Below are 57671 nucleotides of genomic sequence, written 5' to 3' on the forward strand. Positions count from 1 at the left end.
CGAATTCGTAGCTGTTTTGCACATTCGGATTAGAGCGAAGCATGCAACCACCGCCTTGTTAGGATAACAATATTATATCATATTAACGCGGTGAATGGATAAATAACGGAAACAAAGAAATAGCCTGCTGAGGGTTTCTCAACAGGCTGCAAGGGCCCTTTAGGGCCCTTTGGCTTTTTCACTTTTCTGCCGAGATGATTAAAAACATAGGTCTTCGAAGTTCGTCTTTCATGTCAGGCTCACTCTTTAACATTTCTTCGGAAGGAATCGGTTCACTGACTGCTCTAATACTAAAACCTGCATCTATTAAGTCGTTGATATAGGTTGAAAGCGTACGATGATATTTGTTACATTCTCCGTTAAAAATGTCGTTTCACGCACACCTTCCGATTGATAATCGTCAACTGCCCAATGCAGACGATTCCCTTGGTCGTCGTAATACCAGTCTTGTTCGCTGCCACTCTCCCGCCCCTTCAAGTCCTTTGACGGACCTTTGCATTTTTTCATAGGCGGAAAAGAAATTCACATCATCATACTTGTTTTGTTTCATTGGCTACATCTCCCCTCCCAATAACCGAGCGCTTCACCGACGCGTACCTTGCTGCCGACATCGAGACCGTCGCGGAACGAGAAAGCTTCCTTCTCAATCAGTAGTATAACCGTTGAACCGAATTCGAAGAAGGCCAGCTCCTCTCCCCGGTCCAACCGGACGCGCCGCGGCTCCGTATACCGAATGCTGCTGACGTTCATCGCTCCCACCTTGACGACCGTCGTCATGCCGAACCGGTGCCTGATGCAGGTAATCAGCCGTTCATTGCGGCTCAGTACCTTGCGCATAAGCCGCAGGCTGCGCTCGTGAACCGGATAGACCGTTCCCGGGATGCGGCGCGTGGCGGTTACCTCTCCGGCAACCGGGGAATGGACGCGATGGTAGTCGGCCGGGCTCAAATACAGGACGATAAAATAGCCGCTGCGGTACCGGTCCTTCATGGGCAAATCATGGAGCAGCTCGTCCAAGCCGTATTCTTGACCCTTGACCATAAAGCGCAGCTTGTCGTTCATCGAACCGATGCCGGTGACGGTGCCGTCCACGGGGCTGATCAGCGAATTGGCGTCGGGAGCGACGGGGCGCAGCCCGGGTTTTAACCGACGAATAAAAAAGTCGTTCAGCGATTCGTAGGCGTCAATCGGTTGTTCGGCTTCCTCGACCCGGATGCCGTACGTTTTCACAAAGCGCCGGATGAGCCGGCGGCTAGCTTTCGACTTGGTAAACGAGCCGATTCGCTCGGAAAGCCATTTGCGTGACGACAGCTCGGTTAGCAAACAAAATAAGTGCCGATTCAATGGGTTCATCGCCAGCCTTCGTTATAATAAATACTCTAACGAGACGAATTATAAAGGCGGCGGGCAGTTGCATCAATGACGAATTTCCTATCGTTACCATAGGCGTGCCATAATGAACGAACGAATGATTCAGAACAGCCCCGAGACGGTAGCCCAATAGTAACGGACCGGCAGCGCAATGCAGAGCAGCGTCAGTATGTAGCGGAATCCGGTTTCCGTGAACGAACCCGTTTCGATCGCCATAAATTTCGGCAGCAGCCGGAATTTGAGCTTGATCGGCCACAGCAGCTCGACTCCCTGCTCGTTGAACAAATCGATGAAAGCATGGGACGCGTAAGCGAGCAGAAGGCTCCAGAACAGCGGTTCCGGAAGCGGCAGCAGCAGCGCGGCAATGCCGCACAGGAACAAGACGGAGTGCGTCAGCGTCCGGTGCCGGACGTTCATAAGCCGCAGTACGAAGGATAGCGGAAAAAATACTTTGGCCATCGTCGATCCCGGTTTGTCGATGTCGGCCAAAGGCCCTGCCAAGCAGCCAAGCAGAAGCGCAGCGGCGGTTTCCCAGGACAGAAGCGGCACCTGGAAGTGCAGCAGCACCCCTTCCGCGGCCAGCAAACCGGCGACGCTGTGCGTTTTTTGCAGCATTCTTAGATCCTCCTCGGTATTCTGTGTTGTTGCGGCCCGGTCAAGAGCTTTCCCATTATACCAAACATATGATCGCATTTCTATATCTCTCTTAACCGGATACAAATTCGTTCGCTGGCGGACCCTCTTTTCCGTTCCTCCCGCGCCTCCCTTTCGCAATTGTTAAGAAACCGTTAGCGCATGCGGTCCAAAACGCCGGGACAAGCTAATTTTTATCTAACCGAAAAATGCTAAAATTTTTTTGCCCGGACCTGAGGAGTTTGTCGAATCCGGATCGTCTATAGTAGAGGACGCTGGCGATGCCCGATTCGGAGCTTCGCGCCGTCCGTGCATTTTATTTTCATCAGGAGGCTGCTTTATGCAAAAATTCATGCTGGTGCTTGCCGTTGTATTCGCCGTCAACTTTACCGCCACAGGCTCGACGCCTGCTACGCGCGCAGACAACAGCGGCCTCGTTACCGCGCACCGCGGCAGCTCGCACGCCGCGCCCGAGAACACGGCGAGCTCGATTCGCCAAGCGATCAAGGACGGAGCAGGCTATGCCGAGCTTGACGTTCAGGAGACGGCGGACGGGGTGATCGTGCTGATGCACGACGATAGCGCCAAACGGACGACGGGAATCAACAAGCCCATGTGGGAAATCCCGTACGGCGAGCTGCGCCAGGCGAGCGCCGGTGACTGGTTTCACCCGCAATTTCGCCAAGAACGCGTTCCGACGTTGGAAGAAATCATCGAGATCGCCCAAGGCAAAATCAAGCTCAACATCGAGCTTAAAAATAACGGTCATCAAAAACGGCTGGCCGAGGAAACCGTCAACATTATCGAGCGACGCAAATTTACGGCGGACTGTACGGTAACTTCGTTCGATCCGGCGCTTTTGCGCAAAGTAAAGCAGCTCAATGCCAGCATTCGAACCGGCTTGATCGTAGGGCAGAAATTTGCAAACCGTGAAGCGCTGTTTACGGACCGTAACTACGAAGTGCTCAGCGCCGCTTATCCTTTGGTCGACGAAGAGTTTATGCGTCTCGCCGCGCAGCATCGCAAGCAAGTGTTCGTCTGGACGGTCAATGACAAGAAAACGATGAACCGCATGCTGAAGCTCGGCGTCGACAGCATCATTACGAACGAGCCCGCACAGTTGGTCGAGCTTCTTCGCCAACGCCGCGCCAGGTCCTGACAGAACGGCAAAACCCGCCTGGCCGCAGTCCATCCGGACCGACCCGAAGGCGGGTTTGATTTGTTCTTAGACTTCCGATGTGTCTATGTCGCGCTCTTGCGAATGACGAATTCGTTCTCCATCATCGTCCAGATGCCGGGATCCTCCATGCCGAGTCTCCACAAGGCGATACCCCGGATGCCCAGACGATGGGCAAGCTGCATTTTCGACCGGATACTGGCCGCATTTTCAAACCAAACCTCGTGCCTATTGCCGGACTCATCCGTATAAGCGAACATCGGTGTCTGCGTTTTCTCGTCGAAGATGACTTCTTTATTGTATCTTCTCGCCAAATTCATCGCCATGGCATAGGTCGCATACGTGTTGCGTCCCGTCGTCAAGTTGAAATCGAAGCCGAATACCGACACGGCGGCCGTAATTTTGGAGGCGGGCATTTTCGTCAACGCATATTTGACCACGCTTTCCATCCAGCCGATCGAGACGACGGGCCCCGGACCGCTTCCCGGCCAACCATGCTCGTTATACAGCATGACCACGAACTCGTCGACCGCCTGGCCCAGCACGGAATAATTGAACGGCGCCGAGAACGGGTTCGTCGGTTCGTCCGAGGTGCGCGAAGGCGTATCGACGGAATAAAAATACCCGTGATCGCGCAAAGCTTTGCCGAGTTCCCGGTAAAAGGCCGAAAGGCGCTCCCTGTCTTCGTAACGGACATCCTCGAAGTCGATGTTGACCCCGTCGAAGTTGTAACGCTGGATCAGCGCGATCACGCTAGAAATGAATGCTCTGCGCGTATCCGGTGTGGCCAGCATCCCGTGGATGACTTCCTTGTTGACCTCCGCATGCCCTCTTTCGTATAACAAATTATGTACCGTCGGCATCATTTTCACATTATGGCGATGTCCGTAATCCACGACCTGCCGCATGTAGACGTCGGTGAACGTTGCCGGAAATTTCTCGATTTCCGTCGGACTGGCCCGGTTGATGCGGAAATGAAACATGCCCACGGCGGACAGCTGCGCGGTATGCTCCACAAACACTTGATGCGAGCTGGGAAGCGTCGGACCTTCCCTTTCCGTGTAAAAGCCCAGCACCTGCTGCACCGGACGTTCCCCGCCGTGAGGAACGACCCGGACAAGGTCCCGGAGCACCCAGCCGATCCGTCCGTCGTACAGCTGCACCTGCACCCAATCGCCTTCGATGCCCGTCACCGGCAGTCTGGCTCCCCGGTCCATCTGGTCGATGAGCGGCGAGGTCGTTCCCGGATACTTGCGGATGTTCACCGTGTTCGCGTTGACAATCGCCTCCGTATAGACGGGAATACGCAGCCTTTGTCCGACCTGCAAAGCCGTTGACGTCAATCCGTTTAAAATCATGATCGCCTGGTACGTCGTCCCGAATCTTTGAGCGATCAAATAGAGGGAATCCCCCCGCTGAACGACATATGTAATCATGGTCTTCTCCTTTGCGAAGCATGTTACTACTATTCGTATTCAGCCGAGGGACGCAATACGATCGGTGCGCATAAATTTTTTGAACGGTTAAATAAATCCGCCGTTGACGCGCAGCGTCTGGCCGGTGATCCATTGGGACTTGTCGCTGACCAGCAGCTCGACCGCATCGGCGATGTCTTCGGGTTCCCCTATACGGCCGAACGCATTGAGCTTTTTCATGCCCTCGATCTGCTCCTCGGTTTTACCTGCCGTAAAAAGCTCCGTATTCACAGGGCCGGGAGCTACCGCATTAATCGTAATTTGTTTGGCGCCGAACTCCTTCGCAAGCTGACGGGTGAATTGTTCGACCGCCCCTTTCGTGCCCGCATAGACGCTGTACGTCGGAAACATCTGCCCGATGATCGAGGTCGAGAAGTTCACGATTCTGCCGTTGTTTTCCATATGCTTCATCGCTTGCTGGCATGCGAAAAAGGTGCCTTTGACATTCACGGCGAACTGCTGCTCAAAATCGCTCTCCGTCACGTCCGAAAGCGGTTTGTTGAGCATCAGTCCGGCGTTGTTGATCAGAATATCCACCTTCCCGAATTCGGCGATCGTTCGGGCAAACAATTGTTCGATATCGCTCACCTCGCCGAGATCGGCGCGAATGGCGGTCGCGTGACCGCCCTTTTGAACGATGCCCGCCACTACTTCCGCTGCCTTCTCCGGGCTCCCGGCATAATTGATCGCTACCTTGGCACCCAATCCGGCCAACCGCTCGGCAATGACGCGGCCGATTCCCCGCGACGATCCGGTAACGATGGCTACTTTACCTTCCAATGGTTTCATACGTGCTTCCCTTCTTTCTTAGTCGTTGGTTTTGAGGCCTTGCTCGATCAGAGCCCACACATCCGAAAACTCGGCGTCGATCGCCGCGCTTTTCCATTCGTAAGCGTGGGCCGGATGATGAAACCGCGCCGTAGCGTAAAAGACGGCACGGGCCGACCGTTCGGGATGGTCGGACTTCAGACCGCCGCGGAGCATGATATCCATCAGATGCCCGACAATACGGCCAATGTGCTTGGAGATGAGTTCGGCGGATTCATCCGATACTTTGGCATACATGGCAAACAACGCTTCGTCTTCGCGGGCATAGTGCCGCTTTAGCCGGACTAGCGTCTGAATATACGCTTGTACATGTCCGACTCCGTGCAATGAAGAGTCGCGACACACGTCCGCAAGCGGCGCGACGATCTTCTCCTCCAGCCATTGTTCCGTCGCCGCTTCGAACAGCTCCGTCTTGCTTTTGAAATGGCGGTAAATGCTGCCGTGACTGACGTCTAACGCTTTCGCCACGTCCGTTACCGAGGTTTTCGCCATCCCGTATCGTCTGATCGTTTCTTCCGTTGCCGCAATGATTTGTTCCTTCGTTAACACGTCCGAGGATTTTTCCATAAAAACACACCCCCCTTGCCATTAGAATAGCACACATCAGTTACAAATGACAAATTTTATTTTTTGTCAGTTGTTACACTTTCGTCATCTCTTAGCCGTCCGGCTTAATATTGGTTACAATGATAGGTATGGAATTTATCACGAAAGCCGGGTGGAGCTTGAACTATGGTCGATTTTGAATGGTATCGAAGCTTTGTTGCGATTTATAAGCATAACTCGGTGTCGGAAGCCGCGAAAGCCCGCATGATGACGCAGCCGGCCATGAGCCAGCATTTGGCTTCCCTGGAAGCGGAGGTGGGGGAAGCTTTATTTATAAGAACTTCAAGAAAAATCATCCCGACGGAAAGAGGAAAGCAGCTATACTCGCAGCTGGCGCCTTTGATCGAATCGCTGGAGGAAACGACGATGGCGTTCAAATCCGCTTCCCTGCCCAGTCTTCGAACGATCCGAATCGGGTCGGCGCATGAGTTTTATATGGAAAAAGTCATCCCTCTGCTGCCTCGATTCAAAACGTGCACTATCTCCACTTTCGGAACGGCCGATCAATTGTTGGAGATGCTGAAGGAAGATAAAGCGGATATCGTCATTACGTCCAAAAAGTTTGTGACTCCGGGAATCGAGTATGCGAAGCTGTACGACGAACAATTTGTCGTTGTCGCCCCTGCCCGGCTGGAAGTGCCTGAAACGGACAGTCTGAGGCTGAGAGAACAGTGGCTTGCCGCCCAAAATTGGATCAGCTACGGCTTGGAGCTGCCGATTATCCGAAGGTTTTGGAGAGAGCATTTTAAAAAACGTCCGCTGATTAAACCGACCCACGTCATTCCTAATTTGCATATCATTTTGAAGGCGATCGAAATCGGCGAAGGCTTAAGCATGATGCCTACCTATCTGCTGGAAAAATCGATAAACGAGCGAACCAAAGTGATCTACGGGGATTTAACCGTAAAAAACGAGCTGTTTTTCGCCTATAACATGAAGCATAAGCATCTGCCCCAAATTCAGGAGCTGATGCAGCTTATCCGTGAAAGCAATCCATAAATAAATTTATAAATGGAGTACAATTTCATAATTTGTTTTATGCCTGCTTCGGATTTACAATGTAGACTATCGATTTCAACCGGGAGGAAGGCGGACACGTGCAAAATCGCCTTCCTTACTTATAGGGAGGGACTTTTCTTGAGATCGCATAGTTTAACTAATCCATCGAGAGCGGCATCGAGCAAAAGCTCGACCATGGCTTTATACGCATTAACGGTGGGTGCATTTGCCATCGGAATGACGGAATTCGTCATCATGGGGCTGCTGCCGGAGGTGGCGGCGGACCTTCAAGTCTCGATTCCGTCGGCCGGCCTGCTCATTACCGGCTACGCCCTCGGAGTCGCCCTGGGCGCGCCGTTCATTACGATGGCTACGCACAAGATGCAGCGCAAAGCGCTTCTGCTCCTGCTTATGGCCATCTTTATCGCCGGGAACGCGCTCGCCGCGCTTGCGGCGAATTACGCGGTTTTGATGCTAGCCCGCATGGTGGCAGCGCTGACGCACGGCTCCTTTTTCGGTGTCGGCTCCGTTGTCGCAGCCGAGCTGGTTCCCAAGGAAAAGCGCGCCGGCGCTATTGCCATCATGTTCACCGGGCTGACCTTGGCGAACATTCTGGGTGTCCCGATCGGGACGTTCCTCGGTCAAGCGTACGGCTGGCGCGCGCCGTTCTGGGCCATTACCTCGATCGGCTTCGTGGCGCTGCTTGGCGTCATTGTGCTGGTGCCCAAGGTGAAGGCGGCCCCGTCGAGCCTGGGGCAAGAGCTTGGCGTGCTGCGCCGGCCTGCGGTTCATGTGGCGCTGCTGATGACGGTGTTTGGCTTCGGAGGCGTGTTTACGGCCTTCACTTACATTACGCCCATTTTGGTGGACATCACCGGGTTCTCGCCGGGCTCGGTATCTTACATTCTTGTTTTGTTCGGCCTCGGGATTACCATAGGCAATATTTATGGGGGAAAATTGGCGGACCGGAATCTGCTGCCCTCGCTCACCGGGATTCTCGTCCTGCTCGCAGCCGTTCTCGTCCTGTTGGGGCTGACGGATCATGTTAAGATCTTGACGTTGATCACGGTATTTGTTTTTGGCGTAGCCGCATTCGGGACCGTTCCGGGACTACAGCTTCATATGCTGAATACGGCGAAAGAGGCGCCTACTCTGGCTTCTACGCTGAACATCGCAGCCTTTAACCTCGGCAATGCCTTGGGCGCTTATTTGGGGGGCCTGGTCATCGACATGCAGCTTGGCGGAGGGCTTCCCGCCGTTCCATACGCCGCCGCTCTGGTGACGGTGGTCGGCATTTTGTTTACACTCTGGGGCATTCGGCAAAGCAAAACCGCGGCAAGAGCCGGTTTCAAGTAAAAGTTAGCGATATCAGGCTGCCGGCACAACGGCGGCCTGATTGCCTTTTCGCGCCAGTTTCGAGCGGTGGCCGACTTTGTCTTCGGGAAATGTCCGCTGCTAAGCGGCTTCCAAACAAATTTCACGAAGACAAGAGTGGTCGGAAGTGGATACCCCACCCCTTCGTTACCTCTATAGTCCCGTTTGACCACTTTCTCAACAAGCTCAGCCCGGCACCTTAAATCGGTACCAGGCTGAGTTTTTCTCACGACCTGCGCGCTTACATTTGACGGCAGGCGATTAGTTTTTCCGGGAAGTTAACTTGGCTTGCGTAAACAGCAGCAAATAATCGTAGCCGCCCGCTTTGGAGTCCGTGCCGGACATGTTGAACCCGCCGAACGGATGCACACCGACCAAGGCGCCGGTACACTTGCGGTTAATGTACAGATTGCCGCAGTGCATCGTTTCCAGCGCTTCCTCGATCCGCTCTTCGTCCGAGGAGAAGAATGCGCCCGTCAAACCGAATTCGGTGTCGTTGTACATCGCAACCGCTTCTTTCCAGTCCTTCGCTTTGCCGATGGCGAGCACCGGCCCGAAAATCTCCTCTTGCATGATCCGCGCTTTGCCGTCCACGTCGGCAAATACCGTCGGCTCGATATAATAGCCGTTGCCATCCGCCTTGCCGCCGCCGGCAAGCAGCTTGCCTTCCGTCTTGCCGATCTCGATGTAATTCAAAATTTTATCGTAGGAGCCTTGATCGATGACCGGTCCGACCGGCGCATTGGTTTCCGGCAGCCCGACTTGCAGGGCTTTCGTCAATTCGACGACCTTCTCGACCACTTCGTCGTACACAGACTCGACGATAAACGCGCGCGAGCCGGCCGAGCATTTCTGGCCTTGGAAGCCGAAAGCCGAAGCGACAATCGCTTGGGCCGCCGCTTGAAGATCGGCTGTTTCGTCGACGACAATTCCGTCTTTTCCGCCCATCTCCGCAACGACGCGCTTGATCCAGATTTGTCCCGGAGCCGTCTCCGCCGCCAAGCGGTTAATGCGCAGCCCGATTTCCTTGGAGCCGGTGAAGCTGACGAAGCGCGTTTTCGGATGCGTCGTCAAGTAATCGCCGACTTCCGCGCCGCTGCCCGGAATATAGTTGATGACGCCGGCAGGCAGTCCCACTTCTTCCATTAATGCCACGAATTTATGAGCGATGACCGGCGTCGTGGACGCAGGCTTGAGCAGAACGGTGTTGCCGGATACGACGGCGGCCGTCGTCATGCCTACGCAAATCGCCAGCGGGAAGTTCCACGGAGGAATCACAACGCCGACGCCAAGCGGAATGTACGTCAGGTTGTTCGTCTCGCCCGCAATTTTCGTCAATGGCTGGGTTTCGTTGATGCGGCTCAGGCGCAGCATTTCCCGGGCATAAAACTCGATGAAGTCGATCGCTTCCGCGGTATCGGCATCGGCCTCCGCATAGTTTTTGCCGGATTCCAGAATCATCATCGCGGAAAACTCGTGTTTGCGCTGACGCATCAGCTCCGCCGCTTTAAACAAATAGTCCGCGCGCTCCGCAGCAGGTACCCGCTTCCACGATTCGAACGCCTGCAGAGCAACCTGCATCGCCTCTTCGGCCAAAGCCTGATCGGCTTTGCTGACGCTGCCGATCACTTGATCCTTGTCTCCCGGGTTAATCGATACGATGCGCGCTTCAGTCATCACTTTTTTGCTGCCAATATGCAGCGGGTAATCCCGGCCAAGCTCGGCCTTGACCTTGGCGAGTGCGGCTTCCATCGCTTTCTTGTTCTCTTCCTTGCTGAAATCCGTAAACGGTTCGTTTACAAACGGGCTTACTTTTGTCAACATATTCATGGATAAGTCCCCTTTCAAGGATAGGAATGGTTTATTTAAACATATTTTTCAGGACAAACCACACATTCGCCGGACGTTCCGCCAGCCGCCGCATGAAGTAACCGAACCAATCGATGCCGTACGGAACGTAAACGCGCACCTTGTAGCCTTCGGCTACCAGCCGGTTTTGCAGTTCCTCGCAAATCCCGTAGAGCATCTGGAACTCGAAGCGGTCGTTCGGGATGCCGTGCTCTTTAACAATTTGCTTCGTAAACTCGATCATGTTCTCGTCATGGCTGGCTACCGCCGTATAGTTCCCGTTCAGCAGGTGCATCTTGATGATCTTCTTGTAATTCTCGTCGACATCTTTCTTTTCCGGGAAGGCCACCTTCGGAGACTCCTTGTAGGCTCCCTTCACCAGACGCAGATTGGCCCGGAGCTCGTTCAAATCCTTGATATCCTGCTCCGTGCGGAACAAGTACGCCTGAATCACGATGCCGACGTTGTCGTAGGTCTGACGAAGCTCGCGGTAAATATCGAGCGACACTTGGCAGTGGGCGTAATCCTCCATATCGATGCGCACGAAATTGCCGTATTCCCGGGCTCTGTCCAAAATTTTGCGCATATTGCCGATGCACAGCTCTTTGTCGATATCCAGCCCGAGCGACGTCATCTTCAGGGAAAGGTTGGACTGAACGCCCGATTCCGCAATCGCATCCAACGTGCGCAGACACATTTCGGTCGATTCCATCGCTTCGGCCTCGGTGGAAATAAATTCGCCCAAATGGTCCAACGTGACGACCCGGCCGGACTGATTCAGCTTGCGAACCACTTCAATCGACTGCCCGATTGTTTCGCCTGCGACGAAGCGGGCCGCGCCGAAGCGCAATCCGTACCTTTTCGCCAATTGATTCGCGGAGCGGTTCTTTCCGATCGCTTGAAACATATTCCGCATGAGCACTTCCATGGACACCGAATCCTCCTTCTAACACCATCCATTGTTGTCGTATGAAAGCGTTATCTGTATTTACACTATACAATCAAAAGACGAAATTGTACACACATTTAACAATAATTTTGTTTATTTTTAATTAACTTGTCTATTTTTGAACACTTTTAGGCTTAATTCGAAAATAAATCCCTACGCCGAGCATGGTTAAAAGCCCGCCGGCCGCCTGAAGCCAGGTAGGCTGTTCATTCAATAACAGATACGCCAAAATGATTGCCAATACCGGTTCGCCGATGACCGCCATGGACACCGTCGTCGCGTTCACGTAGGCTAGAAGCCAATTGAACAGCATTTGCCCCATCACGGTAGGGATCAGCGCCAACAGCACAAAGATACCCCAGTCCGTCGGCGTATAATCCGTAAGTGTATAACGATTGAACATATTGAACATAAACAGCAGCAAGGCGGCAATGACAAAAACAAACAGACTGTACAGCATGGACGGGATTTCTTTCATCAGCTTTTGCCCTGCCATCAAATAGAGCGAATAGCTGAGCGCTCCCGCAATCGACAGCAGATCGCCGTAAAGAGCTTGCCCGGAGAAGCCGATATCTCCCCAGCCGATCAGCAGCGACCCGACCAAGGCGACGATCAAGCTGGCGACGCCTTGAACGGAGGTCCGCTCTTTAAACAGGAAAAACGAACCGATCATAATAAAAACAGGCTGCAGCGTTAACAAGATCATGGAGCTGGCAACGGAAGTGTGCTTTAGCGACTCCATCCAGAAAAGAAAGTGCAGACCCAGAAACAAACCGGACAGCACCAGCAGCAAGCCGCCCTTGACGCTCCAGGAAAACCGGCCGGCTCCCGTTTGCCTCCACGGCCTGAACGGAAGCAGCAGCACAATCGTGAACAAAAGCCGATACATGCCCATGATCGAGGCCGGAGCCGACGACCACTTAATAAAGATGGAAGATAACGCAACGGAAAATACTCCCACAAACAGCAAGGCATACGGCGATACAGGCAAACTGCCGCGTTTCGTCGTCACGGCCGGTTGGGACAACCGTTCCTCTAGAGGGCGAGCCATCAATGAACTCCGAGGTAAGCCTTGACCACGTTGTCGTCCGCAAGCAGGTTGGCCGCGCTGTCTTCCATCGTTATGGAGCCGGTTTCCAGCACGTAGCCGCGATGCGCCAATTTGAGCGCCGCCTTCGCATTCTGCTCGACCAGCAAAATCGTCGTGCCCCGCTGCCGGTTGATCTGTTTGATGATCTTCATAATGTCGATGACGATGATCGGGGCAAGCCCCATCGAAGGCTCGTCGAGCATCAATAGCTTGGGCTCCGACATGAGCGCCCGGCCGATGGCCAGCATCTGCTGCTCCCCGCCGCTTAACGTTCCCGCCATTTGCTTGCGGCGCTCGGCCAGCCGGGGGAACATTTGAAAGACCATATCCAGATTTTGCGCCAGCCCTGCCTTGTCGCTTTTTTTGATGAAAAAGCCGAGCTCCAGGTTTTCCGTCACCGTAAGACCGCCGAACACCCTGCGCCCCTCCGGCACGTGCACGACGCCCATTTCCACGATCGTATGCGGCTCTTTTTTCGTCAGATCCTCGCCCATAAACGCGATGCTGCCTTGAGCCGGACGGATCAGCCCGGATATCGTTTTCAGAATCGTGCTTTTGCCGGCGCCGTTGGCCCCGAGCAGCGCGACGATTTCACCTTGCTTCACCGTAAAATCGACGCCGCGGACCGCCTGAATTTTGCCGTAAAAGGTTTCCATGCGCTTCACGTCGAGAATGGCGCTCATACCGCCTCATCCTCCTCTTCTTTGCCCAAATACGCTTCGATCACCCGGGGATCGTTCAGCACGTCCTGCGGTTTGCCTTCCGCCAGCTTTTGCCCGTAATTCAGCACCATAATGTGATCGGAAACTTTATTGATCAATCCCATATCGTGCTCGATCAGGACAACGGGAATGCGGTAAGTCTCGCGGATTCGACCGATCAGACCGATCAGATCCTGCTTTTCGCTGAAATTGAAGCCCGCCGCCGGCTCGTCCAAAAAAAGGATTTTCGGCTGAATCGCCAAGGCGCGCGCAATTTCCAGATAACGCTGGGCGCCGTATGGCAGGTTCTTGGCAAGCCGGTCGGTGTACGCCTCGATCCCGACAAAACGGATGCACTCCTCCGCCACCTGCCGAATCCAGGCTTCCTCCTTGCGGTGGCCGGGCGTGCGCAGCAGCGCTCCCAACAGCCCTTGCTTCGTTCTGGAATGCATGCCCGCCATCACGTTCTCAAGCACAGTCAGGTTCGGAAAGACGCGCAGGTTCTGGAAGGTGCGGGCCATGCCCATCGACGTAATCCGGCTCGGCTTCTTCCCGACGATATTCACACCGTCGAATAAAATTTCGCCGCGCGTCGGCCGGTAAAAGCCCGTAATCATATTGAACAAGGATGTTTTCCCGGCCCCGTTCGGCCCGATGACGCTCATCACCGCATTGTCCGGAATGTCAAAGCTCAGATTGTTGACGGCCGTCAATCCGCCGAATTGGAGATGCAGATTGGAAATTCGCATGTTCGCCATTTCGCTCACCTCGGTTTGCTTATTCTTTACCCCGGCTTTCGGGAACAAGTCCTTGCGGGCGGAAAATCATCAGGATCACCAGCGCGACCCCGAAGACAAGGAAGCGGTAGCGATCGATATCCACATCCAAATGAATGAGCTTATTCAAATCCCGAAGCGACTCGGGAAGAACGATGACGATAATCGCGCCGATCACGACGCCGGAAATCCGGCCCAGCCCGCCCAGGATCACGGCCAGCAAAATCATGACCGACTGCATGAAGTTGAAGCTTTCGGGCGCAATTGCCGTCATTTTGACCGCAAACACCGCGCCAGCCAGTCCGCCGAAAAAGGCTCCTACCGAATAAGCGGCCAGCTTGCTGCGCACCCGGTTGATGCCCATCGCCTCCGCAGCGTCCTCATCCTCCCGGATGTAAGCCCAGGAACGCCCGATTCTCGATTGTCCGAGCCGCTTGGAAGCGACGATTGCAATGACTGCCAAAATCAGTATCGCCCAATAGCAGTACGTCAGGTTGTTGATCGTAATGCCCATGAAGGTCGTCGGAGCGGGAAACGGGCTCAGGATGCCGTAAATTCCGGACGCTCCGCCGGTAAATTCGAGATTTTTGGCCGATATTTTGACAATCTCGCCGAAGCCCAGCGTGACGATCGCCAGGTAGTCGCTGCGCAGCCGCAGGGTCGGTGCCCCGATAATAAGTCCGGCCACGGCGGCGAATAATCCGCTAAGCGCAAGGGCCAGAAAAAAATTCATATGAAACTGCGTCATGAAAATGCCCGTCGTATAGGCGCCGACCGCGAAAAACGCGGAATACCCCAGGTCGAGCAGCCCGGCGTAGCCGACCACGACATTCAGTCCGAGCCCGAGAACGATATAGAACACGGCAAGAAAGCCGACGTCCAGCCAATAAGGCCCGGCGAAGAAAGGGAAAAACGCGGCCAGCACCATCAGCGCCGCGAGCGCCGACGATTTAGCATTGATTTTCGGACGGTTTAAAACAACGGTTTGCTTCGTCGCATTTTCCATACCTTTACATCCTTTCCGTCACTTTTTGGCCTAAAATACCCGTCGGTTTGACCACCAGCAGAGCGATGAGAATGAAAAACGCAAAGACATCCTTCCACTCGCCGCCGAATTGGTACGTGCCGACCGTCTCCAGCACGCCCAGCATCAAGCCGCCGAGCATTGCCCCGCGAATGTTGCCGATTCCGCCGATGACGGCCGCCGTAAAGGCCTTCATGCCAAAAATAAAGCCCATCGTAAACGTCAGACTGCCGTAATAGCTCGCATTCATCATACCGGCGGCCGCAGCCAGGAAGGAGCCGACGAAGAACGTCAACGAAATCACTTTCGTCACGTTGATGCCGACCAGACTGCTGGCCGTCTGATCGATCGCAATCGCCCGCATCGCCTTGCCGTAAATCGTCCGGTGGACGAACAGCTGCAAAGCGATCATCAGGAATGCCGAGACGGCGATGATGCCGATCTGGGCATACGTGATTTTGGCGCCGAGGAGCGTGAACCCGGTCGTCGGCAGCGTCACGGGCATAATGTAAGGCTTCGCGCCATAAGCGGCCATAATCGTATTTTCAAGCACCAGCGACATGCCGACCGCGGTAATCAATATCGATAAACGGGGAGCCTTCAGCAGCGGCCTGTAGGCGATCCGTTCGATTCCCATCCCCAAAAATCCGGTGACAACCATCGCGATGAGAAAAGCCAAGCCTATTCCCAGCAAGCTTTCCCCCGTACCGGTCAGCTTGGCCAATACCGTGTAGCCAATGAAAGCGCCGACCATGAACAAATCGCCATGCGCAAAATTGAGCAGCTTGATGATGCCGTATACCATCGAATAACCGAGCGCAATCAGGGCATAAAAGGAACCTACGATCAAAGCGTTAATCAACTGCTGCACAAAAATGTCGGTGGTAAGATGAAATTCCATCGGACCGCTCCTTTTTGAAAAGATACGCGGCACGATCTTCACATGCCGCGCGTTCGAGTTTCAAGCTTCATGCTTACTTTGAAGGAGCAAATGTGCCTTCTTTGACTTGCAGTACGACAAAGTTGGACTTCGTCAACGTACCTTGAGGGGTAAAGGAAACTTGTCCGGTGAGCGTTTTTACATCGGATTTGGCCAAAGCTTCGGTGATCGCCTTTTTGTCCGTAGAACCCGCGCGCTTGATGGCATCGGCCATCACCTTGATTCCGTCGTATTGCAGAGCGGAATACGGTCCCGGCTCTTGAGAGAACCTTCCTTTATAATCATCGACGAACTTCTTGGCATCCGGCAGGAATTCCGCCGTCGGACTGTTGGTGATGAACGTGCCTTCCGCCGCAGCTTTGCCGGCAATGTCGATCAGCATCTTGTCGTTCGCTCCGTCGCCGACTCCGATGATGCCGGAAACGCCCTGCTGCTTGAACTGCTTAATGAACAGGCCCCCGCCTTTGTAGTACGCCGTCCAGTACGTCGCGTCCGGCTGCGCTTGCTTCAGCTTGGACACCAGCGAGGAGAAGTCCGTTTCGTCCGGGTTCACGGCGTCGAATACGACGACTTTCGCGCCCGCACTCTCCACCTGCTTCTTCGTCACTTCCGCCAAGTCTTTGGCGAAAGCGGAGTTATCGTGAATAATCGCAATTTTTTTGGCTTGTTTTTGGTTGACCATATACTCCGTCGCCATTTGCGCCTGGTGCACCCCGGTGCCGTTGATCATGAAAATTTCCGGAAATTTCTGATCGGCGATTTTTTGCGAGTTGGCTGCCGTAATGACCGTCGGGATACCGTTTTGATGGAACACGCCGGTGGCCGGGATCGCCGCGCCGGAGCAGTAGCCGCCGACGACGGCGGTTACGCCTTCGGATACGAGCTTGTTGGCGGCAGCCGTAGCCGTCTGCGGATCGCAGGCATCGTCCTGGGCCACAAGCTTGATTTTGCTGCCGTTAATCCCGCCGGCGGCGTTGATCTCGTCGACCGCCAATTCCGCCGCCTGCTTCATGTCCTGGCCCATTTTGGCCTCATTGCCGCTTAACGCGGACATCATCCCGATTTTAATTTCCTTGCCATAGGCCGACCCTTCTGCTGAACTTGCCGCAGACTTCGCTCCGTCGGAATTTCCTCCACAAGCGGTAAGCGCTAACATTCCCAAGATAACGGTTGCAATTCCAATCGAAGTTTGCTTTTTCATCGTTTTAAACGACCTCCCGAGATTTTATCTTATATGAAGCAACCGCTTTCACAAACCTTCTGTAACGAATACGTCTCTCTTTTTATCTATCGTGTTCTTCGTCAGGTCGGTCGTGGCCGTTTCACAGCAATTCGCGCCGCGAACGAAGCGGATAAAGCAACCATGGGCAATAAGCGTGAATGGATCGTTGATAGCAGGTTGTTCAATAGACGGAGTGTAATGATTTATTACGCGCATGGAGTTTCAAATCTGATGAATGGACGTTTAACTAATCTTGTTGGAATCACCGTCGTCTTTCGGACGGCATGAGGAGCTTGATGCGTTGAAGATGCGAGCCTTTTATTTTACCAAAACTTGACCTTTTATTTGTGAAAAGACATCGTTCCACAAAAAGTGTTATTTCCTCCCCTTTTCAGTGTCAAATTTGCTTACACAGCCGATTATACACACGCGTTTTCATTTTGTACATACTTTTGACAAAAAAAGTTTCGATGCTTGTTTTTATGTTCAAAAATGAACATATTTTACATGAAGAATAATCCAGACGGCCGCTTGCATTCGGTTGTAACCCGTTCTTTTTCATGTTAAATTATTATAAAACTCATGCGAGGCTGCCTATGTTCAATGCTGAACAATTACCTATTCATCGACAACTGCATATGCTTCCTCTTCGCTCGACAATCGGCGAAATTTCGACACGTCTGCGTCAGGACGCCGCTGTCTGCATCCTGAAGGATAGCGGCGCTTACTTGTTTACCGCCGGGGACCTTTGGCTTTTCGAGCACGGGCACGACAAAACGGTCGACGAATTGCCCGGCAGCCCGAATTTGCTGTCATCCGTTCTCCTCTGTTCGGAAGCCGCCGCCGGGAACTATGAAAGCTTCATGCGGCTGCCGGCCGCGACCCAGCGGCCTGTCGTTTTCCGGGAAGCGGACGGCACCGTGGTCGGCTACAGTTATATAGCCGAGCTGCTGGCATTCGTTTATAAGGAACAGCAGCGGCTTGCCTCCTACTTCTTCACGCTGGCCGAAACGGTAACCGATGCGGTCACGGTCGTCGACCAAACCGGCACGGTCATCTGCTGGAATACCGTCGCCGAAGAGACATACGGCATCGCCAAGAAAGATATATTGGGAAGACGCATCGGCGAGCATTTCCAGCCGGAAGCGCTTATGGTGCTCCGGATGCTGGACGAAGGCCGGATGATCCGGAATACGTATCACCGTCCGCGTCCCGGCAATCACGTGCTCGTTAACGCTTCTCCCGTTGTGGATTATAACGGCCATATTATCGGCGGGATTGCCACGGAGCAGGACATCACCCAATTGGTCCGTCTGAACGACGAGCTTTCTTCGACCCATATGGCACGCTTCGACGAACAGGCGAGCCAGGAGGACCCCTTTTCCTTCATCAAGGGCAAAGGCGAACTCATCGGCAATGCGATCCGGCTGGCGCGCAAAGTGGCCGGGGCCGAAAATCCTCTGCTGGTCATTGGAGAAGCCGGGGTCGGCAAGGAACAGCTTGCCCAGGTGATCCATCAAGCCAGCCCGCGGGCCGACAAGCCGTTCATGACGCTGCATTGCGGTTCCGTTCCGGCCGGATTGCTGGAAACGGAGCTCTTCGGCTTTCAGGGGGGCGCCTTCTCGGGAAATCCGACCGGCAGCGCCGGTAAATTGGAATTGGCCGATCAAGGCACGCTGTTCCTGAACGAGATCGACCGGCTGCCGCCCGACATTCAAGCGAAGCTGTCGCAGTATATTCAGACGCAAACGGTCGTCCGGACGGGCGGGACCGCGCCGATTCCGGTGCATGCCCGCATCATCGCGGCGACCGATCGGGATCTCCAGAAGATGGTTGAAAAGCAGCTGTTCCGGTCCGATTTATATTACGCGCTGAACGTCATTTCCATCGCGCTGCCCGCGCTTCGCGAGCGAAAGGAAGACATCCCTTCGCTTGTTCAAACGTTCGTCAGACAATTCGCGCTGCAGTATCAAAAGCCGGTTCCGCAGCTCGATCCCGAGGTCATGCTCGCGTTCTCCAATTACGATTGGCCGGGGAATATTAACGAGCTGATGAGCGTCGTGGAGCGATGCCTGATACTCAGCGAAAACGAACGTATTACGATGACCAATCTCCCTCCGCATCTGCAAAAGGAGCAGCCGCACTTGGACAAGCCCAAAGCGGAGCAGCCCGACCAGCAGCTGCGAATATTGAAAACACGGAATACCGAGGAAGAGGAAAAATCGTTAATCGAAGACGCCTTGGCCAAGACGCTCGGCAACAAGAGCGCCGCAGCCAAGCTGCTGGGCATTTCCCGGGGTACCCTGTACAACAAAATGAAGGAGCTTCATTTGGGATAACCCGGCTCCCGGCTGAAAAATAATAGCGGCAACTCCGAGGGCATGACGATGCCGCCCTGCGGGGCTGCCGCTTTTTTTGCGTCAGGCTTGGCCTTCCTGCTTACACAGGACGGAGCCGAGCCTGAGCCAGGTAGCGCCTTCTTCAATCGCGACTTCAAAATCGCCGGACATGCCCATTGACAAGTGCTGGACTTCGTACCCGAGCGCGCCCGCTTCGTTCAGCTCGTCGCGGAGCTGCCGCAGCCCGCGGAATACGGGCCGGGCCGCCTCGGCATCCCGGTCCAGCGGAGCCATCGTCATCAAGCCGACCACCTGCACGGCGTCCAGCTTGGACACCTGCCTCGTGAACGGAACAAGCTCTTCCGGCGGCAGGCCGTATTTGCTCTCTTCCCCGGACACGTTCACTTGAATGAAGCAGCGGACCGGTTCGCCTAAAGCGTCCGCTTTTCGCTGAATTTCCGTCGCCAGCGACATCCGGTCCAACGAATGGATATACGCGAACTTGCCGACGACGTCCCTTACTTTGTTCGTTTGCAGATGGCCGATAAAATGCCAGATGCCTTGATCTCCCAGCGCCTCCCACTTCGGCTGCGCGTGCTGCCAGCGGTTTTCGCCGATGTGCATCATCCCAAGCTGCAGCATCCTCGCCGTCAAATCGGCGGAGCCGTATTTCGTAACGGCGACGATCCCGACGTCCTCCCGGCGCCGGCCCGCGCGAAGGCAAGCTGCCTGAATGCGGTGTTCGACCGCGGCTATATTAGACGATATGGCGTCCATCGCCAGCCCCTCCTTCTTCATGGATTCCACCGCCTGAATGCGCCGTTAATCCGCGAAATACGCCTTGGCCCGGTACAGCCCTTCCGCCAGCCGGTCGACTTCCTCTTCCGTATTGTAGGCAAAAAAGCTCGCCCGGGCGGTCGCTTGTGCCCCGAGCCATCTCATCAGCGGCTGGCAGCAATGATGCCCCGCCCGTACGGCCACCCCGTACGCATCCAACGCCGTCGCCAGGTCGTGCGGGTGAATGCCGTCCAGGTTAAAGGTCACCATCCCGATGCGCTCCTCCGTCGGGCCATAGATCGTCAAGCCTTCGATCCGCTTCATCCGGGCCACCGCATATGCGGTCAGCTCCAGATCGTGCTGCTCGATCGCATCCATGCCGATTTGCTCCAAAACGCCGATCGCCGCGCCCAGGCCCACCGCTCCGGCAATGATCGGCGTGCCCGCTTCGAACTTCCACGGCGCCTCCTTCCACGTCGCTTCCCGCAGATCGACATGGCCGATCATCTCGCCGCCGAATTCGACCGGCTCCATCGCCGACAGCAGCGCCCGTTTCCCGTACAGCACGCCGATGCCGGTCGGACCGCACATCTTGTGCCCGGAGAACGCATAGAAGTCGCAATCCAGCTCCTGCACGTCCACTTTCCCGTGCGCGACGGCCTGCGCTCCGTCGACGAGCAGCTTCGCCCCGCACCGGTGCGCAATCTCGGCGATCCTCTTGACCGGATTGACGGCGCCGAGCACGTTGGAGATATGGGAGACGGCGACGATTTTCGTTCGGGAAGTAACCGTTCTCGCCACGTCCTCCAGTGAGAGCGTGCCGTCCTCCTGCAGTGGAATATAGTTCAATATCGCCCCTGTCGCCTTGGCCGCCTGCTGCCACGGGATAAGGTTGGCGTGATGCTCCATCGGGGTAAGGACGATTTCGTCCCCTTCCCTGCACATCGTCCTCGCATATCCGGTGGCGACCAGGTTGATGCTCGATGTCGTCCCGCGGGTAAAGACGATTTCCGCCTCCGAGGCAGCATTCACAAAACGCGCGACCTTGGCGCGCGCCCCCTCGTACGCTTCGGTCGCCCGCGAGCCGAGGGTGTGCACCCCGCGGTGCACATTCGCGTTGTCCCATTCGTAGAAGCGCTTCAGCGCTTCGATAACTTGAACCGGCTTCTGCGCCGAAGCCGCGCTGTCCAAATACGTCAGCGGATACCCGTTCACCTGCTGCTTCAAGATCGGAAACCATTCGCGCAAGGCCGAAACGTTCATCCGGCTCCCCTCCTTTTCCTTTAAAAAATCGCGTTCGCTTCGATGATGACCTTGACCTCGCGCAGCGTCAAATCCTCCGGTCCCTTCACCGGAAGCCCGACCTCCAGATGGTCGGCGATATAATCGATATGCCGCTCGCCGATCACTTCCCCGGGGAGCAGGATCGGGATGCCCGGCGGGTATACGTAGATCGATTCCGCGATGATGCGGCCGGCCGATTCCCGAAACGGAATCTTCTCCGTATCCCCGTAGAACGCGTCCCGCGGCGTTAACGAGAGCTGGGGGATATCCGGCAGACGGATGTCGCGCTCCGCCGCTTGGCGCCCGCTGCCCCGCTCCCTGGCAAGCTCCTCCAGCGACCGCAGCAGCACGGCAATCGATTCCTCCGTGTCCGCCGGGGTGATCAGGCACAGGATGTTGTACAGGTCGCTTAGCTCCACCTCCAGATTATGCCGGTCCCGCAGCCGATTTTCCGCTTCGTACCCGGTCATGCCGAGCCCCCGCACATGGATCGTCAGCTTGGTCGGGTCGAAATCGTATGCCGTCTCCGTCCACAAAATCTCTTCGCCGAAGCAGAACAGCCCGGGAATCTCGTTAATTTTCCGCCGGGCCTCCTGGGCCAGCCGAATGGTCCGTTCGGCCATTTCCCTCCCGCGTGTGGCGAGATTTTTGCGGGCGGCATCAAGCGATGCGAGCAGGATGTACGAGGTCGACGTCGTGGTCAGCATGCTGAACAGCGTCTGCGCCCGCTTGACCGAGACGAGCCCTTCCCGCACATGCAGCAGGGAGCTCTGCGTCAGCGAGCCGCCGAGCTTGTGCATGCTGGTCGCCGCCATATCGGCTCCTGCCTGCATCGCCGACATAGGCAGCTTGTCGTGAAAATGGAGCAGCGCCCCGTGCGCCTCGTCCACCAGCACCGGAATACGGTAGCGATGGGCCGTCTCGACCATCGCCTGCAGATTCGTGCAGACGCCGAAATAGGTCGGATTGATCACAAGCACCGCTTTGGCGTCCGGGTGCATCTCGATCGCCTTTTTCACCGAGCGGACGGAAATCCCGTGGTCGATCCCAAGCTTCTTGTCCCGCTCCGGGGACACGAACACCGGCTTGGCCCCGGAAAAAATAATGGCGGACAAAATCGACTTATGCAGATTGCGCGGCACGATGATTTTGTCCCCCGGTCCGCAGACGGTCATGATCATGGTCATGATGGCACCGCTCGTGCCCTGCACCGAGAACAGCGTATAATCCGCCCCGAAGGCGAGCGCCGCCAAGCGCTGCGCTTCCCCGATGACGCCCGTCGGCTGGTGCAAATCGTCCAGCGGCGCAATATTGATCAGATCGATGGACAAGGCGTTGTCGCCGATAAACGATTTAAAGCCGCTTTCCATCCCCTCTCCTTTTTTGTGCCCGGGGATATGAAATTGGTGCGGCTGTCTTTGCGCATGCTCCAGCAAGGCGGAAAACAGCGGCGTACGCTGATGATCGATCATGAAGATTCCCTTTCTTTCTCTCTGGATGATATACTTACGGAGTCCAGTATAAGCCCGCCAAATCTATCGTTCAATTCAATTATTCGTATCATAATCATAGATTGAACCTATCGTTCAACCGTTTTTTATGCCGCAGCAGCCTTGGCCGTCCGGGTGTTGTTTGACCTCGCGATCATTGTTGCAGTATCATGATATATTGTAATTAAAAGAATAGGGTTAATCGGAATGAATGGAGGAATACAGATGAGCCGTATCGCAAAAAACTTAACGGATCTGATCGGGAATACCCCTTTGCTGGAATTGTCCAATTATCATAAAAAACAAGAATTAAAAGCGACGCTGCTGGCCAAACTGGAATTTTTCAATCCGGCCGGGAGTGTCAAGGACCGGATCGGCTACGCCATGATCATCGACGCGGAGGAACGGGGACTCATTCGTCCGCAGGAGTCCGTCATCATTGAGCCGACAAGCGGCAATACCGGCATCGCCCTCGCATCCGTAGCGGCCGCTCGGGGCTACAAGCTGATCCTGACCATGCCGGATACGATGAGCCGGGAACGGATCAATCTGCTGAAGGCGTTCGGCGCCGAGGTCGTGCTGACGCCGGGTGGCGAAGGGATGCTAGGCGCGATCCGCAAAGCGGACGAGCTGGCGGCGGAAACGCCGCATTCGTTCATCCCCCAGCAGTTTAATAACCCGGCCAATCCGGCGATCCACCGGAAGACAACAGCTGAGGAAATATGGGCGGACACGGACGGCAAAGTCGATATTTTTGTCGCAGGCGTCGGGACCGGCGGAACGGTGACGGGCGTCGGCGAAGTGCTGAAGCGCCACAATCCGGCCGTACGCATCGTTGCGGTGGAGCCGTACGATTCGCCCGTGCTGTCCGGCGGCAAGCCGGGACCTAATCGCATTCAGGGGCTGGGCGCGGGCTTCGTGCCGGAAGTGTTCGACCGGTCCGTTGTCGACGAGATCGTCAAAGTGCGCACGGACGACGCTTACCGCACCTCCAGACTGCTGGGGCAGCAGGAAGGACTGCTGGTCGGCATGTCGTCGGGCGCTGCGGCCTTTGCCGCTACGGAGCTGGCGATCCGGCCCGAGAACGAGGGGAAAACGATCGTCGTGCTGCTGCCGGATTCAGGCGAGCGGTACTTGTCGACCGACCTGTATCAGGAAGAATAGCTGTGCATCATAAAGAAGACGTACGCGGAACGATCGCCGAGGCGATTGCGGTTCCGGCGCACGTCTTCTTTATTTACCGTGTGGTCTGCCGCCAGCTTCCAGCAGTCCTACCCCCGGAATCTAAAAAAGAGACCTGGCAGCCTTCATCTCAGGCTCCGGTCCCTGGCGATCCGATAAATATGCAACACTTCCGATAAATTAAATACGAATAACGCTTATCGGACATTGTCCCGGTCTGTCAACCGCTTTATTTTTCACAACTGCCGGTCATAACGCGCTTTGACATGACCCTATTTGATGACAAGGACGGGAGTCCGGGCATGCTGCACGACATGATGGCTCACGCTTCCGAGCACCCATTCGTTGAGGCCGGACAAGCCCCGGCTTCCGATCACGATAAGATCCGCCCCGATCTCCCCTGCATAATCCAGAACGGAGTCCGCAGGCTGGCCTTGCAGCAAGCTGGCTTTCGCGTTCGGAAGCCCGGCGATTTCCCGGTTCGCTTGGTCGATGAGAGCTTGCGCATGCTGTATGTACTCTTCTTCATAGCTTCGCGGAGGAGATACGACCGCTTCGCCGATGACGACAACGGGATGATGCAGCACATGAACGACCTCAAGCTTGGCGTTCGACTCTCCCGCCAGCTCTTTCGCTTTAGCCAAGGCTCTTTGGGACAGCTCGGAACCGTCGTACGCAACCAATATACTTGTAAACATGGCAACCATCCTTTCGGAAATCGATAGCAGGCAATATAACAAGTATAGCACACCTGACGGGCAAATAAGAAAAGCTTGTCCAAGCGCCGCCATCGGCAGGACCGCAGTGCCGCAAGCCAGCCTGACGGAAAGCCCTCTCGATAATTCCGACTATTCCAAAATGATTTGTATGGTAAGCGCAGACCTCATGCTCTATAATAGATTTACGACAGGAAGCCAAGCTTGCATTTTACACACGGGAAGGGGCTTTTTCATTGACAGACCTCGCCAAGCACATTCAAGGGCAGGAAAAACTCGTGCCCGATTTTCATGAGCATTTAAAAGTCATTTTACTCGGGACCGGATCGCCGCGGGCGGTCTACGGGGTCGCCAAACCGGGGGTGGCCGTGCTCGCCGGCAGCAAAGTCTTCCTCGTCGATTGCGGAGCGGGAACCGTAGGCCAGCTTCTTCTGGCCGGCATTATGCCCCAGCGCATTTCGGACGTGCTGTTCACGCATCACCACAGCGATCACAACTCCGGCTTTTTCGACGTGTTCATCAGCAGTTGGAGAACGCATGTCGTCCCGGGCGCCGTCTACGAGAACCGCACGGTGCCGATGCAGGTGTACGGCCCGGTAACGACCCGGGACATTATCGGAAAAATGGAAGCGTCGTTCGCCTTCGACGTCGATCTGCGAATCAATTACAACAAGTCCGCCCTGGGTGGTTCGAGCATCGACTATCACGAATGCAACGAAGGCGTCGTATACGATCGGGACGGCATCCGGATTACGGCCTTTGAGGTCGACCATCGTCCGGTATACCCGGCTGTCGGCTACAAATTCGAATACAATGGGCAATCGGCCGTCATCTCGGGAGATACGCTTCCGGTAGACAATATGGTTCGTTACGCCCAAGGAACCGACCTGCTCGTTCACGAAGCTTACAACAAGGAATGGCTCGATGCCCTGATTACGATGTATCCGGAGCAGGCGACAGGCCTCGGCAATCCGGCGAAATACCATACGACGACGCTGCAAGCGGCCGAAATCGCCCGCCAGGCGAACGTCAAGCATCTGCTGCTCACCCACCATATTCCGGCTCCGGCCAAAACGCCGGAAGCGGAAGCGGCCTACATCCGGGGCATGAGCGAGATTTATGGCGGACCGATTACGGTGGGCCGGGATTTGCTGCAGGTGGATTTGGGCGCTTCCGCCTCGTCTTGACCGCCCGGCGGTCTTCCTACTCGCCAACACAAACTAAAACGCCAACCGTCATCTCGGCTGGCGTTTTTTCTATTGCAGCGATTCGAAAAAAATAGCGGAACACGCATGCGTTAATCTATGCAAGCGGTCAGGGCTGGAACAATTAGCGGAACTCCAGGTGCGCTATCGGCCCAAACTTAGAGCGAACGTATGTTTTTCGACAAGGATAGAGCATCGCAGTTCCTCTATACCTCCACGAGCACTCTGAACGCCCTGCTTAACGCATCGCAGTTCCTTTATTTTCCCAGCTTAGGCTGAACGGGTCGTGCGACAAGTCAAACCGTCCATCATGCAGCGTTGCCATGCCCTCCGGGCGCTTCGCGGCGCTGCATTCCAATGACAGCGCCAGCCTCTTGCACCAGGCGTTGGCAATCCGTCCCCTGCCCGCTTCTTCCGCAGCATACAGGTCGTACTACCGCCCCGCCTTCATCAGCGACGGGCACAGCCGCACGAATCAGCTTTCTTTCAACTTGCGCACTTCCTCGATGCTCGGATAAAAATCCGGGCTCGCGCTCAGCAGCCAGTTGCGATGCTGCTTCGCCGTTTCGTCCTGCTCCGGCTCGCCATACGGCCACTCTTCCCCGATGCCGACGGCATAATCCTTCATCAGCATGAGCAGCGCGGCGCTCCATTGGCGCGTGCCGCTGATCGTCGGCACTAGCGGGTAGTATTCGTCATGAGCGGCGCGAATGAGCGCGTGCGACACTTCCTGCAGCAGCGGCGGAACCTCTGCCTCGTCCAGCTTCTCGACGATCTCGGGCGGCAGCTGCACCTCGTCCGTCGAAGCGTACTGCTCGTACACCTCCGGCGTCACGAGCCCCTTCTCCTTGGCCGCCCACAGCTTCACGCGGTCCAGCGCAGGCTTGTAAACGGCCGGAACGGAAATGGTCAGCTCCGGCTTCGGGTTATCCAAGTCGATGACGAACGACTCGTTGAACTTGTACAGCTTTGCATTGCCGCGGACGCCGAGCCAGCGGAGCGCCAGCAGCGCGTGCGTCCGCACCTTCGGCTCGATGGCGACGTTCCGGCAGACGCGGCGCAGCAGCTTTTCGCTTCGCGTGTCGGGCAGCATACAGAGCAGACGTACCGCCGAGAGCGCCGAGTCCTTATCTTCAAGCCACCACTGCAGCTGCTCGTAAATCGTATCAACCGGCGCTTCCAGCAGCCAGTCCAATTGAATCGGACGCGCCGCATACTCTTCCAGCGTCAGCATGCCGCGGCTGTGCAGCGATTCCGCGCCGTACTTCGCGACCAGATCCTCGTAAGCCCGCTCCGCGTCCTCCGCAATTTCCGTGAACGCCAGCTGGTCCTTTTCGGGGATGCCGTTGAATTGCACGACCCGGCGCAGCCATTCGGCCAAAGCGCGCGGATTTTGCTGCCACATCATGAAGACGAAGGTCAGCAAATCGCGGTCGAAATCCAGCCCCGGCTGCAAAGCGAAGCGGGCGAGCGTCGTACGGATCTCTTCTTCCCGGCGCATCAGACTGAGCGAAAGAATGAGTCCGTTCCACGCGTTTCCGTTGAATTCGTTTTCTTTTATAGCCCGATAAAAGCAAAAGGCGGCCGCTCCGTACGATTCCATCTGGAGATGATGGCGGCCATACCCGGTCAGTTCGTCGTTTCGACTCATGTTCTACCCCCGTGAAATATGGATATCCCAAATATACTGGGAAACGGGCGCAGACTCAAGTTTTTTTGCAAACTCAGCCGATCTCGATCGTCGTAAAAGCGTGCGGCAGCTCCCGCCCGACGTCGTCCGGATGCCGCCACCCCCTCGCTGTCTCCCAGGCAGCCGCAGACGAATTCCGTCTGACCGAGGCGATGCCCGTTTCCGGTAAGGCACGTGACCAAACACCGCGTATTGGACCGCGCCGCCGATATTGTTTTTGTCCGCATGTACATCCGGATGCCGCTAAACCAGGTGACAACTGACCTCATGCCCCGGCTCGACCGTGCGCAGCGAAGGCGCAGCCATCCGGCATTGCTCCTGCACAAGCGGGCAGCGCGTATGAAACGCACAGCCCTGCGGCACCGCCAGCGGACTCGGAAGCTCGCCCTCCAGCACGATCCGCTCCCGTTTCCGCCCCCGATGCTCCGACGGAATCGCCGACAGCAAAGCCTGCGTGTAAGGATGAAGCGGCCGCTCGTAAATCCGGTCAACGTCCGACAGCTCGACGATCTTGCCCAGGTACATGACCGCCACCCGGTCGCTCATATAATGCACGACGTGAAGGTCGTGGGAAATGAATAAATAGGTCAGCGCCAGCCGCTGCTGCAAGTCTTTCAGCAAATTTAAAATTTGCGACTGCACGGAGACGTCCAGCGCGGAGACCGGCTCATCCAGGATCAAAAATTCCGGATGCAGCATCAGCGCCCGGGCAATGCCCACCCGCTGCCGCTGGCCGCCGCTCAGCTCGTGCGGATAGGCGCGCTCGTACGGCTCGTCGAGCCCGATCGTCCGCAGCATGTCGCGCACCTGCTCCCGTCGCTCCCGCCGACTGCCGATGCCGTGAATCCGAAGCGGCTCCTCAAGGAGCGCGGCGACCGGATGCCTCGGGTTCAGCGACGTGTACGGATCCTGGAACACGTACTGAATCTGCTTGCGTAGCGCCTTCGCCGCGCCGCCGCGAAGCTCCCGGACGTCGGTCCCCTTGAACCGCATCGCGCCCCCGGTCGGCGCAAGCAGCCGGGCCGCCAGCTGCCCGGTCGTCGATTTGCCGCAGCCGCTCTCGCCGACAAGCCCGAGCGTCTCGCCTTTGCGGATCGATAGCGATACGCCGTCGACGGCGCGCAGCACTTGCCTGCACCCCCATAAGCCGCCCTGGACGTAATGCTTCACGAGCTGCTCGATTTCCACCAAAGGCTCAACCGGCGGCATGAGAAGTACCCCCTCCCGGCACGGCGAGCAGACAGCGGACGGCATGCCGTCCGTTCAGGTCCGTCAGCCCAGGCAGCTCGGCCAGACAGCGGTCCGAGGCTTGCGGGCAGCGGGAATAAAACCGGCAGCTCCCGCCCCGCTCGTGGAGCGCGGGAACGGTTCCGGGAATCGAGTAGAGCCGCTCTTTCTTCTTCGCCGGCGAAGGGATCGAATTCAGGAGCCCGATCGTATACGGATGGCGGGGCGCATCAAAAATGTCTTCCACCGGGCCCTCCTCCACGATTTGTCCCGCGTACATGACGGCAATCCGGTCGCACATGTCGGCAATGATACCGAGATCGTGGGAAACGAGCATAATCGCCGTCCGTTCCTCGGCGCTGATCCGCTTCAGCAGCTCCAAGATTTGCGCTTGAATGGTCACATCGAGCGCCGTCGTCGGCTCGTCGGCGATCAACAGCTGCGGACGGCACGAGAGCGCCATTGCGATCATGACCCGCTGGCGCATTCCTCCGGAGAACCGGTGCGGATACTCGGACAGCAGCGCCTCTGGGCGCGGCAGCCCGACGTTGCGCAGCAGGTCCGCCGCCCGTGCCTTGGCCTCCCGCCGCGTCAGCCCCAGATGCAGCCGCAGCATTTCTGTCAGCTGCTCGCCGACGGATAAGGCGGGATTGAGCGACGTCATCGGGTCCTGGAACACCATCGCGATTTCTTTGCCGCGCAGACGCCGTGTCTCTTCTTGGCCGAGCTGGTGAACAGGCGCGGATTGGTACCAGATTTCCCCTTGCGCGACGCGCATCGCGCGGGGCAGCAACCCGACGACGGATAAGGACAGCGCGCTTTTTCCGCAGCCCGATTCTCCGACGATTCCTACCACTTCACCCGGATAAACGGCAAGCGATATTCCGGTAAGCACCGGCAGCGCCGCCTCCTTCCTGCCGGAGGGAGTCCATTCTACATGCAGATCCCGAATGTCAAGCAAGGGCTTCTGCTCTAACGGTAAGTTCGGCATGCGCCATCTCCTTTCTAGGCCCGGCGGTCCCGCAAGTCCCGGATGCCGTCCCCGAGCAGGTTAAAGCCGAGCACGGTGGCCGTAATTAACAGGCCCGGGGCGAGCGTAAACCACGGGGCTTTGCCGATGTAGCTCTGCGATTCGTTCAGCATGCGTCCCCAGCTCGGGTCCGGCGGCTGGACGCCGAGTCCGAGGTAGCTCAGCGCCGCTTCCACCAAAATCGCCGTGGAAAAGCTGAGCGAAGCTGTCACGATGACGGACGACAGCATGTTCGGCACGATGTGGCGGACGATGACGGACGCGTGCCCGGCCCCCATCCCCCGCGCCGCCTTGACGAATTCGGCTTCCTTGAGCTGAAGGAAGCCGCTGCGGATGACGCGGGCGAACGACGGCACGGACAAGATGCCGATGGCGATCATCGTTTGGAACAAGCTCGGCTTGAAGATCGAAACGAAAATCAGCGCGAGCAAAATGCCCGGAAACGCCATCAAGGCGTCGACAAGGCGCATAAGCAGCTCATCCGCCCATTGGCCCAAATACCCGGCGAGCGAGCCGATCAGGAACCCGCCGGCCAAACCGATAGCGACGGATACGGCGCCGACGGCAAATGCGGTCTGCGTCCCTTCCATCACCCGGCTCAGAATGTCCCGGCCGAACTGATCCGTGCCCAACAGGTGCCCGGGCCCCGGAGCCTGCAGCCGCCCGGCGATATCCATCTCGTTGACGCCGTAAGGGACATACGCCAGGCTGACGAGCATAAGCAGCAGCAAGGAAGCGACGAGCGTCACGCCGAGCCATAACGTGATGCGGTTTCTTTTGTTCATGGCGCCCCTCTACTTTAAGCGAATTTTGGGGTCCAACCAGCGGTAGGACAGATCGACGAGAAAATTAATCGATATAACGGCAAATGCAATCAGCACGACCATGCCTTGAATGAGCGGATAATCGCGGTTGGCGATCGCCGTAATAAGAAGCCGGCCCATCCCGGGGAGCGTGAATACCTGCTCGATTACCAGGCTCCCCGCAAGAATTTCGCCGAAATTCATGCCGACGACCGTGATCACCGGAATCAGCGCATTTTTCAGCACGTGCTTGTAATGGATCGTAAACTCCGTCAGCCCCTTGCTGTAAGCGGTCCGCACGTAATCGAGACCGAGCTGCTCCAGCATCGTCGTCCGCAAATACCGCACCACGATGGCGATTTGCGGAACCGCGACGGCCACGGCGGGCAGCAGCAGCGATTTGAACGCAAGCCACGGGTCCTCCGACCAAGGGACGAAGCGGCTCACGGACACCCATTTTAACGTCAGGCCAAACAGCAAAATAAGGACGATGCCCGACCAGAACGACGGCACGGCCAGCCCGAGCTGCGTCCCGATCGAGACGATCAGGTCCGCCGCTTTTCCCCGCGCCCGCGCTGCTGCAATCCCGAGCGGGATCGAGACGACGACCGTCATCGCAAGCGACATTAGCGCCAGCGACAAGGTGACGGGGATGCGCCCGCCGATCAAGTCCAGCACCGGCGTGGCGAAGCGCAGCGACTCCCCGAAATCGAGCACCGCGACGCCTTTCAGCCACCGCGCAAGCTGCTCGAACAGCGGCACGTCCGCACCCAGCTTGGCCTGCAGCGCCTCCACCTGCTCCGGGGTCGCTTCCGTCCCCAGGATCGCCAGCGCCGGATTGCCGGGAATGATCCGAAAAGCGGAAAACGTCAGCAAAATGACGAGTACGACGGTCAAAAGCAGCGTTATGATCCGGCGCGTCACATATCTGTAGTCCATCGGCGCTCTCTCCTGCTACCGGGTCAAATAAACCGACGACATATCCTGCACATACAACGGATACTGCTTATAGCCGGACAGCGTCTTCTTGAGTGCAACGTTGAGGTTCGGGTCCATGATGTAGACGGCCGCAGCCTCCTTGGTTAGAATCGTCTGCGCCTGCTTATACGCCTCCGCCCGTTTGTTCGGATCGAGCTCGGTCAAGCCTTGCTTTAACGCTTTGTCGAATTCCGGGCTTTTGTAATTGAAGAAATTGTTTTTGGAATCCGATGCGTATTTGTTCAAAATGTCGTTCGGATCGAGCTTTCCGTCCAGCCCGATAATCGTCAGATCGTAGTCCCGGCCCTTGTACACCCGGTCCAGCCATACCGCCCATTCGACCGGCTCGATCTTCAGCTTGATGCCGACTTTGCCGAGCTGCTGCGCGATCACCTGCGCCGTATCGACGTGGAACTGGTAGTTGGACGGCACGGACAGCGTCGCGGAGAAGCCGTCCTTGTAGCCGGCCTCGGCGAGCAGGCTCTTCGCCTTCTCGGTGCTGTATTTGTACGTGTCCTGCAGGCCGTCCAAATAATACCGGCTCATGATCGGGCTCATGTTCGAGCCGAGCTTCGTGCCTTTGCCGAGCGCGACGCCCTTGATGATCTCGTCCCGGTCGACCGCGTAGTTGATCGCCTGCCGCACCCGGATATCGTCGAACGGCTTCTTCGCGATATTGTAGGTCATGAGCTGCACGAGGTTTTGCGGCGCGCTGATGGTTTGAAATTCGGGGCCGAGCCCCTCCAGCTTTTCCGTGCCGATGCGGGGGAAAATGTCCGCTTCGCCCGACTTCAAGGCCGCGAGCGCCGCTTCCTGATCCGGAATGATGCGGAATTCGACCTTATCCAGGGACGGCACGTCTTTGACGTAATAGTCCTTGTTTTTCTCGATGACGAGGCGCTGTCCCGGCAAATATTCGACGAATCGGAACGGGCCGGTGCCGACCGGCTTTTTGTTGGCGTCTTGGTAACCCTTCGGAATGACGGACGCTGTCAGCGAGGTCAGGAACGACGCATTGTTTTCCTTGAGCTTGATCACGACCGTCACCGCATCCGGCGCTTCGATCGACTGTACGCTGGCGAACGCGGGCGAGAGCGGCTTGCCTGTCTCTTTGCCGGCCAGACGTTCGTAGGAATACTTGACATCCTCGGCCGTCACCGCGTTTCCGTTGTGAAACTTGACGCCCTCCCACAGCTTGAACGTGTAGGTCAGCCCATCCGGTGCAATATCGTAGGACTTGGCAATAGCCGGGTAAATCTCGCCTTTTTCGTTCGGCTTCAGCAGGCCTTCGTAGACGTTGAACATCATTTCCGACGTGCCGGCGGCTACCGCCAGATGCGGGTCCAGATAGTCCGGGTCTTGAGGAACGATGACGACGACGCTGCCTCCGTTGACTTTTTCCCCGGCCCCGGCCGCCTTGGCCGGCTGCGCGGTTTCTCCGCCCGAGCCCGCCGCAGGCTTGCCGCTTCCGCTGCATGCGGCAAGCAGAATCATAATTGCCAGACCAGTCATGGCCGTAAAAAGCTTTCTATTATTTCGCTGACGTTTCATTGTGCATGTCCCCCCGCTCGTTCTTGCCTCATTTTGATGATCCGCCAATCCGGCCTTTTACCTGTGCACGATGTCCGGCACCGCCTCGATGGAAGCGATCGTCGGCTCGTGGACAAGCTCCTCGATCCCGAGCCGGCCGAACCGGTTGATCAGCACCGCGTCCATGCCGACCCGGGAGCTGCCGACGACATCGTCGTAATAATTGTCCCCGACGTACAGGCAATCGTCAGGCGAAACGTCCGCCGCCCTCAGAGCGCAGAGGAAAATTTCTTTGCCCGGCTTCTCCGAGCCGACCTCGGATGAAATGACGATGTGGTCGAAGTAGCCGATCAGCCCGTTATCCTCCAGCACGTGCCGTGCTGTCGCGTCCCAATTGCTGATGAGGCCTACGCCGACGGCATGCTTTCTCAGCCGTTCCAGCACCGTGCTTGTATACGGGAACGACAGCCATTTCCGCTGCGACAAGCCCTGAATTTCGCGCATACGCCCGCACTGCCTGTGTAGGTCGAAGTGAAAGCCAAGTCTGTAGTTCACGACACCCAAATACCAAGGAAAAAACGTCTGCGCTTCTTTGCCCAGCGCCCCCGGATATTCCCGCATGAACAGCTTGTCGGTCAAGTGGTACGCCCGTTCCACTTCGCTTAACGGAACGTCCGCCCCCTGCTCCCGCACAAACTGCCGGTAGACCTCCTCCCTTTGCTGATAAACGAGCGTGTAGCCCAGATCGAACCAAACGAACGATTTGCCCATGGGTTCCTCCCGATGATGTATCAAAGCTCCTTTATCTTGTTTCTTGCGCCGACCGGACGATCGGCAGCAGCACGTGCGATGGATGCAGCCGGTCATGATAGACCGTTTGCGTCGCGGTCGCGAAGTCGGCCTCCGTTGCTTCCCCCGGCGGCATAAACCGGTTCGGATTCCGGTCGAACGTCGGGAACAGCGAGCTGGTTACGTCCACGCGGATCGCATGACGCTTCTTGAACACGATCGCCGTCGGACCGAGCGGAATTTCGTAGCGGACGATTTCTCCCGGCGTTACCGGCTGCGGATGCTCCAGCGAATGGCGGAAGGAGGCTCGCACGATGCCCTCCGCTATGTTGTACGCCCGGCCGTCCGGGTGAACGTCGACCAGCTTCACGACAAAATCGGTGTCCTCCGCCGTCGTCGCCGCGTACAGGACGGCCGTTACGTTTCCTTCAACGGCGACCTCTTCCTCAAGCGTCACCGACGTATAGACCAGGACGTCGTTGCGCACCTCGACGGGCAGCTGGTTTTTCGGCCCCATCGGGGTCAGCTCCGGCACAGCGCCCGACCGCCCTCCGAGCGCAGGCACCGGAATCGACGGATGGTAGACGAACGTGTCCGGATGCTCGGCTTCGGGCGGCTCCTCGGTTAACGCGCCGTCGCCGCTCACCGAGTTGGCCCGGCTTGCGCTGCGCAAATAAAAGGGCGTCTCCGCCGCAGACTGCGGCGGCCACTGCTCCGCCTGCTTCCAGCGGTTGTCCCCCATGACGAAGTATTGAACCGGAGCGACGCCGCTCCATTGCGAGGCATCTTCCTTCAGCCAGCGGCCGAACCATTCGAGCTGCAGCCGGTCGATCCGGTTGGCCGCTTCCGGCCCGAAATCAAGCTCGCCCACGTACCTCGACCACGGCATATGGTACCACGGCTCGACGATCAGGTACTGATTGTCCCGCGCCTGAGCCGTCGCTCCCTGCGCCCGCACGCCGTTAAAATTTTCAATCGTACCGTCGACGAACAGATCGTACCAGCCGCCGACATGCAGCGCAGGCACTTCAATCGCGCCGTACCGCTCCCGCAGTGAGCGGGCCGTCCAATACGGGCCGCGGACGGGATGCTCCAGCCATTCCCGGTAATAAGGCGCCAGCTCCTCGCGGATCGCCGCCGTCCGCTTCAGCGGCAAGGAACGGTACACCCCATGGATGCCGGCCAGACTTGCCGCGAGCTCGGCGGCCCAATCGGTCCGGCCCTTACGCAGCGCGGTGTCCTGGGCGACGAACAATACCCACGACTGGATGCTGGCCAAGGCGAACGCGCCGCTGCGGTACGTTTTCCCTTGATACGAATCGGACCCGATCATCGCTGGCGCGATACAGGTCAAGTGCGGAGGCCGGCTGTCCGCCGCCAGCCACTGCACGGCGGCGGCGTACGAGAAGCCGTACATCCCGACCTTCGGGAGCGCATAGGGCAGCCCGGCCGCCCATTCGATCGTGTCATATCCGTCTTCCGCTTCCGTCCGGTAAGGCTGAAATTCGCCTTCCGACTCCCACCGTCCGCGGGTGTCCTGCACGATCACGACATAGCCGTGCTGTGCATACCAGGACGGATGCGCATAATTCATCGTCTGCGCGTCGGCCTTATTGTACGGTGTCCGCATCAGCAGCACGGGATGCCGCTCCGGCGAATCCGGCCGGTAAATGTCGGCGTATAGCGTCACGCCGTCGCGCATCGGCACGGGAACATGTTTTTCCGTGATGATTTGGTCTATCGGTATCCGATTCGTCATAGCTTGATTCCGTCTCCCTGCCGTACGTTTTTGAGATCCCGGTGCGACAGCAAGCCACCCCCGCCCTCCGCCAACCGGACGGCGCGCGCGATCGCTTCCGCCACGACCTGCGCCGACACCGCCCCGACGACGTCGACCGAAGCGTCCACCCCGCCGGTCGAGGCCGCGAATACGGCATCGCCATCGTACATCGTATGGACCGGATAGATCGTGCGGGCGAAGCCGTCGTGCGTCATCTCCGCCACTTTCTTGAGCTCGGCTTTCGTCAGGTTGGCGTTGCTTGCGACGACGGCCAGCGTCGTGTTGGTGCCCTTCGGCACCTCCGTAAACGAGAAGGGCTTGCGGATAAGCAGCTCGTGGCTGTCCTCCAGACGGCCGTCCGCGCTCAGCGGTCCCGCCAGCACTTCACGGGTCGCGGGGTCCCGCACTTCGCCAAGCGCGTTCACGGCAACGACGGCCCCGATCACCAGCCCCCCGGGCAGCCGGACGGAGGCCGAGCCGAGCCCGGACTTCATCGCTTTGGCGAACCCGCCAATCTTCCCGACCGAAGCGCCGCAGCCCGCGCCGACGTTGCCCTCCTGCACCGGAGCGTCCGTGGCGCGGCTCGCCGCCGCATAGCCCATGGCCTTATCGGGCCGGACCTTCGGATCGCCGACGGACAAATCGAACAGCACGGCGGCCGGGACAATCGGCACGATGCCGTAGCCGACGTCAGCGCCGATCCCCCGCCCCTCCAAATAGGCGGCTATGCCTGTCGCCGAGTCCAAGCCGTAGCCCGAGCCTCCGCTTAGGCAGATCGCATGCACGCGGTCCACCAGGCAGGTCGGGTCCAGCAAATCGGTCTCCCGCGTGCCGGGCGCCGAGCCGCGCACATCGACGCTGCACAGCGCCCCCTTCTCCCATACAATGGCTGTACAGCCCGTCCATGCCCGGGGATCATGCGCATGTCCCACCTTCGTACCGGGTACATCCACAAGCGAACCCGCCGTTGTCATCTCATCGCCTCCAAGACATCTCAAGAACAAAAAAGCACAAAAAAAAGATGCAGCTCGCCCCAAGGCGCAAACTACATCTCCGGTTGTCCGGTCGCTTTTTAAATTCCAATCGATTTAGTCGGTTATTTTGACATCCATACTAGCACAGCTCTCAACTTCCGGTCAATATCCTTTTAACTCCTCAATTTGGCTCGCTCATCCTACCTTCCTGTTCGCAAACGGACCTCCGGACCTGCGGGTAAACAGATCTGCAGACGCGTCACAAAACGACTTCTCCGGTATATCATCAGGATGTCGCCATCAAAAAGCTTCGCCGGCCGGGCCGGGATTCCCTAGCACATGCTCTGGCCGAATAAGAAAGGAGCGTATCTCCATGCAGCAAACTACCATGAATGACATGGCTTTAGCCCCAAAACGGAGCGCCTTCGAACGATTCACCAAGAGGGCGGTATGGCCCGCTTACGCCGGCTGCGTTTGGGCGATCGTCTATGCGGTGTTCGTCCGGTTCTATCAAGCGGCCGGAGGAGCAATAGGCATGTCGGGGCAGCCCAGAAACCCTGAGCTGGGGTTATATATGGCAAGCTATCTTGCGGGCGTATTGATCTTGATATGCGGATTTATACTGCTTGGTCTCGTCAAGCCATGGGGACGGACCGTTCCGGCATGGGTGCCGTGGATTGCGGGGAAACCGATCCCCCGAGCGGTTATTTTAATCCCCACCCTCCTCTGCACAGCCTTCTTGCTTGCGCATGGAGCGGCCGGAATCGTCACGAGAGCCCTTTTTCTAGCCGGTATCATCGCCATCAACCTGCCGGAGCAGTACTGGATCGACATCGATCTACACAGCATGGCTTTATGGGATCTGCTGGTTTACGAGCCGTGGTTTCTCGTTATGGGCCTATTGTCCGGCTTAACGGCCGCTCACTACGCGCAGGCTTCCGGTGTTTCATTGCCCGCTTTGCGACGCGGCACGACGCTTTACTTGATATTCGTCGTCCTCCTGACCATGCTGTTCACGTGCTCGATCGCCTTTGATTTTGTCGATAAAATAAGCTTTTAACCACTCACAACAGCGGAAAACGCAGCTGCCAAAAAAGCGGCTGCTTTGTCCGTCTTAGACGGTACAAGGTTTTTACAGCAAATTTGGCATTGACAACGAAAACAAGCCCGGATTATGATACAGATGATTCGTATTCCTAGTATTTCCATCGAAATTATTAATCATCATTATTAATCATCGACCAGTCCACTGGAGAGACATGATTGTGCTACGCCTTCGAAGCTTTCCCGCTTCGCGGCTCGGTGCATTGATGTCTTTTTTTATGAACTCATTTATTTCATCTGCTGCGGAGGGATTAGCATGTCGCTAGACAACATCGAAATCGACGAGCAATGGTTAAAGGAAATCGCCGAATTTCCCTTGGTGGAAGCGCTGTTCGGCCGACGTTCCCGGCGTTTTTTCCGGGGGGCGGAAATTCCGGACGGAACGCTCGCCTATACATCCGAGCATGAGCCGCTGCCGCTCGACAATCTTGAGAAGCTGCTCATATTGCTTGCGGTCGGGGGCGTCACCGGATGGCACCATTCCGTCACCCGGCACGACCGGTATAAACCGCATTTATCCAATTATTCCGGATCGGCTTCGGGAAGGACGTTCCCTTCGGCCGCCGGCTTCCATACGTCGGAAATCTTTTTCACGGACGATACGGGAACGTATATTTTCCAGACGAGAGACGCCAAACCGGAAGCGGAGCGTCAAGAAGACGGCCGGCACAGCATCACCGAACTCATCGACAAGTACAAAAAGCGCATCCGCAAAATTTCGAACAAGCGGCTGCACATTCCGAACTATGAGCCCTACATGGAAGGGCACAATTCTTGGGTCGCCAATCGGCCCGGCACGTTCCTTGCGTTTCCCGTCGGCGATCTGGCGCAGCATACGATTGCCAACCTGTGCTTTTATGTGCAGAACGGGCTGAGCATCTACGACGACGTGAACCACCGGAAAATCCCGGGACTCGAGCCATTCGCCGACATCATCGACGTGGAAAATCCGCTGCCGCTGACGTTCCTGGACCAATATTCGCTGGCCGAGTTGTCGGCCGAATTGTCCACGGCTACCTACGCGGGTATGCTGATGCAGCAGGCGCTCGGGCTCGGAGGCTGGATGTTCGACGGCATCGACCGGCTGACGGTGCTGGGCGCAAGCGGCGACCCGGAGGTGCCCGGGCTCGGCTTCCGGTACGATACGGACGAGCGCTGGCCGCTGCCGAATCCGACCGGGCTCGAAGGCGTATTCGTCTCGTACACGCCGCCTCATTTCAAAGACATGCGCGCCGCCGTCGACGCATTCTGCGAGCGCAAGTTCGGCCCGAACGGCCCGTTCCATCCGGACACGCCGGGACCATGGAAGGACCCGCGCAAAGTAAGAAGCAGCGCGCAGGTGCACGACGAGCAGTTCCGCGCCGCCGTGGCACATATCGCGCAGTATGTGTACGACACGTTCGGCAAATTCCCGGCCACCGTGCCGTCGGTGTACTCGCTGATGTATTTGCAGACGCATCATCTCGACTTGGACTATTACGACAAGTTTTTCGGGCCGCACTCCTATTTGCGCACCCATGCGGAGCATCTGGAGAAGCGGCACGGCATCAAAAGATAACGATCGCCAAAACAAAAGCTGCCCCCTCCGAGCATACGCCGATCGAGCGGCAGGCTCCTTGAGGGGGCACCCTTGTGCCTAAGAATGTTTTTCCATGAACATATTGCTTTCAATATTTGCATTTGGGAAAATTTTGCAAAAACAACCATTTGCCTTATGATCAATAAGTATAATTGTCCATTCGGGAGGGACACGGATTATGTCGTCAACCCGTCTGCTTATTTTGGGCGTTCTGCTCAAACGTCAACCGATTCACGGATACGATGTGCGCAAGGAGCTGGAAATTTGGCATGCCGGCAAGTGGGCGAACATCGCTTACGGGTCCATCTATTTTGCGCTGAATAAAATGGCTTCCGAAGGGCTTGCGGAAACGGCCTCCTCCGAGCAAATCATCGAAAATAAAAAAGGGCCTGCCCGAATCGCTTACCAAGTTACCGAGAAGGGAAAGCAGGAATTCGAGCGGCTGCTGGACAAGGCCATATGGGAATACAAGCCGGAGTTCGATTCGTTCCACATCGCGCTGATGTTCATGAACCGCATTTCGAAGGAGCATCTGCTCGGCGCCTTCCGGCATCGGATCAACCTGCTCCGCGCCGATATTGAGAGCTTTAAAGCCACCGCCGATTTCAACCTTTTTCCCGCCAATTCTCCGCATTATTTAAGCGAAAATTTGCGGCTCTTCTCGGCGCGGCTGGAAGCCGAGCTGCGGTGGATCGAAGGCATGATCAACAAACTCGAGCAAGGCTTGCTGTTCTGAACCGAACTTAATGCGAATTTATACAATACTGCATAATTCGTTGCATTCCCTATCGAAACGATCGAAAAGGAGCGGATGCGATGAACAGCTCCCAGCATCCGTCGTCCTGAAAGAAACCACGTTTGCTCCCCGACGTTTACGCATGACCCTGCTGCATCGTCAGCCGGCCGCAGCGATTTTCCGCCGGCTGGCGGCTTGAATCCTCACAGCCATGAAAGCCGCGATGAAACAGGTTAAGCCCGCCAACATAAACGGCAGCGTATAGCTGCCCAGCCAATCGCGCAAAACACCCGCGGAATAGGCGGCCGTCGACGCGCCGATCTGGTGGGCGACCACAACCCAGCCGAAAATCATACCCGCGCGCTCTTTGCCGAAAGCATCCGTCGTAAGCTTCACGGTCGGCGGGACGGTCGCGATCCAATCGAGGCCGTAAAACACGGCGAACACAAGCAGATGCGTCGGACCTAGCCCCAGCGCCTGAGGCAGGTAAATAAGCGAAAGCCCCCGGAGCGCATAATACCAGAACAGCAGCCACCGGTTGTCGAAACGGTCGGAGAGCCAGCCCGACAGCGTAGTGCCCACCAGATCAAAAACGCCCATCAGCGCGAGCAGTCCGGCCCCGGTCACCATTGAGATGTCGAAATCGCCGCAGGCGGGAATCAAGTGCGTCCCGATCAAGCCGTTCGTTGTGAAGCCGCAGAAAAAGAACGTGCCCGCCAGCAGCCAAAAGGTTAAGCTGCGAGAAGCCAAACGAAGCGAGATTAGCGGCTCCAGAAACAAGTTTCCGCGAAACGGACTCGGCTTCACCAATTGCTCCTCGCCATAAGGCGCGGCGCCCACCTCATACGGATGATTCCGCATCCAGATGACGACTATCGGCAGCAATATCAGGAGGGCGGCTACTGCCGCATAAGCGGAATACCGCCAGCCGAGCTCCTCCGTTATTTTGGCAAGCAGAGGCAGGAACAGCAGCTGTCCCGTAGCCGCGCTTGCAGTAAGCATTCCCACGACGAGCCCTTTTCGTTTGACAAACCACCGGTTGGCTACCGTTACGCCAAGCACGTTGGCGAGGGTACCCGTCCCGATGCCCGCCACGATGCCCCATACAAGCTCAAACTGCCACAAGGAAGTCATGAAGGGGGTCAAGGACAGGCTCACGGCCAGCAGCAGCAGCGAGATCGCCATCGTCCGGCGAATCCCCAGCTTTTCCATCCATGCCGCCGCAAAAGGTCCGATCAAGCCGTACAAGAGAATATTGGTCGCTACGACTGTCGATATATCGGAGCGGCTCCAGCCAAACTCTTCTTGAAAAGGCAGCATAAAAAGGCTTGGCACGGAGCGGATTCCCGCCGATATCAGCAAGGTTACGAACACGATTAGGACGACGACCCACCCATAATACATTTTGGATGGTTCCGATCCGCTTTTCATCATCATCCACCCTCCTTGTCAACAAAATGCGTTCTACCGTTAACCCCTTTGCAGGGTATTATTACGATACGACAATTCGCAGCATCGGTAAAATTGAAATTATCGAACCAATCCATTGATTTTTATGATAGTATGGAACCAGACCTCACCGTAAGGCTGGTGTAATCATGGAAATACGTCATTTTATCACGTTCAAAAAAATTATCGAATGCGGCAGCTTCACCCATGCGGCCGAGCAATTGGGATACACCCAATCCACCGTCACCTCGCACATTCAAGCGCTGGAAACCCATTTGGGCGCCCCTTTATTTGACCGGCTGGGACGAAAAATCCGCTTGACGGAAACCGGCAGCCGCCTTTTGCAGTATTCGCAGGAAATGCTAAAAACGTATGAGAAAATCGAAAATATGGCTAACGAAACGGGAGAGTTGAAAGGTGAGCTGCGGATTGCCGCTCCGGAATCGCTGACCGTCTATCGCCTGGAGCCGGTTTTAAGAGAGTATCGAAAACGATTTCCGCACGTCAGCATCAGGCTGAGCAACGCGACGTGCGGAGCCAACAAAAGAGCGCTGCTGAGCGGGGACGCGGATGTCGCCTTTCTCATCGTTCCGGAGCTTCAGGAGAGCGATCTGGTCGTGCATCCGTTAGCGGAAGAGCCGATTGTCATCATCGGAAGTCCCGATCATCCGATCACCACCTTGGACAGCCGTTATCACAACCGGACGCTGGAGGAATGCCTCATCGCCAACGAGCGGGACTGCAGCTACCGGACAATGTTTGAAGAGTATTTGCGAGACAGGCACATTACCCCCTCGCACATTATGGAGCTCTGGAGCATCGAAGCGATGAAGCGCTGCGTCGCCAGCGGCTTGGGCTTCGCCTGCCTGCCCCTGCTGGCCGTAATGGAAGAGCTGCGCGACCATAAACTTAAGCTTATTCCGTTCGAAGGAAGCCTCAGCAAGGTGTTCTCCCAAATGATTTATCACAAAAACAAATGGCTCTCCCCGGCCTTGGCCGCGTTTATCGAAATCACGCTGAAACATGCGAAGGACTGGTCCTACGAAGAGTATGCAGGTTAAGCCGTGCATGCAAGCTCAAAAGCCTCATACCGGTGATAGCGCCGGGCATGAGGCTTTTTGGGCATCTTATGTTATATCAAGCTTTGTGTGAAAGTCCTGAGCCGGTGCCGGGGCTCCCCGCTTGCTCCAATTCCCGTTCGCGGCGCAAAATGTCTTCCATCGACGTGTTCAGCGCAGCCAGCGGACCGGGGAAATGATTTTTGTAGTAGGCCACATCCATGATCACGAGCAGAAGGAGCATGGCGGCGAGCGCATAACCGGCCGTCTCGTTCGGCGGAATCACCATGACGATGCAGATGAAGACGATCCAGATCAAGGCCACCACGGACACGAAATCGCTGTACTTGCCCAGGTTCCACGGGCCGAGATGCTTTTCCTGAAACCGCCCCTGCGCCTTCGCCCGCAGCTTCAGCCAAATCGGGATGCCGTAGGCCACGTACAAGCCGACGACACTGACGGCGGTCAGAAACGCGATGGTCGTATAGGCCGCGTCCGGGTTGACCGTCTTGATGATATAATCGACGAAGGCCAGCAGGAACGAAAGAATAATCGCAAGCCAGATCGCTTTGGCCGGCGTGCGGAATTTTTTGGAGATTTGCGCCCATTGGCCGCTGAACGGCATGCCTTTGTCGCGCGAGAAGGCGTACATCATCCGGGAAAACGAAGTGATGGAGGATAAGCCGCAAAACCACATCGCGGCGGTAACGAGCCACAGCACGACGGAACCGAATGTGCCGCCTAATGCTTGGCTGATCACAAAAATAAACGCGTTCTCCGAGCCGGCGGCTGCTGCGGCGTCCTTGATCGATAGCGTAACGAACGCGAGCATCAGGAAGCCGATGGCAAACGAATACGCAACCGAGGTGAAGATGCCCCAAGGCGCTCGGACGCGGGGATTGATTGTCTCTTCGATCGTATGGGCGGAGGCATCGTAGCCCGTGAACGTCCACTGCGCTTGCAGCAGCCCGATCAGAAAAGCGAACAGGTAAGGCTTGTCAGAGAATGTCTCGCCTACTTTGAACAAATAATCGACGCTGTTCAAGCCGTTTTTTGTAAAAAAAGCCAGGGAGACGACAAGAACTGCGACGATGATAATGTGGTACCAGGCGGAAAAATCATTGAGCTTGGCGACGATGCGGATGCCGATGTGATTGAGAATACCGTGGGTAAGCAGAATGACCGTGAAGGCGATGAGGACGGTCGTATTGTTGGAGTTGTAGCCAAACACGCCGCCAAGCAGTGGATCGGCGAAGAGCGCGACGGAGTAGTCGATCCCGGCAACGATGCCGATCTGACCGATCAGATTGATCCACGCCGTGTACCAGCCCCAGCGCTTGTTTTTGAGGATGGCCGCCCAGTGGTACAGCGCCCCGGCCGTCGGAATTGCGGAAGCAAGCTCCGCCATAGCCGCAGCTACGAACATGACGAACAGCGCAACAATCGGCCAGCCGAAGCCCATCATGCCCGGCCCGCCGTACGTTAAGCCGTGGCCGTATAAAGATACTGCGCCGGTCAGGATGGAGATGATCGAGAACGAAATCGCAAAGTTGGAAAAACCGCCCATACTGCGCAGCAGCTCCTGCGCGTAGCCGAACTTGTTCAAATCTTGTTTGTCCTTGTCGTGATGATGGAGATGTTCGCTCATGGTTCCCAGCCTCCTTCATAAGGATAACAACAGGATGACAGTGGAAGGTCCGGTCCGGTCGGCTTATTTTCCGAGGAAGCTTTCATGCTCGCTTTCGTCATAGGTCCGAATGCTGTTTCCGGCAAGCCGGACAATCCACAAAGCAAACAAGCAAGTGACGGCGATCAATACGATTCCGATCGTCATAGCCATGCAGTCTCACCTCCCTCCCCGGCGCGTTGGATTGGCAAGCTCTCTTTCACGGTTATGCGGGTTCGTCTGCGAACATGTCTATTTTTGCAAGCGTTTTCCCGTTAGATTTCCAACCGGACTCCGCTTGCTTGCTGCTCAATCATTTTTTTCAGAATCGTGCCGATGTGGGCGCCCGCTTCGACCGGAGGCGTACCGCCGCGGTGAATGTTGGAGACGACGGTGCGGTCGCTTTCCACTGTTCCCTGCCGTGGACGGAAGCACATATAGGCGCTCATCGACTTCGACGACACCAGCCCCGGCCGCTCGCCGATCAAGAGCACGAGCACCTCCGGCTGCAGCAGCTCGCCGATCTGGTCCATAACGGCAACGCGTCCGCCGCGCACGAAAAACGGGGTGCCGGTTTTCAAGCCGTAGGCCTCCAGCGAATCCAGCAAGGACGGATAGACGTCGCGCAAATTGGCATCGACCGCGTTCGCACTCAAGCCGTCCGAGACGACCACCTGCACCTGCGGCTTCATGACGCACTTCTTGCGGATCAGCTCCACGCCCTCGTCTGTCACGATCCGGCCCATGTCCGGGCGCTTCAAATAATTTTCGGTGTTCCCGTAGCGCGACTCCACGGTAAACATGCCGAATTCGTCCAGCACCGCCTGATTGACCTCGCCGTAAATGGAATCGACGGCGGCGGCGTGATCGCAGCGGAATTTGAGGATTTCCCGGGTCAACGGCCGCGTTCCCGCCCGCCATACGCCGATCCGCGCAGGCGTGTTGGCCAGCAGCTCGTTCATGCCCTCGGCCCACTTCGGATTCGGGACGTTATGCGACGCCGCATCGCCGAAGCCGAGGATACCAGACTCCTCCGCATGGGACCCGGCGTCCGTCACAGGAGATTGGCGCGCATGCTCTTGGCTACCGCCTCCCGTGCTTGAGGCCTTATCTTGCTGTAAATCGCCTGCTTCCGTTGTGCTTTTAGGAGCCGGCGCATCTTTTTTGTCCGGCAAGCCGACCGTGCCAAGCTTCTTCTCCAGCTCCGCCATCACTTGATCGACAAGCCGGTCCAATGAAATGGTCATCGCTTCTCTCCTCCTCTCGCAGCGCTATACGAATGGTTACATAAACAGTGTCGGGTCCCCGGCCAGCGGGGTCAGGCGTCCGTTTTCCATAATGCCCATCTTGACCAGCCAGCGCTCGAATTCCGGCGCGGGGCGGCGCCCCATCATTTCCCGCAGCGTGGCAATATCGTGGAAGCTGGTAGACTGGTAATTCAGCATGCAGTCGTCTGCCATTGCCACGCCGATGAGAAAGTTGACGCCGGCGGAGGTCAGCAGCACAGACAAATTGTCCATATCGTTCTGGTCCGCTTTCATATGGTTCGTGTAGCAGACGTCCACGCCCATCGGCAGCTGCTGCAGCTTGCCCATGAAATGGTCTTCCAGTCCGGCGCGGATAACTTGCTTCGAATCGTACAAATATTCCGGTCCGATGAAGCCGACTACCGTGTTGACCATGAAAGGGTTATATTTCCTGGCGAGCGCGTAACACCGCGATTCGAGCGTCACCTGATCGATGCCGAAATGCGCCTCGGCGGACAGCTCGGAGCCCTGCCCCGTCTCGAAGTACCACAGATTCGGACCGGTTCCCGTCCCGTCGCGCCGGATCAGGTCGTCCGCCTCATCGAGCAGCGCCACGTCGATACCGAACGCTTTGTTGCCCGCTTCGGTGCCCGCCAGACTCTGGAACACCATGTCGGCGGGAGCGCCCTGCCGGATCGCCCGCATCTGCGTTTTCACATGCGCGAGTACGCAGTTTTGGGTCGGAATTTGCCACTTGGTCATCACTTCTTTGGTCGCGTTCAACAGCTCCTTCACGCTATCCGCCGAATCAATGACAGGATTGATGCCGAGAACGGCATCCCCGATTCCGTAGCTTAACGCTTCGAACAAAGACGCTTTCATACCTTGGATGTTATCCGTCGGGTGATTCGGCTGGGCCCGGCCCGCAAGCACGCCCTTCTGCCCGATCGTAATGTTGCAGTGGGTTGTCACTTCCATTTTGGACGCTGCCTGCATTAAATCGAGGTTGCTCATCAGCTTGGCGGCAGCAGCTACCATTTCGCTGGTAAGCCCCCGGCTGATGCGGCGTATTTCGGAGTTGCCCGTCTCGTGCTGCAGCAGCGTTTCGCGCAGCTCGGCTACGGTCCAGTTGCGGATTTCCGCATAGATTTTCTCGTTGACGCCTTCCTCTATGATCCGTGACACTTCATCGGTTTCCGGCGGCAGCAGCGGATGGTTACGAATGTCCGCCAGCGTCAGCTCGGACAACACCAGCTTGGCCGCCATCCGTTCCTTGGCATCCTCGGCCGCAATCCCGGCAAGCTGATCTCCGGATTTTTCCTCGTTAGCCTTGGCCATCACGTCTTTTAAATCGCGAAATTGAAATGTTTTGCCGAGTAAAGCGGTTTTCAGCTTCAATGTCGGTCCCCCTCTCTGCCATGAAACGCCAGCGTCTTGACGACCACGGGAATCATAATGCCCGCAATCGGTTCCCCTAAATCGATATAATCACCGTGCTCGACCTTGATCTGATCGATGCACACGATCTTCGTCCGTTCCTTTAGCCGTTTTTCGAGCGATTGGCCGAGCGCCTTGGCGATGTCGGTGTCGCAAACGACGACCATCACCCGGCTATCCGGAAAATAGGCGGCGAAGCTTTCGCTCAGCCGGTCGGCCAATCGCTGAAGCGAGGCGTAGCCGCAATGCTCGAGCCCGGCCAAAGCCAGCGCGAACGGCGGCGAGGCGTCCCGCTCGAACAAGGCTGCGCCGCTCTGCATCGTCTGCCCGACGGCCTCGGCAAGCGAGGCCGGCTGTTCGAGCAGCGATAGCGTCAGGTCCAGCTTGCATACCGGGAGGTTGCGGATCGGCAGCAGCGTAGGGTCCAGATGGACGGTAGCTCCGCTGATCTCCGTACTCTGCATGCCTGCTCCGATAACCGTCGCCCGGACGGTCTGATCGGGCACCGCCAGCCGGATCGGATACCGCGCGGCGCACGCTTTGAGCGTATGCGCCAGCAACGGTCCGATATCGCCGTGCGTGGCGGCTTCGGCCAAGCTCTGCGGCTTCGCTTCCTCCATCAGCCGCCCGATACCGCCGGATACCGTCCATTCTTCGATTGGCGGCCCTTGCGTCAGCGGAGCGCCCAGCGTCAGCTTGCGAACCGCATCGCGCTCTTCGGGAGCCGTCATGCCCGCCAAATCGTCGAGCATGGCGAGGCTCATCGCCCGGCACAGGTCCTCAAGCAGCGCGTAGCTGACGGTATGCCCCGGCTCCAGACGGTATCCGGCAGCCTCCAGCCACGGCCGGATCGACGGCGAGACGCTCGTCACCGTTCCCTCAGCGTTCAGCTCGATCAGGCGTCCGCCGATATGATACGTCACCGTGCCGACCGCTTTTCCCCGGTAAAACACAGCCGCATTGGCCGTCCCTCCGCCGATGTCGATATTGGCGACGGCGCCGCGCACCTCCAGCGAGCGGCGGTCCGCTCCGGCGCCTTTGCCGGCCAGCAGCCCTTCGAGGTCGGCTCCGGCCGTCGCGACGACGAAGTCCCCGGACCGCTCGGCCAGCAGGTGTACGATCCGGCGCGCGTTCGCTTTCGTCGCCGTCTCGCCGGTAATGATCACCGCGCCCGATTTCAGCTCTTGCGGCCGGACGCCGGCCCGCCCGTATTCATCGGTCAGAATGGCCCAGATCCGCTCCGCATCTACCTCGTCTTCGCCGAGCAGCGGCGTGCTGTGGATCGGGCTCGCGTAGATCAATTCCCGCTGCGCGATGTCAAAGCGGGGAAGACTGAGCGCGCCTGACGTCCGCACCAGCTTCAGACGGCTGACGATCATTTTGGTCGTGCTCGTGCCGATATCGATGCCTACGCTGGTAATCCATTGTGGCTCCATGCGTCCGCTCACCGCTCTTTCAAGGACCGAACCAGCGCTGCGGCCCGTCCTTCAATATTCCATCCGCCAGCTTGATCAGCGGCATGCCTTCCGCCATCGAGGCGGCGCGCATTTTCCGGTACGCTTCTTCTTCATCCAGTGCGAAGGTTTTCATAACGATCCCTTTCGCTTTCTCGATCCGTTTCCGCTCTTCGATCGACTGCTTGAGCTGCTCCAGGTCTTTTTTGAGCGAGTCGATCCTTTCTTTCTGGCTAAGCGCAATTTCGACCGCCGGGATCAGATCCTCCTCCGACACCGGTTTGACCAAATAGGCGGCAACCCCGGCACTGCGGGCGTCCTGCACCAGTTCTTTCTGGCTGTACGCCGTCAGCAGCAGGACCGACGTTTCCGTGTCATGCAGACTGCGAATGATGCGGGACGCTTTAATGCCGTTCATCACCGGCATTTTCACATCCATAATGACCAGGTCGGGCTTGAGCGCGGCGACGAGCTCGATCGCTTCCTCGCCGTTCTTCGCTTCCCCTGCCACCGCATAGCCTTCTTCCTCCAGCATTTCACGGATATCCATTCGAATGATCGGGTCGTCATCCACGACGACGATCGAGTTCTTCATCCTGACACCTCCTCATAAGTCCGACGAATATGATTACCCGCTTGATCGGCGGGCGTTTAGACCGGTTTCGGCTCGGCCGGGAAAAGCGGGAACGTAATCGTAACCTGCGTACCTTCCCCGGTGGAAGCCATCTGCAGAAGGCCTCCGAGATTTTCGCGCACGAGCGTTTCCGTAATTTTCAACCCGAGATGGCCTTTGCGGGCGCCATCGCCCATGACAGGCAACCCGACACCGTTATCCGCTACCTCCATGCGGACGATCTGCCCACTGCAATAAAGCGAGATCCGAATGTCTCCCTGCTCGCGGTCGACGAACGCATGTGTCACGCAATTTTGCACGAGCTCGTTGGAGACAAGCGCCAGCGTGGTGGCGATGTCGGACGGCAGCGTTAGGGTATCCCCCGAAATGGCGATGCGGATCGCTTGATCCGGCTTGACCGTGGAGGAGACGACGTTCTTCGCGATGCGATCCAGCACATCGTTGAACTGGATTGTTTCCAGCCCGTCATAGGCCAGCATCTCGTGGATGACGGCAATGCTGTTGATGCGGTTGATGCTGTCGCGATATATTTTCTCGACCTCGTCCAGCTTCGTACGGCGCATTTGCAGCCGGAGCAGGCTGGAGACGGTTTGCAGATTGTTTTTGACCCGGTGGTGAATCTCCTTGATAACAGCCGATTTAATGACGAGTTGCTTCTCTTTTTCCTTCAAGTCCGAGATGTCCCGGATCAGCATCAGCCCGAGGGCTCCCTGCTGCTGCCGGTTGATCGAGACGGTTTTCAGCTCCAACGCGACGTGCCCGATCACAAGCTCCTGACGGACGATGCCCGTTGGCGCAAGCAGTGAGGCGCGATCAAGCTTGCCGTAAAACAGCTCGACCAGGCTTGAGCCTTCCGGCGCGCCGCCGTGCCCGATCTCCTGCAGCATTTGCCGGGCTCGCGGGTTCGCATAAGTGATATGCGCCTGCCCGTCGAACAACACGATGCCCTCGTGCATGAGCGATTGGACGCTGCTTTCCGACAAGGCGACCGCAAGCAGCGTTTCACTGAGCTGCTCCGTCGTTTCCCGCAGCCGCTCCACATTTTTTTCCTGCTCGACGATCTCCGAAATGTCCTGCTCCATGATCAGCACGCCGATCACGCGGCCGGTTTTGGCCCGGATCGGAACGACATTTTGCCGCATCGCAATCTGCTCCTGGGATATTCCGCGGGAACCGATGACCGGCTGACCGGACAGCAGGCAAAACATGACGGCCGGCTCGTTGTGCGCATAAGCGTGCATCCCCACCACTGACGAGTGGTAGAGCGACGGGGCCGTCGTCGGCCTAGCCTCGGCTACGACGAGCGCCGTGCCTTGATCCGCAAGCGGACAGTCGATGAACACGTCCGACTGGAACACGTCGGCGAACAATTGCAAATTTCGCGACAAATCTATAATAACTTCCACTTCTTCTGTAGATAAAAGGGTGCGCTCCGCGCACAGTTCGGCAATCGATGGCATAAGCAATCCCTCACGACGTATCGATTTGTACATGCACCGATTTTATTGTCACACAAACCGCGCTGCGAAGAAAGCCCTTACACAAGGTAAATTTCTTCCTGTAACCTGCGCTTGCCGGTAGGTTTCCCTTTCGTAACTACTACTACACGCTTGAAGCTACCGGTTCACGATGCCCAGCAGCAGCTCCTTCAGCTCGGCGATTCCTTCGCCGCCGGCCGCCGACGTCAAGAGAATCTCGCCTTGAGGCAGCGATGACCGGAGCAGCGAGACTGCCCGGTCCGAATTGGCCTTCGGGTGATCGATTTTCGTAACGGCTCCGATGGCCGGAATCGGAAAGCCCCCTGCAAATCCGGGCGGAAAATAGTTCCGCTCGCGGGTCGCGTCCTGTATGAGCAAAATCGCCGCCGCTTGATGCGATGTCGCCATCAGCGAACGATAGTAGAGCGGATTCTCGCTGTACTCGCCCGGCGTATCGATCAGCCAGTCGTGGAACACAAGGCTTTGCGTTTTGACCGCCGCTTCCTGCTCGCCCATCAGCGCTTTGACCAACGTCGATTTGCCGGCGCCCACGGCGCCGATGATCATGACTTTACGCATGGCTTACGACCTCGTTAAAGGAGCGATTGAAAATTTCAGCTTCTCGTGCAAAAATTCGTTGACCGATTCGATGGCCATTTCGACCGCGGATACGTCGCCCACGATGACTAGAGAGCCGGTGAAGCGATCCAAGTAGCCGATATCGACGTTCGCGGCTTTCGTAGCAATATCCGCCGCGATGATCGCCGTTTCCGTCGGCGTCAACGTCAGAATGCCGATCGCGCTCGCCTTCTCGATCCCGAGCTTCGTGTACAGCACGGGATCGGGGTTGGCTATGACATGCGCGAGCGTAAGCTGCTTACCGGGTACATATTCCTGAATGACCCGCTGTTTCTCCTGTTCCATACGCCTCCTCCTAACCGCCGTTGTCGTCGCCGACTTCGAAGCTGTCTACAATGCCGACGATCATGGCGTCGATGGGCACCATTTTACCGCTGAACAGCACGCGGGCAGGACTTCCCCTGGAGACGATCACATTCTCGCCGACGCCCGCTCCGATGCGGTCTGCGGCGATGACCGGCTGTCCTGATTCGCGGTCCTTGAAATCCATCGGCTGAACGACCATCAGCTTCAGGTTGTCCATGCCCTCTTCCTTCTGCGTGGCCCATACACTGCCAATCACTTTTCCCATAAACATAGGACTTCACCCTTTACTCCGCATACTGGACCGCGACGTCTTTCTCCCTCAATAAATCCGCCGCCAGCGGCGAAACGATCGTTCCCTTGCCAAGGATCAGCTTCCGCACGTCCGGTGCGGTATCCGTCTGCCGCTTCACCCATTCGGCGGTCAGCAGCTTGCCTTCGAACACGGCGCTGCCTGCGACTGCCGTACTGCCGTTCGCGGCTCCGGCTTGAGCGTCTGCCGCTTCCGGCGACGATGTGCCGCGAGCCGGCGCCTCGTTGCCCGGCTGGCGCTGCTCGACGCCGCATTTGCGCACGACCGCTTCCGCCAGCAGCTTCTGCGGAGCGAACTCCGCGCCAAGAGCTGCAAGCTCGCGCTTATAGCGCTCGAACAGCTTAACGTAAGGCTTCGGCAGCGTCAGCGTTTTCAGCGTACGCCGGTCCGCCCGTTTCAATCCGGGTATATCGTCCCCGATCAGCACGAACTTATTCAAGACGAGCGCGGAAAACAAAATCTCCGCCTTCACCGTCCCTTTCAGCCCCTGCGCAGCACGCGCGGCGTTATCCACATCGATCTCGGGAATGACGATTCCGTCGTATTCGAGCGGCAGCTCCAGCGGCGCGGGCGCATATTCGTCGGCGGCAATGATTTTGCCCGGACCGGCGCATTCGATTTTATGCAGGCCGAGCCATGAAGATGTTTCTCCATCGAGAAATAGCATATCGTAACAGATTCCGCTATTTTTGAGCAATATAAAATGATCCGTGAACGCTTCGTGCGCGGTGCTGTCGCAGAACAGATACAGCACTTTAGGCTTTTTCGCCTGCTCCGCCTGCATCGCCTGCACAAGCTCACGGACGATCGATTCGACCATCGGTTTGATCTCCATGCTTCGCTACCCCCTTTCCGCACGCGTGAACACGCCGTTTTTGCCGATCATTTGCACCGTATCTCCGGTGTTCAATTGAGCGGCGTTGGCTTCGTCCGTATCGAGATGAACGTCAAGCGCATAGCGAGGGTTCACCCGGACCACAACGTCCGTAAACGCCAGCGGCCGGTCGCCACGGGTCTGCAGGATGATGCGGTCCCCGTCGGACACCTCAAACCTCTGGGCGTCGTCAGGCGACATATGGACATGGTTTTTGGCGACGATCAAGCCCTGCGTCAGCACGACCGCGCCCTTCGGGCCGGCCACCGTGATGCCAGGCGTGCCTTCCAGATCGCCCGACAAACGGACAGGGGGCTTCACGCCGAGCGCAAAGCCGTCCGTCCGGGATATCTCCACCTGGGACGCCCCGCGCGAAGGTCCGAGAATGCGCACGTTCTGCAGAACGCCCTTCGGACCGATCAGCGTAACCGTTTCCTGTGCGGCAAATTGTCCGGGCTGCGACAGCTCCTTCAGCGGGGTAAGCTGGTAGCCCTCGCCGAACAACGCCTCGACATGCTCCGGCGACAAATGCACGTGCCGGCCCGAGACGCCGACGGGCAGGAGTGGCGCTTCAGGCGCCGGCTCCGCAGGCAAGGCCGCCGGAGCTTCGGCCTTCAGACGCTGAATGGCGATGCCCCGGCTTTTCAGAAAGTCATTGGCCGCCGGCGTCAGCAGGTCCCCGGCCGCGATCGGATACGGATTCGGGAGCCCCTGCGCCAATCGGCTGCGTAGACTCGTTTCCGTAATCAGCGCCATAGGGATTAGCCTTCAAGCTTCGGCAGAATGAATTCAATATCCGTGTGAGGACGCGGAATGACGTGTACGGAAACCAGCTCGCCGATTTTTTCCGCAGCTGCCGCGCCGGCATCCGTAGCTGCTTTCACTGCGCCTACATCGCCGCGCACCATGACCGTTACCAAACCGCCGCCGACATGCACTTTTCCGATCAGCTTAACATTTGCCGCTTTGACCATTGCATCTGCTGCTTCAATCGATCCTACGAGTCCTTTCGTTTCTACCATTCCGAGTGCTGCCAATTCTCCTGCCATTGTCTATTCCTCCCTGGAATAAAAAGTAGTTTATGATGCAAAATGGAACTTATCCGATTAACTTACCGAGTGAAACTTACTTGGCTTCCAGTTGTAATTCAGATAGCACGCTGCGGACGATCTGCAGAACATCCTCCCGCGAAATCCCCGGATTGCCGGAGACTTCCGGCTGCAGCTTTTCCATCGTCCGCTCTACCGCCTGCGCCGCCGCGGGAGCGATATCCATCTCACGGATGCCGAAGGCGACACGCTTGATGTTGAGCAGATGCTGCGGACCGATGTTATCCGACGTAATATTGTTGCCGAACGAGCCGCACCCCAGCGTAAACGACGGCGTAATGCCGGTCGTAGCGCCGATGCCGCCGAACGTCGTGCCCGAGTTGACGACGATGCGCGAAGCGGGCTTCTCCAGCCCGAACGCCTCGATGACGGATTCGTTCTCGCAGTGGATACCGAGCGTATGCCCGAGTCCGCCGAGCTCCAGCAGCTCCATACAGCGGCTGCAGCCCTCCAGCCAATCCTTGACGGTGTAGAGCGCCAGCACCGGGCTTAGCTTCTCTACGGAGAACGGATACGCGTGTCCGACGCCCGTTTCTTCCGCAATCAATACCCGCGCCTCCGGCGGAACGGTAAAGCCCGCCATCTCCGCGATCACCTGCGGCGACCGGCCGACGACCTTCGGGTTTAAGCCTTTGCCGATCGTCAAAATCGAGCCGACCTTGCGCTTCTGCTCTTCATCCAGAAAATAGGCGCCCTGCCGCTTCAGCTCTTCGACGAGCTGCGGCTTGATCGACGCGTCGGCGACAATCGCCTGCTCCGACGCGCAAATCGTGCCGTAATCGAACGTCTTGCTTTGCAAAATCAAGCTGACCGCACGGGACAGGTTCGCGCTGTGATGCACGTACACCGGGACGTTGCCCGGCCCGACGCCATACGCGGGCTTGCCCGAGCTGTAAGCGGCCTTGACCATCGCCGTGCCGCCGGTCGCCAGGATCACATCCGTCCGCTTGTGCTTCATCAGCTCGTTGCTCGCCTCGACCGAGGGCTTCGACAAGCAGTGGATCAAACCGGCGGGAGCCCCCGCCTTCTCTGCCGCCTGCCTCATCACCTTGGCCGCTTCCAGCGAGCAGCGCAGCGCCGACGGATGCGGGCTGATGACGATCGCATTGCGCGCCTTCAGCGCGATCATGCACTTGAACATGACGGTCGACGTCGGATTGGTCGACGGGATGATCGCGGCGACGACGCCGACCGGCTGCGCCACTTCCCACACCTTGCGCTCGTCATCCTTGCGGACGATCCCGACCGTCTTCATGTCTTTCATCGACCCGTAAACGTTTCGGGCGACGAAAAGATTTTTAGCCGTTTTATCGGCAACTTTGCCGAACCCGGTCTCTTCCACGGCCATCTCGGCCAGCCGCACGGCTTCCGCCTCGGCCGCCCGGGCCATCGCAGCGACGATGTCGTCAATCTGCGACTGGGTCATTTTTTCCAGCAGCTTCTGGGCTTGGTCCGCTTCCTGCAGAAGGCTGCGCACTTCCTGTATCGCCTGCAAATCGGCGTCCAGCTTCATATCGGGTTCTCACTCCCTTCAGTCCTTCTTCTCCGTAAGCAACCGGATCAGCTCGGCCTTCGCCGCCGTGTTGATGCCGGAAGCGTTCAGCGGGAATCCGGGGGTGGTACGGGCCAGCTCGCGCAACTGCTGCAGCGAAAGCTTGGCCAGCGCCTCGGCGGATTCCCCGCCTTCCGTCCCGGAAAGCTCCACCGCTTCGTCCGCTGCCGTCTCGTCGGCAGCCGACTCCGCAGACGGCTTCGGCTCCGCCGGGGCGTTCTTCCGCCATATGCTCTCCAGCATCGCCGCAACGGAAAGATCCGGCCGCGGAATCACATGCGTTCCGACCAGCTTGCCTACCCTGCGGGCTTCCTCTCCGCCTGCCTCAACCGCAGCTCGAACGGAGGCGACATCCCCGACAATATATACGGTAATGAGTCCTGCATCCGCTTTTTCAAACGTCATAACCCGGACGTCCGCCGTCTTCGCCGCCGCATCGGCTGCAGCGATCAAGGCGGGTACGCCGATCGTCTCGATAAGTCCCAGCGCTGTCATTGACTGTGTCATCTCCATCACCCGCTTTCGTTAACCAGATTATTTCGGGTCCCGCGCGACGCTGAGAACCGCATCGGCAAAAGCGCTCGCCGCCGCGGTACAAGCGGACTGGCTGCCCGTCAGCAAGCCGCCGCCGAAGTTCGTCTCCGTCGGCGGGCCGTAAAATTGGCATAGCCTGACGTCCGCCGCCTTCAATGCGGCATCCAAGCCGTACACCGCTTCAAGCGGCGGCGCGATCAAATACGCGAGCGGCTCGCCTTCGACGATGCCCGCCACCTGGGACAAGTAAGAACCCGTTCTCGAAATGACGTGAGCGTAGTACGCATGCGTGCCCTCGCTGTTCAGGGAATAAAAGCACGCGCCGCTCTCCATCAAAGCGATTGCCGCATCCAACCCGCTCTTCACCTCGGCCGGCGTCCGGCCGCCCAGCATCCCGATAAATTCCCCCGACAGCGGGCCCGAGGCATGCGCCGAGCCTGCGTAAAAGGAACGGGCATATACCACTTCCACCGCCGCCTTCTTGGTCGCCTCGTCCAGCGCCGTATAGCCGACGTCGTCGATGCTCGACGTTAACATCCCCAAACTCCGGATCTCCGGCTTCAGTTCCAGCTTCCGGGCCAGCTCCGGGTCCACATTCGGAATGATACGGACGGCCAGCGGCACGGCTCGAATCGGCTGCTTCACTTGGTTCACCTCCGCTGCATACATCAAAAGACGACAAAAAGGCGCCCCGGAGCGAAGAATGCGCGAACGCGTTCTCCGATCCAAAGGCACCGTTGCCTTCATGCTATTTTTTTATTGGTGTTCATATTTGAATTGTAAAACAAATCACTCGATATTGCAAGCGCTGTCATCGAAGTGGGCCATCTCAATTTTTACCTCGACCGCTCAAACCGGCTTATCCGGCCTTTTTTCTTCTCCCGTTCGGCCGCCTCGTCCTCAAGCTCGGACATCCACAACAGGCCCATAGATAGCGCAAACGTTATGCCCACGAGCGCGATGCCAAGCATCAGCTCACCTATAATTTGCAGATACAGCAGCACGGCGGCGGAGACCAGCATGCAGCCGAAGATGACCCATCCGATCCGCCGTGCCGTGATTCGCTTCATTTTTGTTCCTCCCCCCGTTCCCGAATCTCCATACTACAGCTTATTCGGGGGAAAGGGGCTTTAGAAGTATATCAAAGCTTGAAGGCATTCACCTGCCGCTGAAGCAGAACCGACATTTCCTTCAAATGGCCCGAAGCACTGGAAATCTCCTCCATGGCCGCCAGTTGTTCCTCCGAGGATGCCGCCACATTTTGCGTATTGTCCGCGGCCTCTTGGGCGATGCGGGCGAGTTCTTCCAGGGAAGCAGCGACTTCTTCGGTGCCTGCCGACATTTCCTCGGAAGCCGCCGACACCTCCTGCACTTGACCGGCCACCTGCTGAATCGCATGCAGGATGCGTTCGAACACTTCGCCGGCTTGCCCCACGGCCGCCGTTCCTTTGGACGTTTCGTTCACGCCCGTTTCCATCGAGGCGACCGCCCGCTTCGTGTTGGCTTCGATCTCCCGCAACAGAGCGGCAATATGCTCAGACGATTCCTTGGACTTCTCCGCGAGCTTCCTCACCTCGATGGCGACCACCGCGAACCCTTTGCCGTGCTCTCCCGCCCGTGCCGCTTCGATGGACGCATTAAGCGCCAGCAGGTTCGTCTGATTCGCGATATCGGCAATCAGCGCCATAATCTCGCCGA

The 57671-nt window shown here is 57.4% G+C and carries 57 protein-coding genes and 1 pseudogene (1 of these 58 running past the window's edge); 11 read left to right on the forward strand and 47 right to left on the reverse strand.

Annotated features, from left to right (window positions below; genetic code table 11):
• Positions 1-178: 178 nt before the first annotated feature.
• The 4 genes and pseudogenes from KQX66_RS19435 to KQX66_RS19445 all read right to left on the reverse strand — a co-directional run.
• A pseudogene (locus tag KQX66_RS19435) lies at positions 179-462 on the reverse strand (class I SAM-dependent methyltransferase); the annotation flags it as partial.
• On the reverse strand, positions 401-550 hold the full coding sequence (locus KQX66_RS38730) for a hypothetical protein (RefSeq protein ID WP_438804204.1): 150 nt from the start codon (positions 548-550) through the stop codon (positions 401-403). The gene KQX66_RS38730 and the pseudogene KQX66_RS19435, both read right to left, overlap by 62 nt.
• Positions 547-1353, reverse strand: a complete 807-nt coding sequence (gene asd, locus KQX66_RS19440; RefSeq protein ID WP_216794473.1) for an archaetidylserine decarboxylase — start codon at positions 1351-1353, stop codon at positions 547-549. Before asd ends, KQX66_RS38730 begins: the two co-directional genes overlap by 4 nt.
• Positions 1354-1473: 120 nt before the next feature.
• Positions 1474-1986, reverse strand: coding sequence for a metal-dependent hydrolase (locus KQX66_RS19445; RefSeq protein ID WP_216794474.1), 513 nt, complete (start codon positions 1984-1986; stop codon positions 1474-1476).
• 358 nt (positions 1987-2344) lie between these two features.
• Between KQX66_RS19445 and KQX66_RS19450 the strand changes: the two genes are divergently transcribed.
• Positions 2345-3163 carry a glycerophosphodiester phosphodiesterase gene (locus KQX66_RS19450; protein ID WP_216794475.1) on the forward strand — a complete coding sequence of 273 codons (819 nt, stop codon included), beginning with the start codon at positions 2345-2347 and terminating at the stop codon, positions 3161-3163.
• Positions 3164-3246: 83 nt separating this feature from the next.
• Here the strand turns inward: KQX66_RS19450 and KQX66_RS19455 are convergent, their stop codons facing one another.
• The 3 genes from KQX66_RS19455 to KQX66_RS19465 form a co-directional block, all read right to left on the reverse strand.
• Positions 3247-4617, reverse strand: a complete 1371-nt coding sequence (locus KQX66_RS19455; RefSeq protein WP_253957288.1) for a glycosyl hydrolase family 18 protein — start codon at positions 4615-4617, stop codon at positions 3247-3249.
• Positions 4618-4704: 87 nt separating this feature from the next.
• Positions 4705-5445 (reverse strand): SDR family oxidoreductase, encoded by a 741-nt coding sequence (locus KQX66_RS19460; protein WP_216794476.1) that lies wholly within the window; start codon positions 5443-5445, stop codon positions 4705-4707.
• Between the two features lie 18 nt (positions 5446-5463).
• Complete coding sequence (locus KQX66_RS19465; RefSeq protein ID WP_216794477.1) at positions 5464-6051, reverse strand: TetR/AcrR family transcriptional regulator; 588 nt, start codon at positions 6049-6051, stop codon at positions 5464-5466.
• Positions 6052-6216: 165 nt separating this feature from the next.
• Between KQX66_RS19465 and KQX66_RS19470 the strand changes: the two genes are divergently transcribed.
• Both KQX66_RS19470 and KQX66_RS19475 read left to right on the forward strand, forming a co-directional pair.
• Positions 6217-7089, forward strand: coding sequence for a LysR family transcriptional regulator (locus tag KQX66_RS19470; RefSeq protein WP_216794478.1), 873 nt, complete (start codon positions 6217-6219; stop codon positions 7087-7089).
• Between the two features lie 195 nt (positions 7090-7284).
• Positions 7285-8445, forward strand: a complete 1161-nt coding sequence (locus tag KQX66_RS19475) for an MFS transporter (protein WP_216794616.1) — start codon at positions 7285-7287, stop codon at positions 8443-8445.
• Between the two features lie 279 nt (positions 8446-8724).
• Here the strand turns inward: KQX66_RS19475 and pruA are convergent, their stop codons facing one another.
• From pruA to KQX66_RS19515, 8 genes are all read right to left on the reverse strand, one after another.
• Positions 8725-10293, reverse strand: coding sequence for an L-glutamate gamma-semialdehyde dehydrogenase (gene pruA, locus KQX66_RS19480; RefSeq protein WP_216794479.1), 1569 nt, complete (start codon positions 10291-10293; stop codon positions 8725-8727).
• Positions 10294-10324: 31 nt separating this feature from the next.
• Positions 10325-11239, reverse strand: coding sequence for a proline dehydrogenase family protein (locus KQX66_RS19485; RefSeq protein WP_216794480.1), 915 nt, complete (start codon positions 11237-11239; stop codon positions 10325-10327).
• Positions 11240-11372: 133 nt separating this feature from the next.
• Positions 11373-12311 (reverse strand): DMT family transporter, encoded by a 939-nt coding sequence (locus KQX66_RS19490; protein WP_216794481.1) that lies wholly within the window; start codon positions 12309-12311, stop codon positions 11373-11375.
• Positions 12311-13033: an ABC transporter ATP-binding protein gene (locus tag KQX66_RS19495; RefSeq protein WP_216794482.1), complete on the reverse strand. Its 723-nt coding sequence runs from the start codon at positions 13031-13033 to the stop codon at positions 12311-12313. The genes KQX66_RS19490 and KQX66_RS19495 overlap by 1 nt, the downstream gene beginning before the upstream one ends.
• The gene (locus tag KQX66_RS19500) at positions 13030-13809 is read right to left on the reverse strand and encodes an ABC transporter ATP-binding protein (protein WP_216794483.1); all 780 of its coding nucleotides are present in this window, start codon (positions 13807-13809) and stop codon (positions 13030-13032) included. The genes KQX66_RS19495 and KQX66_RS19500 overlap by 4 nt, the downstream gene beginning before the upstream one ends.
• Before the next feature lie 19 nt (positions 13810-13828).
• Positions 13829-14833, reverse strand: a complete 1005-nt coding sequence (locus tag KQX66_RS19505) for a branched-chain amino acid ABC transporter permease (RefSeq protein WP_216794484.1) — start codon at positions 14831-14833, stop codon at positions 13829-13831.
• A 4-nt stretch (positions 14834-14837) separates the two neighbouring features.
• Positions 14838-15752: a branched-chain amino acid ABC transporter permease gene (locus KQX66_RS19510; protein WP_216794485.1), complete on the reverse strand. Its 915-nt coding sequence runs from the start codon at positions 15750-15752 to the stop codon at positions 14838-14840.
• 73 nt (positions 15753-15825) lie between these two features.
• Positions 15826-16992, reverse strand: coding sequence for a branched-chain amino acid ABC transporter substrate-binding protein (locus tag KQX66_RS19515; protein WP_216794486.1), 1167 nt, complete (start codon positions 16990-16992; stop codon positions 15826-15828).
• A gap of 33 nt (positions 16993-17025) precedes the next feature.
• On the opposite strand from KQX66_RS19515, the gene KQX66_RS19520 reads away from it, so the two are divergent.
• The gene (locus KQX66_RS19520) at positions 17026-17301 is read left to right on the forward strand and encodes a hypothetical protein (protein ID WP_216794487.1); all 276 of its coding nucleotides are present in this window, start codon (positions 17026-17028) and stop codon (positions 17299-17301) included.
• Between the two features lie 308 nt (positions 17302-17609).
• Positions 17610-19352: a sigma-54 interaction domain-containing protein gene (locus KQX66_RS19525; protein WP_216794488.1), complete on the forward strand. Its 1743-nt coding sequence runs from the start codon at positions 17610-17612 to the stop codon at positions 19350-19352.
• Between the two features lie 81 nt (positions 19353-19433).
• On the opposite strand, the gene KQX66_RS19530 is transcribed toward KQX66_RS19525, so the two are convergent.
• From KQX66_RS19530 to KQX66_RS19540, 3 genes are read right to left on the reverse strand one after another with little or no spacing between them, the layout of a single operon-like run.
• Positions 19434-20150, reverse strand: coding sequence for a YggS family pyridoxal phosphate-dependent enzyme (locus tag KQX66_RS19530; RefSeq protein WP_253957289.1), 717 nt, complete (start codon positions 20148-20150; stop codon positions 19434-19436).
• A 24-nt stretch (positions 20151-20174) separates the two neighbouring features.
• Positions 20175-21392, reverse strand: a complete 1218-nt coding sequence (locus tag KQX66_RS19535) for a cysteine desulfurase (protein WP_216794489.1) — start codon at positions 21390-21392, stop codon at positions 20175-20177.
• A 20-nt stretch (positions 21393-21412) separates the two neighbouring features.
• Positions 21413-22882: an aminotransferase class I/II-fold pyridoxal phosphate-dependent enzyme gene (locus KQX66_RS19540; protein WP_308647251.1), complete on the reverse strand. Its 1470-nt coding sequence runs from the start codon at positions 22880-22882 to the stop codon at positions 21413-21415.
• Between the two features lie 246 nt (positions 22883-23128).
• Here KQX66_RS19540 and cysK point away from each other — a divergent pair, with 246 nt between their 5' ends.
• A complete protein-coding gene (gene cysK, locus KQX66_RS19545; RefSeq protein ID WP_216794491.1) occupies positions 23129-24067 on the forward strand; it encodes a cysteine synthase A in 939 nt (312 codons plus the stop codon).
• A 290-nt stretch (positions 24068-24357) separates the two neighbouring features.
• On the opposite strand, the gene KQX66_RS19550 is transcribed toward cysK, so the two are convergent.
• Entirely contained in the window at positions 24358-24783 is a 426-nt protein-coding gene (locus tag KQX66_RS19550; protein WP_216794492.1) for a universal stress protein, read from the reverse strand.
• Between the two features lie 254 nt (positions 24784-25037).
• On the opposite strand from KQX66_RS19550, the gene KQX66_RS19555 reads away from it, so the two are divergent.
• On the forward strand, positions 25038-25988 hold the full coding sequence (locus tag KQX66_RS19555; protein WP_216794493.1) for an MBL fold metallo-hydrolase: 951 nt from the start codon (positions 25038-25040) through the stop codon (positions 25986-25988).
• 493 nt (positions 25989-26481) lie between these two features.
• Here KQX66_RS19555 and KQX66_RS19560 read toward each other — a convergent pair whose 3' ends face one another.
• The 9 genes from KQX66_RS19560 to KQX66_RS19600 form a co-directional block, all read right to left on the reverse strand.
• Positions 26482-27657, reverse strand: a complete 1176-nt coding sequence (locus KQX66_RS19560) for a HEAT repeat domain-containing protein (protein WP_216794494.1) — start codon at positions 27655-27657, stop codon at positions 26482-26484.
• A 282-nt stretch (positions 27658-27939) separates the two neighbouring features.
• Complete coding sequence (locus KQX66_RS19565; protein ID WP_216794495.1) at positions 27940-28905, reverse strand: ABC transporter ATP-binding protein; 966 nt, start codon at positions 28903-28905, stop codon at positions 27940-27942.
• Complete coding sequence (locus tag KQX66_RS19570; protein ID WP_216794496.1) at positions 28892-29914, reverse strand: ABC transporter ATP-binding protein; 1023 nt, start codon at positions 29912-29914, stop codon at positions 28892-28894. The genes KQX66_RS19565 and KQX66_RS19570 overlap by 14 nt, the downstream gene beginning before the upstream one ends.
• A 14-nt stretch (positions 29915-29928) precedes the next feature.
• The gene (locus KQX66_RS19575; RefSeq protein WP_216794497.1) at positions 29929-30738 is read right to left on the reverse strand and encodes an ABC transporter permease; all 810 of its coding nucleotides are present in this window, start codon (positions 30736-30738) and stop codon (positions 29929-29931) included.
• Positions 30739-30747: 9 nt separating this feature from the next.
• A complete protein-coding gene (locus KQX66_RS19580) occupies positions 30748-31695 on the reverse strand; it encodes an ABC transporter permease (RefSeq protein ID WP_216794498.1) in 948 nt (315 codons plus the stop codon).
• Positions 31696-31710: 15 nt separating this feature from the next.
• Positions 31711-33285, reverse strand: coding sequence for an ABC transporter substrate-binding protein (locus KQX66_RS19585; protein ID WP_216794499.1), 1575 nt, complete (start codon positions 33283-33285; stop codon positions 31711-31713).
• A gap of 57 nt (positions 33286-33342) precedes the next feature.
• On the reverse strand, positions 33343-34035 hold the full coding sequence (locus tag KQX66_RS19590; protein WP_216794500.1) for an HAD family hydrolase: 693 nt from the start codon (positions 34033-34035) through the stop codon (positions 33343-33345).
• A 31-nt stretch (positions 34036-34066) separates the two neighbouring features.
• Positions 34067-35812, reverse strand: coding sequence for a CocE/NonD family hydrolase (locus KQX66_RS19595; protein ID WP_216794501.1), 1746 nt, complete (start codon positions 35810-35812; stop codon positions 34067-34069).
• The gene (locus tag KQX66_RS19600) at positions 35809-36807 is read right to left on the reverse strand and encodes a P1 family peptidase (RefSeq protein ID WP_216794502.1); all 999 of its coding nucleotides are present in this window, start codon (positions 36805-36807) and stop codon (positions 35809-35811) included. Before KQX66_RS19600 ends, KQX66_RS19595 begins: the two co-directional genes overlap by 4 nt.
• A gap of 373 nt (positions 36808-37180) precedes the next feature.
• On the opposite strand from KQX66_RS19600, the gene KQX66_RS19605 reads away from it, so the two are divergent.
• The 3 genes from KQX66_RS19605 (at position 37181) to KQX66_RS19615 (ending at position 40226) form a co-directional block, all read left to right on the forward strand.
• Positions 37181-37867 (forward strand): DUF3995 domain-containing protein, encoded by a 687-nt coding sequence (locus KQX66_RS19605; protein ID WP_216794503.1) that lies wholly within the window; start codon positions 37181-37183, stop codon positions 37865-37867.
• A 300-nt stretch (positions 37868-38167) separates the two neighbouring features.
• Positions 38168-39469: a hypothetical protein gene (locus KQX66_RS19610; protein WP_216794504.1), complete on the forward strand. Its 1302-nt coding sequence runs from the start codon at positions 38168-38170 to the stop codon at positions 39467-39469.
• A gap of 199 nt (positions 39470-39668) precedes the next feature.
• A complete protein-coding gene (locus KQX66_RS19615) occupies positions 39669-40226 on the forward strand; it encodes a PadR family transcriptional regulator (RefSeq protein ID WP_216794505.1) in 558 nt (185 codons plus the stop codon).
• Positions 40227-40385: 159 nt separating this feature from the next.
• On the opposite strand, the gene KQX66_RS19620 is transcribed toward KQX66_RS19615, so the two are convergent.
• The gene (locus KQX66_RS19620; protein WP_306665883.1) at positions 40386-41660 is read right to left on the reverse strand and encodes an MFS transporter; all 1275 of its coding nucleotides are present in this window, start codon (positions 41658-41660) and stop codon (positions 40386-40388) included.
• A gap of 164 nt (positions 41661-41824) precedes the next feature.
• On the opposite strand from KQX66_RS19620, the gene KQX66_RS19625 reads away from it, so the two are divergent.
• Positions 41825-42736, forward strand: coding sequence for a LysR family transcriptional regulator (locus tag KQX66_RS19625; RefSeq protein WP_216794506.1), 912 nt, complete (start codon positions 41825-41827; stop codon positions 42734-42736).
• Between the two features lie 76 nt (positions 42737-42812).
• On the opposite strand, the gene KQX66_RS19630 is transcribed toward KQX66_RS19625, so the two are convergent.
• From KQX66_RS19630 to KQX66_RS19710, 18 genes are all read right to left on the reverse strand, one after another.
• Complete coding sequence (locus KQX66_RS19630; protein ID WP_216794507.1) at positions 42813-44381, reverse strand: amino acid permease; 1569 nt, start codon at positions 44379-44381, stop codon at positions 42813-42815.
• Between the two features lie 63 nt (positions 44382-44444).
• Complete coding sequence (locus KQX66_RS37815; protein ID WP_010499887.1) at positions 44445-44573, reverse strand: hypothetical protein; 129 nt, start codon at positions 44571-44573, stop codon at positions 44445-44447.
• 101 nt (positions 44574-44674) lie between these two features.
• Positions 44675-45646: an ethanolamine ammonia-lyase subunit EutC gene (gene eutC, locus KQX66_RS19635; RefSeq protein WP_216794508.1), complete on the reverse strand. Its 972-nt coding sequence runs from the start codon at positions 45644-45646 to the stop codon at positions 44675-44677.
• A 36-nt stretch (positions 45647-45682) separates the two neighbouring features.
• Positions 45683-47044 (reverse strand): ethanolamine ammonia-lyase subunit EutB, encoded by a 1362-nt coding sequence (locus KQX66_RS19640; RefSeq protein ID WP_216794509.1) that lies wholly within the window; start codon positions 47042-47044, stop codon positions 45683-45685.
• Positions 47041-48519, reverse strand: a complete 1479-nt coding sequence (locus KQX66_RS19645; protein ID WP_216794510.1) for an ethanolamine ammonia-lyase reactivating factor EutA — start codon at positions 48517-48519, stop codon at positions 47041-47043. Before KQX66_RS19645 ends, KQX66_RS19640 begins: the two co-directional genes overlap by 4 nt.
• 19 nt (positions 48520-48538) lie before the next feature.
• Complete coding sequence (locus KQX66_RS19650; protein WP_216794511.1) at positions 48539-49132, reverse strand: ANTAR domain-containing response regulator; 594 nt, start codon at positions 49130-49132, stop codon at positions 48539-48541.
• A gap of 56 nt (positions 49133-49188) precedes the next feature.
• Complete coding sequence (locus KQX66_RS19655; RefSeq protein ID WP_216794512.1) at positions 49189-50631, reverse strand: sensor histidine kinase; 1443 nt, start codon at positions 50629-50631, stop codon at positions 49189-49191.
• 156 nt (positions 50632-50787) lie between these two features.
• On the reverse strand, positions 50788-51228 hold the full coding sequence (locus KQX66_RS19660) for a EutP/PduV family microcompartment system protein (RefSeq protein WP_216794513.1): 441 nt from the start codon (positions 51226-51228) through the stop codon (positions 50788-50790).
• A 3-nt stretch (positions 51229-51231) separates the two neighbouring features.
• Entirely contained in the window at positions 51232-51573 is a 342-nt protein-coding gene (eutS, locus tag KQX66_RS19665) for an ethanolamine utilization microcompartment protein EutS (protein ID WP_036676849.1), read from the reverse strand.
• Between the two features lie 10 nt (positions 51574-51583).
• The gene (locus KQX66_RS19670; RefSeq protein ID WP_216794514.1) at positions 51584-51865 is read right to left on the reverse strand and encodes a EutN/CcmL family microcompartment protein; all 282 of its coding nucleotides are present in this window, start codon (positions 51863-51865) and stop codon (positions 51584-51586) included.
• A gap of 13 nt (positions 51866-51878) precedes the next feature.
• A complete protein-coding gene (locus KQX66_RS19675; RefSeq protein ID WP_216794515.1) occupies positions 51879-52739 on the reverse strand; it encodes a hypothetical protein in 861 nt (286 codons plus the stop codon).
• A gap of 6 nt (positions 52740-52745) precedes the next feature.
• On the reverse strand, positions 52746-53534 hold the full coding sequence (pduL, locus tag KQX66_RS19680; protein ID WP_216794516.1) for a phosphate propanoyltransferase: 789 nt from the start codon (positions 53532-53534) through the stop codon (positions 52746-52748).
• Between the two features lie 5 nt (positions 53535-53539).
• Positions 53540-53827, reverse strand: coding sequence for an ethanolamine utilization microcompartment protein EutM (gene eutM / locus KQX66_RS19685; protein WP_010499900.1), 288 nt, complete (start codon positions 53825-53827; stop codon positions 53540-53542).
• A 76-nt stretch (positions 53828-53903) separates the two neighbouring features.
• Complete coding sequence (locus tag KQX66_RS19690) at positions 53904-55400, reverse strand: acetaldehyde dehydrogenase (acetylating) (protein WP_216794517.1); 1497 nt, start codon at positions 55398-55400, stop codon at positions 53904-53906.
• An 18-nt stretch (positions 55401-55418) separates the two neighbouring features.
• Positions 55419-55946, reverse strand: a complete 528-nt coding sequence (locus KQX66_RS19695; RefSeq protein WP_216794518.1) for a BMC domain-containing protein — start codon at positions 55944-55946, stop codon at positions 55419-55421.
• A 27-nt stretch (positions 55947-55973) separates the two neighbouring features.
• Positions 55974-56618 (reverse strand): ethanolamine utilization microcompartment protein EutL, encoded by a 645-nt coding sequence (gene eutL / locus KQX66_RS19700; protein ID WP_216794519.1) that lies wholly within the window; start codon positions 56616-56618, stop codon positions 55974-55976.
• Between the two features lie 191 nt (positions 56619-56809).
• Entirely contained in the window at positions 56810-57043 is a 234-nt protein-coding gene (locus KQX66_RS19705) for a hypothetical protein (RefSeq protein WP_216794520.1), read from the reverse strand.
• A gap of 71 nt (positions 57044-57114) precedes the next feature.
• Positions 57115-57671: the 3' portion of a methyl-accepting chemotaxis protein gene (locus KQX66_RS19710; RefSeq protein WP_216794521.1), read on the reverse strand. It continues 1186 nt past the right edge of the window; only the last 557 of its 1743 coding nucleotides appear in the window; its start codon lies beyond the right edge, outside the window; it ends in the stop codon at positions 57115-57117.

It is taken from the genome of Paenibacillus oleatilyticus (assembly GCF_018998565.1).
In the GTDB taxonomy this organism is placed as follows: domain Bacteria; phylum Bacillota; class Bacilli; order Paenibacillales; family NBRC-103111; genus Paenibacillus_G; species Paenibacillus_G oleatilyticus.

Coding starts and splice junctions, on each gene's coding strand:
- KQX66_RS38730 (WP_438804204.1), bottom strand. CDS start 550: ATGAAACAAAACAAGTATGATGATGTGAATTTCTTTTCCGCCTATGAA.
- asd (WP_216794473.1), bottom strand. CDS start 1,353: ATGAACCCATTGAATCGGCACTTATTTTGTTTGCTAACCGAGCTGTCG.
- KQX66_RS19445 (WP_216794474.1), bottom strand. CDS start 1,986: ATGCTGCAAAAAACGCACAGCGTCGCCGGTTTGCTGGCCGCGGAAGGG.
- KQX66_RS19450 (WP_216794475.1), top strand. CDS start 2,345: ATGCAAAAATTCATGCTGGTGCTTGCCGTTGTATTCGCCGTCAACTTT.
- KQX66_RS19455 (WP_253957288.1), bottom strand. CDS start 4,617: ATGATTACATATGTCGTTCAGCGGGGGGATTCCCTCTATTTGATCGCT.
- KQX66_RS19460 (WP_216794476.1), bottom strand. CDS start 5,445: ATGAAACCATTGGAAGGTAAAGTAGCCATCGTTACCGGATCGTCGCGG.
- KQX66_RS19465 (WP_216794477.1), bottom strand. CDS start 6,051: ATGGAAAAATCCTCGGACGTGTTAACGAAGGAACAAATCATTGCGGCA.
- KQX66_RS19470 (WP_216794478.1), top strand. CDS start 6,217: ATGGTCGATTTTGAATGGTATCGAAGCTTTGTTGCGATTTATAAGCAT.
- KQX66_RS19475 (WP_216794616.1), top strand. CDS start 7,285: ATGGCTTTATACGCATTAACGGTGGGTGCATTTGCCATCGGAATGACG.
- pruA (WP_216794479.1), bottom strand. CDS start 10,293: ATGAATATGTTGACAAAAGTAAGCCCGTTTGTAAACGAACCGTTTACG.
- KQX66_RS19485 (WP_216794480.1), bottom strand. CDS start 11,239: ATGGAAGTGCTCATGCGGAATATGTTTCAAGCGATCGGAAAGAACCGC.
- KQX66_RS19490 (WP_216794481.1), bottom strand. CDS start 12,311: ATGGCTCGCCCTCTAGAGGAACGGTTGTCCCAACCGGCCGTGACGACG.
- KQX66_RS19495 (WP_216794482.1), bottom strand. CDS start 13,033: ATGAGCGCCATTCTCGACGTGAAGCGCATGGAAACCTTTTACGGCAAA.
- KQX66_RS19500 (WP_216794483.1), bottom strand. CDS start 13,809: ATGGCGAACATGCGAATTTCCAATCTGCATCTCCAATTCGGCGGATTG.
- KQX66_RS19505 (WP_216794484.1), bottom strand. CDS start 14,833: ATGGAAAATGCGACGAAGCAAACCGTTGTTTTAAACCGTCCGAAAATC.
- KQX66_RS19510 (WP_216794485.1), bottom strand. CDS start 15,752: ATGGAATTTCATCTTACCACCGACATTTTTGTGCAGCAGTTGATTAAC.
- KQX66_RS19515 (WP_216794486.1), bottom strand. CDS start 16,992: ATGAAAAAGCAAACTTCGATTGGAATTGCAACCGTTATCTTGGGAATG.
- KQX66_RS19520 (WP_216794487.1), top strand. CDS start 17,026: ATGAAGCAACCGCTTTCACAAACCTTCTGTAACGAATACGTCTCTCTT.
- KQX66_RS19525 (WP_216794488.1), top strand. CDS start 17,610: ATGTTCAATGCTGAACAATTACCTATTCATCGACAACTGCATATGCTT.
- KQX66_RS19530 (WP_253957289.1), bottom strand. CDS start 20,150: ATGAAGAAGGAGGGGCTGGCGATGGACGCCATATCGTCTAATATAGCC.
- KQX66_RS19535 (WP_216794489.1), bottom strand. CDS start 21,392: ATGAACGTTTCGGCCTTGCGCGAATGGTTTCCGATCTTGAAGCAGCAG.
- cysK (WP_216794491.1), top strand. CDS start 23,129: ATGAGCCGTATCGCAAAAAACTTAACGGATCTGATCGGGAATACCCCT.
- KQX66_RS19550 (WP_216794492.1), bottom strand. CDS start 24,783: ATGTTTACAAGTATATTGGTTGCGTACGACGGTTCCGAGCTGTCCCAA.
- KQX66_RS19560 (WP_216794494.1), bottom strand. CDS start 27,657: ATGAGTCGAAACGACGAACTGACCGGGTATGGCCGCCATCATCTCCAG.
- KQX66_RS19565 (WP_216794495.1), bottom strand. CDS start 28,905: ATGCCGCCGGTTGAGCCTTTGGTGGAAATCGAGCAGCTCGTGAAGCAT.
- KQX66_RS19570 (WP_216794496.1), bottom strand. CDS start 29,914: ATGCCGAACTTACCGTTAGAGCAGAAGCCCTTGCTTGACATTCGGGAT.
- KQX66_RS19575 (WP_216794497.1), bottom strand. CDS start 30,738: ATGAACAAAAGAAACCGCATCACGTTATGGCTCGGCGTGACGCTCGTC.
- KQX66_RS19580 (WP_216794498.1), bottom strand. CDS start 31,695: ATGGACTACAGATATGTGACGCGCCGGATCATAACGCTGCTTTTGACC.
- KQX66_RS19585 (WP_216794499.1), bottom strand. CDS start 33,285: ATGAAACGTCAGCGAAATAATAGAAAGCTTTTTACGGCCATGACTGGT.
- KQX66_RS19590 (WP_216794500.1), bottom strand. CDS start 34,035: ATGGGCAAATCGTTCGTTTGGTTCGATCTGGGCTACACGCTCGTTTAT.
- KQX66_RS19595 (WP_216794501.1), bottom strand. CDS start 35,812: ATGACGAATCGGATACCGATAGACCAAATCATCACGGAAAAACATGTT.
- KQX66_RS19600 (WP_216794502.1), bottom strand. CDS start 36,807: ATGACAACGGCGGGTTCGCTTGTGGATGTACCCGGTACGAAGGTGGGA.
- KQX66_RS19605 (WP_216794503.1), top strand. CDS start 37,181: ATGCAGCAAACTACCATGAATGACATGGCTTTAGCCCCAAAACGGAGC.
- KQX66_RS19610 (WP_216794504.1), top strand. CDS start 38,168: ATGTCGCTAGACAACATCGAAATCGACGAGCAATGGTTAAAGGAAATC.
- KQX66_RS19615 (WP_216794505.1), top strand. CDS start 39,669: ATGTCGTCAACCCGTCTGCTTATTTTGGGCGTTCTGCTCAAACGTCAA.
- KQX66_RS19620 (WP_306665883.1), bottom strand. CDS start 41,660: ATGATGAAAAGCGGATCGGAACCATCCAAAATGTATTATGGGTGGGTC.
- KQX66_RS19625 (WP_216794506.1), top strand. CDS start 41,825: ATGGAAATACGTCATTTTATCACGTTCAAAAAAATTATCGAATGCGGC.
- KQX66_RS19630 (WP_216794507.1), bottom strand. CDS start 44,381: ATGAGCGAACATCTCCATCATCACGACAAGGACAAACAAGATTTGAAC.
- KQX66_RS37815 (WP_010499887.1), bottom strand. CDS start 44,573: ATGGCTATGACGATCGGAATCGTATTGATCGCCGTCACTTGCTTGTTT.
- eutC (WP_216794508.1), bottom strand. CDS start 45,646: ATGACCATTTCATTGGACCGGCTTGTCGATCAAGTGATGGCGGAGCTG.
- KQX66_RS19645 (WP_216794510.1), bottom strand. CDS start 48,519: ATGGAGCCACAATGGATTACCAGCGTAGGCATCGATATCGGCACGAGC.
- KQX66_RS19650 (WP_216794511.1), bottom strand. CDS start 49,132: ATGAAGAACTCGATCGTCGTCGTGGATGACGACCCGATCATTCGAATG.
- KQX66_RS19655 (WP_216794512.1), bottom strand. CDS start 50,631: ATGCCATCGATTGCCGAACTGTGCGCGGAGCGCACCCTTTTATCTACA.
- KQX66_RS19660 (WP_216794513.1), bottom strand. CDS start 51,228: ATGCGTAAAGTCATGATCATCGGCGCCGTGGGCGCCGGCAAATCGACG.
- eutS (WP_036676849.1), bottom strand. CDS start 51,573: ATGGAACAGGAGAAACAGCGGGTCATTCAGGAATATGTACCCGGTAAG.
- KQX66_RS19670 (WP_216794514.1), bottom strand. CDS start 51,865: ATGTTTATGGGAAAAGTGATTGGCAGTGTATGGGCCACGCAGAAGGAA.
- KQX66_RS19675 (WP_216794515.1), bottom strand. CDS start 52,739: ATGGAGATCAAACCGATGGTCGAATCGATCGTCCGTGAGCTTGTGCAG.
- pduL (WP_216794516.1), bottom strand. CDS start 53,534: ATGGCGCTGATTACGGAAACGAGTCTACGCAGCCGATTGGCGCAGGGG.
- eutM (WP_010499900.1), bottom strand. CDS start 53,827: ATGGCAGGAGAATTGGCAGCACTCGGAATGGTAGAAACGAAAGGACTC.
- KQX66_RS19690 (WP_216794517.1), bottom strand. CDS start 55,400: ATGAAGCTGGACGCCGATTTGCAGGCGATACAGGAAGTGCGCAGCCTT.
- KQX66_RS19695 (WP_216794518.1), bottom strand. CDS start 55,946: ATGACACAGTCAATGACAGCGCTGGGACTTATCGAGACGATCGGCGTA.
- KQX66_RS19705 (WP_216794520.1), bottom strand. CDS start 57,043: ATGAAGCGAATCACGGCACGGCGGATCGGATGGGTCATCTTCGGCTGC.